Source organism: Rhodoferax sp. P1_F3 (assembly GCF_056405715.1).
The window spans coordinates 57,062-112,925 of the sequence record NZ_JBFUBO010000011.1 but is presented as its reverse complement, the minus strand read 5'-3'; the positions used below and the strand labels follow the sequence as shown (position 1 = coordinate 112,925).

Annotated in this window: 53 protein-coding genes (2 of these 53 cut by a window edge); 24 read left to right on the top strand and 29 right to left on the bottom strand. The window is 62.7% G+C overall.

The annotated features are described in order from the left end of the window. Positions 1-173: the start of a PACE efflux transporter gene (locus tag AC1DZ5_RS17505; RefSeq protein ID WP_477891357.1), read on the bottom strand. It extends 247 nt beyond the left edge of the window; 173 of the gene's 420 nt are visible here — the first part of the coding sequence; the start codon lies at positions 171-173; the stop codon falls past the left edge of the window. Between the two features lie 113 nt (positions 174-286). Here AC1DZ5_RS17505 and AC1DZ5_RS17500 point away from each other — a divergent pair, with 113 nt between their 5' ends. Next, a complete protein-coding gene (locus tag AC1DZ5_RS17500) occupies positions 287-1,081 on the top strand; it encodes a phosphodiesterase (RefSeq protein WP_477891355.1) in 795 nt (264 codons plus the stop codon). Between the two features lie 12 nt (positions 1,082-1,093). Here the strand turns inward: AC1DZ5_RS17500 and AC1DZ5_RS17495 are convergent, their stop codons facing one another. Further along, positions 1,094-2,668: a methyl-accepting chemotaxis protein gene (locus tag AC1DZ5_RS17495; protein ID WP_477891353.1), complete on the bottom strand. Its 1,575-nt coding sequence runs from the start codon at positions 2,666-2,668 to the stop codon at positions 1,094-1,096. A gap of 376 nt (positions 2,669-3,044) precedes the next feature. Here AC1DZ5_RS17495 and AC1DZ5_RS17490 point away from each other — a divergent pair, with 376 nt between their 5' ends. The 5 genes from AC1DZ5_RS17490 to AC1DZ5_RS17470 are packed head-to-tail and all read left to right on the top strand — an operon-like array spanning position 3,045 to position 8,216. After that, positions 3,045-4,031, top strand: coding sequence for an ABC transporter substrate-binding protein (locus AC1DZ5_RS17490; RefSeq protein WP_477891351.1), 987 nt, complete (start codon positions 3,045-3,047; stop codon positions 4,029-4,031). Positions 4,032-4,051: 20 nt separating this feature from the next. Continuing rightward, positions 4,052-5,119 (top strand): aromatic ring-hydroxylating dioxygenase subunit alpha, encoded by a 1,068-nt coding sequence (locus AC1DZ5_RS17485; RefSeq protein ID WP_477891349.1) that lies wholly within the window; start codon positions 4,052-4,054, stop codon positions 5,117-5,119. A 32-nt stretch (positions 5,120-5,151) separates the two neighbouring features. Continuing rightward, positions 5,152-5,970 (top strand): ABC transporter ATP-binding protein, encoded by an 819-nt coding sequence (locus tag AC1DZ5_RS17480; protein WP_477891419.1) that lies wholly within the window; start codon positions 5,152-5,154, stop codon positions 5,968-5,970. A 22-nt stretch (positions 5,971-5,992) separates the two neighbouring features. Beyond that, a complete protein-coding gene (locus tag AC1DZ5_RS17475) occupies positions 5,993-6,790 on the top strand; it encodes an ABC transporter permease (protein WP_477891347.1) in 798 nt (265 codons plus the stop codon). Between the two features lie 13 nt (positions 6,791-6,803). After that, entirely contained in the window at positions 6,804-8,216 is a 1,413-nt protein-coding gene (locus AC1DZ5_RS17470; RefSeq protein WP_477891345.1) for an amidohydrolase family protein, read from the top strand. A gap of 150 nt (positions 8,217-8,366) precedes the next feature. On the opposite strand, the gene AC1DZ5_RS17465 is transcribed toward AC1DZ5_RS17470, so the two are convergent. Continuing rightward, on the bottom strand, positions 8,367-8,531 hold the full coding sequence (locus AC1DZ5_RS17465; protein ID WP_477891343.1) for a hypothetical protein: 165 nt from the start codon (positions 8,529-8,531) through the stop codon (positions 8,367-8,369). A 153-nt stretch (positions 8,532-8,684) separates the two neighbouring features. On the opposite strand from AC1DZ5_RS17465, the gene AC1DZ5_RS17460 reads away from it, so the two are divergent. Beyond that, on the top strand, positions 8,685-9,602 hold the full coding sequence (locus tag AC1DZ5_RS17460) for a pyridoxal-phosphate dependent enzyme (protein WP_477891341.1): 918 nt from the start codon (positions 8,685-8,687) through the stop codon (positions 9,600-9,602). 13 nt (positions 9,603-9,615) lie between these two features. Here AC1DZ5_RS17460 and AC1DZ5_RS17455 read toward each other — a convergent pair whose 3' ends face one another. Further along, a complete protein-coding gene (locus tag AC1DZ5_RS17455) occupies positions 9,616-10,077 on the bottom strand; it encodes a glycine zipper 2TM domain-containing protein (RefSeq protein WP_477891339.1) in 462 nt (153 codons plus the stop codon). Positions 10,078-10,268: 191 nt separating this feature from the next. Between AC1DZ5_RS17455 and AC1DZ5_RS17450 the strand changes: the two genes are divergently transcribed. Both AC1DZ5_RS17450 and AC1DZ5_RS17445 read left to right on the top strand, forming a co-directional pair. Beyond that, positions 10,269-10,571, top strand: a complete 303-nt coding sequence (locus AC1DZ5_RS17450; protein ID WP_477891337.1) for a nucleotidyltransferase family protein — start codon at positions 10,269-10,271, stop codon at positions 10,569-10,571. After that, on the top strand, positions 10,561-10,905 hold the full coding sequence (locus AC1DZ5_RS17445; RefSeq protein ID WP_477891335.1) for a HepT-like ribonuclease domain-containing protein: 345 nt from the start codon (positions 10,561-10,563) through the stop codon (positions 10,903-10,905). The genes AC1DZ5_RS17450 and AC1DZ5_RS17445 overlap by 11 nt, the downstream gene beginning before the upstream one ends. 28 nt (positions 10,906-10,933) lie before the next feature. Here the strand turns inward: AC1DZ5_RS17445 and AC1DZ5_RS17440 are convergent, their stop codons facing one another. Then, positions 10,934-11,215 carry a DUF427 domain-containing protein gene (locus AC1DZ5_RS17440; protein WP_477891333.1) on the bottom strand — a complete coding sequence of 94 codons (282 nt, stop codon included), beginning with the start codon at positions 11,213-11,215 and terminating at the stop codon, positions 10,934-10,936. Between the two features lie 118 nt (positions 11,216-11,333). On the opposite strand from AC1DZ5_RS17440, the gene osmF reads away from it, so the two are divergent. From osmF to AC1DZ5_RS17405, 7 genes are all read left to right on the top strand, one after another. Next, positions 11,334-12,263 carry a glycine betaine ABC transporter substrate-binding protein OsmF gene (gene osmF / locus AC1DZ5_RS17435; RefSeq protein WP_477891331.1) on the top strand — a complete coding sequence of 310 codons (930 nt, stop codon included), beginning with the start codon at positions 11,334-11,336 and terminating at the stop codon, positions 12,261-12,263. 14 nt (positions 12,264-12,277) lie between these two features. Next, on the top strand, positions 12,278-13,453 hold the full coding sequence (locus AC1DZ5_RS17430) for an ABC transporter permease (protein WP_477891329.1): 1,176 nt from the start codon (positions 12,278-12,280) through the stop codon (positions 13,451-13,453). Beyond that, positions 13,450-14,406 carry an ABC transporter ATP-binding protein gene (locus AC1DZ5_RS17425; RefSeq protein ID WP_477891327.1) on the top strand — a complete coding sequence of 319 codons (957 nt, stop codon included), beginning with the start codon at positions 13,450-13,452 and terminating at the stop codon, positions 14,404-14,406. Before AC1DZ5_RS17430 ends, AC1DZ5_RS17425 begins: the two co-directional genes overlap by 4 nt. Beyond that, positions 14,399-15,145: an ABC transporter permease gene (locus AC1DZ5_RS17420; RefSeq protein ID WP_477891325.1), complete on the top strand. Its 747-nt coding sequence runs from the start codon at positions 14,399-14,401 to the stop codon at positions 15,143-15,145. The genes AC1DZ5_RS17425 and AC1DZ5_RS17420 overlap by 8 nt, the downstream gene beginning before the upstream one ends. A 21-nt stretch (positions 15,146-15,166) precedes the next feature. Then, positions 15,167-15,544, top strand: a complete 378-nt coding sequence (locus tag AC1DZ5_RS17415; protein WP_477891323.1) for a hypothetical protein — start codon at positions 15,167-15,169, stop codon at positions 15,542-15,544. 138 nt (positions 15,545-15,682) lie between these two features. Continuing rightward, positions 15,683-15,913 (top strand): ParD-like family protein, encoded by a 231-nt coding sequence (locus AC1DZ5_RS17410; RefSeq protein ID WP_477891321.1) that lies wholly within the window; start codon positions 15,683-15,685, stop codon positions 15,911-15,913. Continuing rightward, a complete protein-coding gene (locus AC1DZ5_RS17405; RefSeq protein WP_477891319.1) occupies positions 15,910-16,188 on the top strand; it encodes a type II toxin-antitoxin system RelE/ParE family toxin in 279 nt (92 codons plus the stop codon). The genes AC1DZ5_RS17410 and AC1DZ5_RS17405 overlap by 4 nt, the downstream gene beginning before the upstream one ends. Positions 16,189-16,390: 202 nt before the next feature. Here AC1DZ5_RS17405 and AC1DZ5_RS17400 read toward each other — a convergent pair. Then, a protein-coding gene (locus AC1DZ5_RS17400; RefSeq protein ID WP_477891317.1) for an IS3 family transposase occupies positions 16,391-17,586 on the bottom strand; the annotation gives its coding sequence in 2 pieces (ribosomal slippage) (positions 16,391-17,331 and positions 17,331-17,586; 1,197 coding nt in all). Between the two features lie 229 nt (positions 17,587-17,815). Between AC1DZ5_RS17400 and AC1DZ5_RS17395 the strand changes: the two genes are divergently transcribed. After that, on the top strand, positions 17,816-18,010 hold the full coding sequence (locus tag AC1DZ5_RS17395; protein WP_477891315.1) for a hypothetical protein: 195 nt from the start codon (positions 17,816-17,818) through the stop codon (positions 18,008-18,010). 172 nt (positions 18,011-18,182) lie between these two features. Here AC1DZ5_RS17395 and clpB read toward each other — a convergent pair whose 3' ends face one another. From clpB to AC1DZ5_RS17375, 4 genes are all read right to left on the bottom strand, one after another. Then, a complete protein-coding gene (clpB, locus tag AC1DZ5_RS17390) occupies positions 18,183-20,783 on the bottom strand; it encodes an ATP-dependent chaperone ClpB (protein ID WP_477891313.1) in 2,601 nt (866 codons plus the stop codon). Between the two features lie 136 nt (positions 20,784-20,919). Continuing rightward, on the bottom strand, positions 20,920-26,853 hold the full coding sequence (locus AC1DZ5_RS17385; protein ID WP_477891311.1) for an alkaline phosphatase D family protein: 5,934 nt from the start codon (positions 26,851-26,853) through the stop codon (positions 20,920-20,922). Positions 26,854-26,879: 26 nt separating this feature from the next. Further along, positions 26,880-29,327: a putative bifunctional diguanylate cyclase/phosphodiesterase gene (locus AC1DZ5_RS17380; protein WP_477891309.1), complete on the bottom strand. Its 2,448-nt coding sequence runs from the start codon at positions 29,325-29,327 to the stop codon at positions 26,880-26,882. 141 nt (positions 29,328-29,468) lie between these two features. Further along, positions 29,469-29,969 (bottom strand): molybdenum cofactor biosynthesis protein MoaE, encoded by a 501-nt coding sequence (locus tag AC1DZ5_RS17375; RefSeq protein WP_477891307.1) that lies wholly within the window; start codon positions 29,967-29,969, stop codon positions 29,469-29,471. 262 nt (positions 29,970-30,231) lie between these two features. Between AC1DZ5_RS17375 and dapA the strand changes: the two genes are divergently transcribed. Further along, positions 30,232-31,116 (top strand): 4-hydroxy-tetrahydrodipicolinate synthase, encoded by an 885-nt coding sequence (gene dapA, locus AC1DZ5_RS17370; RefSeq protein WP_477891305.1) that lies wholly within the window; start codon positions 30,232-30,234, stop codon positions 31,114-31,116. Here the strand turns inward: dapA and moaD are convergent. The 5 genes from moaD to AC1DZ5_RS17345 all read right to left on the bottom strand — a co-directional run bounded on the left by moaD (position 31,103) and on the right by AC1DZ5_RS17345 (position 36,729). After that, positions 31,103-31,354, bottom strand: a complete 252-nt coding sequence (moaD, locus tag AC1DZ5_RS17365) for a molybdopterin converting factor subunit 1 (RefSeq protein WP_477891303.1) — start codon at positions 31,352-31,354, stop codon at positions 31,103-31,105. The genes dapA and moaD overlap by 14 nt on opposite strands. Then, entirely contained in the window at positions 31,351-32,601 is a 1,251-nt protein-coding gene (locus AC1DZ5_RS17360) for a molybdopterin molybdotransferase MoeA (protein ID WP_477891301.1), read from the bottom strand. The genes moaD and AC1DZ5_RS17360 overlap by 4 nt, the downstream gene beginning before the upstream one ends. A gap of 79 nt (positions 32,602-32,680) precedes the next feature. After that, on the bottom strand, positions 32,681-34,111 hold the full coding sequence (gene thrC, locus AC1DZ5_RS17355; RefSeq protein ID WP_477891299.1) for a threonine synthase: 1,431 nt from the start codon (positions 34,109-34,111) through the stop codon (positions 32,681-32,683). After that, on the bottom strand, positions 34,111-35,433 hold the full coding sequence (locus tag AC1DZ5_RS17350; protein WP_477891297.1) for a homoserine dehydrogenase: 1,323 nt from the start codon (positions 35,431-35,433) through the stop codon (positions 34,111-34,113). Before AC1DZ5_RS17350 ends, thrC begins: the two co-directional genes overlap by 1 nt. Before the next feature lie 69 nt (positions 35,434-35,502). Further along, entirely contained in the window at positions 35,503-36,729 is a 1,227-nt protein-coding gene (locus tag AC1DZ5_RS17345; RefSeq protein ID WP_477891417.1) for a pyridoxal phosphate-dependent aminotransferase, read from the bottom strand. A gap of 112 nt (positions 36,730-36,841) precedes the next feature. On the opposite strand from AC1DZ5_RS17345, the gene AC1DZ5_RS17340 reads away from it, so the two are divergent. The 3 genes from AC1DZ5_RS17340 to AC1DZ5_RS17330 all read left to right on the top strand — a co-directional run bounded on the left by AC1DZ5_RS17340 (position 36,842) and on the right by AC1DZ5_RS17330 (position 39,698). After that, entirely contained in the window at positions 36,842-37,207 is a 366-nt protein-coding gene (locus AC1DZ5_RS17340; protein WP_477891295.1) for an Mth938-like domain-containing protein, read from the top strand. 155 nt (positions 37,208-37,362) lie between these two features. Beyond that, the gene (locus AC1DZ5_RS17335) at positions 37,363-37,839 is read left to right on the top strand and encodes a peroxiredoxin (RefSeq protein ID WP_310339530.1); all 477 of its coding nucleotides are present in this window, start codon (positions 37,363-37,365) and stop codon (positions 37,837-37,839) included. Between the two features lie 179 nt (positions 37,840-38,018). Beyond that, positions 38,019-39,698: a PhoH family protein gene (locus tag AC1DZ5_RS17330; protein ID WP_477891292.1), complete on the top strand. Its 1,680-nt coding sequence runs from the start codon at positions 38,019-38,021 to the stop codon at positions 39,696-39,698. 144 nt (positions 39,699-39,842) lie between these two features. On the opposite strand, the gene dnaB is transcribed toward AC1DZ5_RS17330, so the two are convergent. The 7 genes from dnaB to ppsA form a co-directional block, all read right to left on the bottom strand. Beyond that, complete coding sequence (dnaB, locus tag AC1DZ5_RS17325; RefSeq protein WP_477891290.1) at positions 39,843-41,246, bottom strand: replicative DNA helicase; 1,404 nt, start codon at positions 41,244-41,246, stop codon at positions 39,843-39,845. 198 nt (positions 41,247-41,444) lie between these two features. After that, complete coding sequence (rplI, locus tag AC1DZ5_RS17320) at positions 41,445-41,897, bottom strand: 50S ribosomal protein L9 (protein ID WP_477891288.1); 453 nt, start codon at positions 41,895-41,897, stop codon at positions 41,445-41,447. A 12-nt stretch (positions 41,898-41,909) separates the two neighbouring features. Next, on the bottom strand, positions 41,910-42,191 hold the full coding sequence (gene rpsR, locus AC1DZ5_RS17315) for a 30S ribosomal protein S18 (RefSeq protein ID WP_029708819.1): 282 nt from the start codon (positions 42,189-42,191) through the stop codon (positions 41,910-41,912). Positions 42,192-42,207: 16 nt separating this feature from the next. Further along, positions 42,208-42,501 carry a primosomal replication protein N gene (gene priB, locus AC1DZ5_RS17310; RefSeq protein ID WP_477891286.1) on the bottom strand — a complete coding sequence of 98 codons (294 nt, stop codon included), beginning with the start codon at positions 42,499-42,501 and terminating at the stop codon, positions 42,208-42,210. Positions 42,502-42,523: 22 nt separating this feature from the next. Beyond that, positions 42,524-42,889: a 30S ribosomal protein S6 gene (gene rpsF, locus AC1DZ5_RS17305; protein ID WP_105260691.1), complete on the bottom strand. Its 366-nt coding sequence runs from the start codon at positions 42,887-42,889 to the stop codon at positions 42,524-42,526. Between the two features lie 94 nt (positions 42,890-42,983). Beyond that, entirely contained in the window at positions 42,984-45,281 is a 2,298-nt protein-coding gene (locus tag AC1DZ5_RS17300; protein WP_477891283.1) for a VC_2705 family sodium/solute symporter, read from the bottom strand. A 5-nt stretch (positions 45,282-45,286) separates the two neighbouring features. After that, on the bottom strand, positions 45,287-47,680 hold the full coding sequence (gene ppsA, locus AC1DZ5_RS17295) for a phosphoenolpyruvate synthase (protein ID WP_477891281.1): 2,394 nt from the start codon (positions 47,678-47,680) through the stop codon (positions 45,287-45,289). 222 nt (positions 47,681-47,902) lie between these two features. On the opposite strand from ppsA, the gene ppsR reads away from it, so the two are divergent. Next, a complete protein-coding gene (gene ppsR, locus AC1DZ5_RS17290) occupies positions 47,903-48,724 on the top strand; it encodes a posphoenolpyruvate synthetase regulatory kinase/phosphorylase PpsR (RefSeq protein WP_310339542.1) in 822 nt (273 codons plus the stop codon). 68 nt (positions 48,725-48,792) lie between these two features. Here the strand turns inward: ppsR and AC1DZ5_RS17285 are convergent, their stop codons facing one another. Next, on the bottom strand, positions 48,793-49,476 hold the full coding sequence (locus AC1DZ5_RS17285; RefSeq protein WP_310339544.1) for an ABC transporter ATP-binding protein: 684 nt from the start codon (positions 49,474-49,476) through the stop codon (positions 48,793-48,795). Here AC1DZ5_RS17285 and AC1DZ5_RS17280 point away from each other — a divergent pair. Then, the gene (locus AC1DZ5_RS17280) at positions 49,475-50,131 is read left to right on the top strand and encodes an arylesterase (RefSeq protein WP_477891278.1); all 657 of its coding nucleotides are present in this window, start codon (positions 49,475-49,477) and stop codon (positions 50,129-50,131) included. The two genes, AC1DZ5_RS17285 and AC1DZ5_RS17280, sit on opposite strands and share 2 nt — an antisense overlap. 8 nt (positions 50,132-50,139) lie before the next feature. Next, complete coding sequence (gene mnmH / locus AC1DZ5_RS17275; RefSeq protein WP_477891276.1) at positions 50,140-51,195, top strand: tRNA 2-selenouridine(34) synthase MnmH; 1,056 nt, start codon at positions 50,140-50,142, stop codon at positions 51,193-51,195. Positions 51,196-51,251: 56 nt separating this feature from the next. Here mnmH and AC1DZ5_RS17270 read toward each other — a convergent pair whose 3' ends face one another. From AC1DZ5_RS17270 to AC1DZ5_RS17245, 6 genes are all read right to left on the bottom strand, one after another. Beyond that, complete coding sequence (locus AC1DZ5_RS17270) at positions 51,252-51,434, bottom strand: hypothetical protein (protein WP_477891274.1); 183 nt, start codon at positions 51,432-51,434, stop codon at positions 51,252-51,254. 82 nt (positions 51,435-51,516) lie between these two features. Continuing rightward, positions 51,517-52,341 carry a DUF2189 domain-containing protein gene (locus AC1DZ5_RS17265; RefSeq protein ID WP_477891272.1) on the bottom strand — a complete coding sequence of 275 codons (825 nt, stop codon included), beginning with the start codon at positions 52,339-52,341 and terminating at the stop codon, positions 51,517-51,519. Between the two features lie 71 nt (positions 52,342-52,412). Beyond that, positions 52,413-53,618 (bottom strand): PLP-dependent transferase, encoded by a 1,206-nt coding sequence (locus AC1DZ5_RS17260; RefSeq protein WP_477891270.1) that lies wholly within the window; start codon positions 53,616-53,618, stop codon positions 52,413-52,415. A gap of 10 nt (positions 53,619-53,628) precedes the next feature. Beyond that, positions 53,629-54,153 carry a phosphoribosyltransferase gene (locus tag AC1DZ5_RS17255; protein WP_310339551.1) on the bottom strand — a complete coding sequence of 175 codons (525 nt, stop codon included), beginning with the start codon at positions 54,151-54,153 and terminating at the stop codon, positions 53,629-53,631. Between the two features lie 77 nt (positions 54,154-54,230). Next, entirely contained in the window at positions 54,231-55,607 is a 1,377-nt protein-coding gene (locus AC1DZ5_RS17250) for an adenylosuccinate synthase (RefSeq protein WP_477891267.1), read from the bottom strand. 11 nt (positions 55,608-55,618) lie between these two features. Beyond that, positions 55,619-55,864: the end of an ATP phosphoribosyltransferase regulatory subunit gene (locus AC1DZ5_RS17245; RefSeq protein ID WP_477891265.1), read on the bottom strand. 903 nt of this gene lie beyond the right edge of the window; the window shows 246 of its 1,149 coding nt (coding positions 904-1,149); its start codon lies off the right edge, out of view; it ends in the stop codon at positions 55,619-55,621.

The window sequence follows — 55,864 nt, the reverse complement described above, 5'->3', positions numbered from 1 at the left end:
AACGAGTTGAACACATAGTTCCAGGCCAGCGCGATGGTGGACATGACGGCCGACAGCACAAAGGCCGAACCGGGAGGATGGGAAAACGCCAGCGCCAGCGTGGGCGTGACAACGGCAATAGCAATACTTTCGTACAAGGCTGCCTGCACGATACGACGGGGAATGGGAGACATCGCCCCATCGTAACGGCTGCGCACCGCGTCGCTATACGCAGCTCCGTATCATGGCCATGGCCCGCACATTGCTTGCCCATGGCCACCACCAGTGTATTTTTTTGGAGCCTGCCGTGCTGATTGCCCAACTGTCCGACCTGCATGTGCGCCCGCCCGGCGAGCTGTACCGCGGCGTGGCCGACTCCAACCGCGCGCTCACAAATGCCATCACCCACCTGCACCAACTGGACCGCAGGCCCGACCTGGTCGTCATCACCGGCGACCTGGTGGACTATGGCGATGTTGACGAATATGCGCACGCACGCGCCCTGCTCTCGCAGCTCACCATTCCCTATCTCGTGCTGCCCGGCAACCACGACCACCGCGAACACTTCCGCGCCGCATTTGCCGACCACAGCTACCTGCCGTCGGGTGGCCCACTGCACTACTGTGTGAACGACTTTGCGGTGCGCATCATCGCGCTGGACTCCTGTGTACCCGGGCAACACCATGGCGACGTGGATGCCGCAGGCTTGCAGTGGCTGCAGACCACACTGCACGCTGACCCGCACAAGCCCACGCTGGTGCTGCTGCACCACCCACCGTTTGTGAGCGGCATTCCCTACCTGGACGAATACCGCTACCGTGACCCAGAGCCGCTGGAAGCCGTGCTGCGCACGGCAACGAATGTGGAGGCCGTGCTTTGCGGCCATGTGCACCGCCCCATGGTGCGGCGCTGGGCTGGCACCGTGGTGGCCAGCTGCCCCAGCACCACCACCGAAATCGCGCTGCAGCTGGCACCCGACGCCGTGCCCCAGTCTTTCATTGGCCCGGCGACCTGCCTGCTGCACCTGTGGCAGCCTGCGCACGGGCTGGTCAGCCACACCAGCTACATCGGCCAGTACCCGGGGCCATATCCCTTTTTCTAGCTTCCCGGGGGCCTAGGCGGCGACAAGCGCCCGGTCAGTAGGTTGCAGCCGGAAGGCACTGATAGCCTCCACCAACAGCCGCGCCTGCTGACTCAAACTGTCGGCCGCCGCTGCAGACTGCTCCACCATGGCAGAGTTCTGCTGGGTGGCCTGGTCCAGGTGCGCCACCGACTGGTTGACCTGCACGATGTCTCGGCTTTGCGATGACGACATGGTGCCCAGCTCGGCAATCAGGGTCACCACACGCCCGACCTGCTCGCGAATATCAGCCATATTGGTACCCGCTGTCTCCACCAGACGCGACCCCGCATCGACCTTCTCCACGTTGCTATTGATCAGCGTCTTGATCTCTCGCGCGGCCGTGGCCGAGCGTTGTGCCAGGCTGCGAACTTCCGAGGCCACCACGGCAAACCCGCGCCCCTGCTCCCCCGCCCTGGCCGCCTCGACCGCAGCATTGAGCGCCAGGATATTGGTCTGAAACGCGATGCCATCGATGACGCTCACGATGTCGGAGATACGCTGGGACGCCACATTGATCTGGGACATGGTGCTAACCACCTGACTGACAACATCACCACCACGCGCTGCGGCCCCGTTGGCCACCTGGGCACAGTCATTGGCCTGCTGGGCCAAACTCTCACTGCTACGCACCATGGTGGAGATTTGTTCCATGGCCGCGGCGGTTTCTTCCAGGCTGGAAGCCTGCTGCTCCGTACGGTGCGACATATCGCCATTGCTGGCAGCGATCTCGGAGGCACCCAGTGCCACTGCATCGCTGCTGCTGCGCACCATCCCCACCAGGTTCCGCAGCGAATCCTGCATTGACCGCAGAGACTCCATCAAGCGTCCCACCTCGTCCTTTGCCTCAGGCTCGACATGGGTGCTCAGATCTCCCTGGGCAATGCGCTGCGTCACATGCACCGCGGCCAGCAGCGGGCGTGTCACGCTGCGGGCAGTCCAATTGGCAATCAGCGTACCCGACACCATGGCAACCACCAGCAACAGCAACATCGCATACCCGGCCTGGCGCACCGTGCCATCGGTAGATCGGCGCGCCTCGTCCATGCGCTCGCGCTGCAGGGCAATCAGGACATCGAGTTCCGAGAAATAGGCTTTTTGCAGCTGTGTCACCTCCCCCACCAGCAGGTCACGCGCAGCTTCGTTGTTGCCCTCCAGGCCCAGCTTCAGCGATTCGTCCACCTTGGCCGCATAGGCCAGGCGCTTGGTGGTCACTTCCTTGAGCTTGGCCTGCTCTTCCGGCAGCGTCAGCAAGTCTTCCAACTGCTTGAGCAAGGCACGGGTAGAGGTGCGGTTGCCGTCGATGATGTTTTTTTCGACTAGCTTGCCCTGGGGGTCGGTCTGCAATGCAATGTTGCGGGCGGCGCGGGCCGTGAGGTTGACGTTGTCCTTGATGTTGGACAACACGGTCACCACCACCAGATTGTGTTCCGTGAGTGCGCGCACCTGGCCACCCACCTGGTCCAGAGCCAGGCGCCCGAAAAGGGCCACTGCAATACTCACCAGGATGAGCAGACCAAAGCCCAAGCGCATGCGTGTCGCAATGGAGCGATTTTTCAGCAACTTCATATGTATCTCCCTGTTGAAACCCCAAAACGTTTGATTTCCAACGCCCTAGCTTCAAGCGCTTCTGCGAGCGCTGCGAGGACAGTATGCTGCGATCCACAGGCCTTGGCAACACAGCCAGCAGAACCTTGATGCGCACCAAAGCAGCGCACTGAATCTGGCACACCAATTGCTTGATCTACGTCAGAGTAGAAGCTGTCAGTAACCACCGGGCACGCGCCCAGGTTATCGGTCATTGCTCTGGTGACGGTAGTGCCGTCGCATGCTGAAGGCTCCCCTTCAGCATTTGGGTTTGCGCCCAACAGAGACTGGCAGTTTTCGGGCTGCTGCTTAGCCTCGGCACTGTCGTCTTTCCATTTCAACTTTTGGAGAGATTGACATGCAACGCAAACTAACCCAACGCCTGACTCACATCGCCTGCGGCGCCGCACTGGCCGCTCTGTCCTGCACCACTTGGGCGCAAGACAAGGTGACCTTTCTTACCTCTTGGTACGCGCAAGCTGAGCACGGTGGCTTCTACCAGGCACTGGCCGCCGGTATCTATAAGAAGCACGGCCTGGACGTCACCATCAAGATGGGCGGCCCGCAGGTCAACGGCATGCAACTGCTTACCGCAGGCCAGGCCGACTTCATCATGGGATATGACCTGCAGGTGCTCAAGTCGCTGGAACAAGGCCTGCCAGTCACCACCGTGGCCACGTCCTTCCAGAAAGACCTGCAGGGCTTGATGACGCACGAAAACGTCGGCGGGCTGGGCGACCTCAAAGCCAAAACCATTCTGGTCTCCACCTCGGGGCGGCCCACCTGGTGGCCCTGGATAAAAGCCAAATATGGCTACACCGAAGAACAGGCCCGCCCCTATACCTTCAACCTGCAACCCTTCTTCGCCGACGCCAACGTAGTGCAGCAGGCCTACCCATCTTCCGAGCCCTTCCAGGCCAACAAGGCGGGCGTGAAAACCAAGTTCTTCCTGTTTGCGGATGACGGCTACCCGCCCTACGGCACCACCATCGTCGCCACCACCAAGCTGGTGGCCGAGAAGCCCGATGTGGTGCAGCGTTTTGTGCGCGCCAGCATTGAAGGCTGGAAGGCCTACCTGGTCAACCCTGCGGCAGGCAATGTGCTCATCAAGCAGGACAACCCCAAGATGGACGACGAACAAATCACGTTTGCCATCCAGCGCATGAAAGAACTCAAGGTGTTTGACGGTGGCGACGCCGCCAAGCTGGGCGCCGGTGTGATGACCGATGCACGCTGGAAACAGACCTATGACTTCATGGTGGGTGCTGGCTTGCTGAAGGCCGAGACCGACTGGAAAAAGGCCTACACCACCCAGTTCGTCAAAGACCTCAAGGTCATGCCCTGAGCGGCCAGGAGTCAAGCACCATGCTCGTCACCCAACAACCCGTGCTACGCCGCTTCTGGTACGCACTCATGCCCATCAGCCAGCTGGACGATGGCCCCAAACCTTTCACGCTCTTGGGTGAAAACCTGGTGCTGTGGAAGAAGGCGAACGGCGAACCCGCCGCCCTGCGCGACCGCTGCTGCCATCGCACCGCCAAGCTGTCCAAGGGTTTTGTCGAAGGCGACAACATCGTCTGCGGCTACCACGGCTGGACGTATGACTGCAGCGGCAGCTGTGTGCGCATTCCGCAAAACCCCGACGCCGCCATTCCCGCCGGTGCCAAGGTGCCCGCCTTCCACTGCCAGGAGAAATACGGCTACGTGTGGGTGGCGCTGGAAGACCCGTTGCGCCCGATTCCCCACTTTCCCGAAGATGGTGCACCGGGCTACCGCCGCATCTTCCAGTTCTATGAGGAGTGGAAGACCAGCCCGGTGCGCGTGATGGAGAACTCGTTTGACAACTCGCACTTCAGCTTTGTGCACAAGGCCAACTTCGGCATCCTGGACCAGCCCGTGCCGCAGAAGTACGAGCTGGTGGAAACCGACTTTGGCTTTGAGGGTGAAACGCTGGTCCCCATCAACAACCCGCCCGCCGGCCACCGCGTGACTGGCGCCACCACGCCCACCACCACGCGCCGCCTGGCCAACAAGTACTACCTGCCCTTCTCGCGCCGATTTGGCTGCCACTACCCCGACAGCGGCATCGACCACATCATCTACAACTGCGCCAGCCCCATCAGCGACGACCGCCTCATGCTGGTGCAATGGCTGTACCGCAATGACACCGAAAAACAGTGCAGCACGCAGGAGCTGATCGACTGGGACGCCGCCATCACCGCCGAAGACCGTGACATCCTGGAGGCCACCGACTTTGACGCCTGCATCGACACCCGGCGCCGCCAGGAATTCCACATGCCGTCCGACAAACCCGGCCTGCTGATACGCCGCATGCTGATGGATGTGTTGGCCGAACACGGCGAAGTAGAAATGCACGCCGGCAACCGCCGCACCGTGGTGCCCATCCACCCCGAAGCGACGGTGAAGGAGTGAGCATGCTCATGAAAACCAGCACGGACACGGCCATGGCCGACGAAGACGCCCCGGCCCCGCAAATGCCGGATGCCCCCGACGCGCAGACCGTGCTGCACGCCAACAAGGTGGAGAAAACCTATGGCAACGGCACCCACGCACTGGCCCGCATGAGTCTGCGCATCCAGCGTGGCGACTTTGTCTCGCTGCTCGGCCCCTCGGGCTGCGGCAAGAGCACGCTGCTCAAGATGTTTGCCGGGTTGGAGGAGCCCAGCCACGGCCACATCCGCTGGGCGGGGGCCGACCAACCATCCAAGTCCGGGCTGAAGTCGGCCATGGTGTTCCAGGAGGCCACGCTCATGCCATTGGCCACCGTGGCCGCCAACGTGCGCCTGCCGCTGGACCTGCAAAAGGTGCCACGGCCTGAGGCTGACGCCCGCGTGGCCGAGGCCCTGGCCCAGGTCGGCTTGGGCGCCTTTGGCCACGTGTACCCGCGCGAGCTGTCGGGCGGTATGCAGATGCGCGCCTCCATTGCGCGCGCCTTGGTCACCAAGCCCGACGTGCTGCTGATGGACGAGCCATTCGGCGCGCTGGACGAGTTCACCCGCAACAAGCTCGACACCGACTTGCGGGCGTTGTGGCAGGCCACGGGCCTGACGGTGGTGTTTGTCACCCACAGCATTTACGAGGCGGTGTTCCTCTCCAGCCGCGTGGTGATGATGGCGGCGCGCCCCGGCCGCATCGTGGCCGATGTGCCGCTGGAAGAGCCTGACAGGTCGGAGGCCTACCGCCTCTCGCCCCCGTTTGCCGAGCATTGCCGCGAGCTGTCCGCCATGCTGATGGCCGCCAGCGACCGGGCCGAACTGCATTGAGTTGCACTAAGGAATACACACCATGCAAACCTCATTCCTCAAACAAACCAACACCCTCAAATGGCTGGCCCCGCTAGTGGTGGGCGCCGCCTTCCTGCTGCTATGGCAAGGCATCTGCACCGCCTGGCAGGTGCCGGTCTACCTGGTGCCCAAACCCACAGACATTGCGCAGACGCTATTAACGGACGGCCCCTCGCTGCTCATGGCGCTGGGCACCACGCTCAAGATCACCGTGCTGGCCTTTGTGCTGGCCACGGTGCTGGGCGTCATTGCCGCGTTTCTGTTTGTGCAGAGCCGCCTCATGGAGGCCAGCCTCTTCCCCTACGCCATCCTGTTGCAGGTGACGCCCGTGGTGGCGGTGGCGCCGCTCATCATCATCTGGGTCAAGCAGCCCACGCTGGCGCTGGTGATCTGCGCCACGCTGGTCACGCTGTTTCCCATCATCTCCAACACCGTGCTGGGCCTGCGCAGCGTGAACCCCGGGTTGGTGAACCTGTTCAAGCTCAACCGCGCCAGCCGCTGGCAAACGCTGGTGCGCCTGCGCATTCCCAGCGCGCTGCCCTTCTTCTTTGGGGGCCTGCGCATCTCCAGCGGGCTGGCGCTGATTGGCGCCGTGGTCGCCGAGTTTGTGGCTGGCACGGGCGGCACCGGCGCGGGCCTGGCCTACGAGATTTTGCAGGCCGGTTTCCAGATCAACATCCCGCGCCTGTTTGCCGCGCTGGCCCTCATCTCGCTCACCGGCATCGCCCTGTTTGTCAGCATGGACTGGCTCTCCAAAAAAGCCCTGGGCCACTGGCATGACAGCGCGCAGGGCGCATAACAAAAAAACATCTATGACCTCTACCCTCATCCGCAACGCCGCCGCCATCGTCAACGGCCAGCGCGGCGCAGCCTCTCGCACCGCCGGGCCCGACATCCGCATCCGCGGCAACCTGATCGAAGCCATCGGCCAGCTCACGCCCGAGCCCGGCGAGCGCGTGATGGACGCCACCGACTGCGTGGTCTACCCCGCCTGGGTCAACACCCACCACCACCTGTTCCAGTCGCTCATCAAGGGCGACGCGCATGGGCTGGACCTGCCGCTCACCGCCTGGCTAGCCGCCACGCCCTACCGCTTTCGCGCCGCGTTTGACGAAGGCCTGTTCCGCACCGCCGTGCGCATTGGCCTGCTGGAGCTGGCGCTCTCAGGATGCGCCACCGTTGCCGACCACAACTACCTGTACTACCCCGGTATGCCGTTTGACAGCTCAGCCATACTGTTTGAAGAAGCCGAACGCATGGGCCTGCGCATGGTGCTGTGCCGCGGTGGTGCCACCAAGGTACGCCAGCTGGAGGCCGAATTACCCCAGGCCCTGCGCCCCGAATCACTAGACACCTTCTTAGGCGACGTGCAGCGCCTCACCAAGCTTTACCACGACGCATCCCCCAACGCCATGCGCCGCGTGGTGATGGCGCCCACCACACCGCCCTACTCCATGGCCCCGGCCGAACTGGTGGAGTGCGCCCGCACTGCGCGCAGTCTGGGCATTCGCCTGCACTCGCATTTGTCCGAAACCGTGGCCTACCAAGACTCCGTGCACAGCATGCACGGCATGAGCCCAGTGCGCTTTGTGGCCGAGCACGAATGGCTGGGCAGCGATGTGTGGTTTGCGCATTTGGTGAAGCTGGACGCTGAAGAGATTGCCCTCTTGGGCAGCACCGGCACTGGCATCGCCCACTGCCCGCAAAGCAACGGCCGCCTGGGCAGCGGAATCGCCCCCATCCTGGCGCTGCAGGCCGCAGGCGTGCCCATCTCCATGGGCGTGGACGGCGCAGCATCGAACGAAGCCGCCGACATGATCTCCGAAGTGCACGCCGCCTGGCTCATGCAGCGCGCGGCAGCGGGTGACCGCTGCCAGCCTATCTACCGCGGCGGCCATGGCGAAGGCGAAAGCACAGCAGTGACTGCGGACGACGTGGTGGCCTGGGGCACATCCGGCGGCGCCAAGGTGCTGGGCCTGGACGCCATCGGCACGTTAGCCCCCGGCATGGCTGCCGACATCGCCCTCTACGCGCTGGACGACCCGCGCTACTTTGGCCTGCACGACTTGGCGGTGGGGCCGGTGGCCAGCGGCGGGCGGCCTACGCTCAAGGGGCTATGGGTGAATGGGCAGCAGGTTGTCGAGAACGATGTGCTGCGGGGGGTGGATGTGGGGGAGCTGCGGAGTGAGGCACGGGTGGCGGTGCGGAGGTTGATGACGGTTTGACGGTTGTTACTGTCATTCAATGCCCGTCTTGCCTCGTCGACGAATGCCTTTGTTTCAATGCTCCAACATTGAGTCAGGCGTTAAGCGAACGTGAAAAGGGCCTGCAATGCAGGCCCTAGTGGTAATATTTAAAAGTTACCGCGTCTTGGTCTATCTTCTGATGCTGGGTTGATGAATTTTCATTTCCTTGCCTCCTTCCTGATTTGCCCTCCACAGGGACTTGGTGACACCTAGAAAACCCCTTTCGTTGGCGCGACTGGGGTTTTCGCCTTTGAGCTGACGAATGACTTTATTGACGGATGCCATGGTTTTCATTCAACTGCTGTATTTCATTGTATGTAGTTCGGACCGTATTCAATAAACAACAGTCAAGCCTCGAAGCTGTTTTTTGCAGCCTTGCAATCGTCGGCTACATACAAGGTGTATGGCATAAATTTCCGTCCCAATCCGCTTCTTCGACATCAATTCATGCCCCTCCATATAGAAACCCCTCTCCTAGAATCCCGCGCCCTCAGCCTCGCCGCACAGCGCACCGTCTGGCTCAAGATGGAGGCGCTGCAGCCGCCAGGCAGCTTCAAAATTCGTGGCATTGGCCATGCCTGCCAGATCCATGCGCAGCGCGGGGCCAAGCGTTTTGTGTCGTCGTCTGGTGGCAACGCGGGCATGGCGGTGGCGTATGCGGGGCGCGTGCTGAACATCCCCGTCACCGTGGTAGTGCCGCAGACCACCACGGCGCGGGCGCAAGAGCTGCTGCGGCTGGAGGGCGCGGACGTGATCGTGCACGGCGCGTCGTGGCAAGAGGCGAATGAGTTGGCCCTCTCCATGGTGGGACCAGACGATGCATTTTTGCACCCGTTTGACGACCCGCTGCTGTGGGCCGGCCACGCCAGCATGATCGACGAAGTGGCCCGCGCGAGCGTGGTGCCCGATGCAGTGGTGCTGTCGGTGGGTGGTGGTGGCCTGATGTCCGGCGTGGCCGAGGGCATGGCGCGCAATGGCTGGGGGCAGGTGCCCATCATTGCGGTGGAGACGGATGGTGCTGCGTCGCTACACGCGGCCATGCAGGCCGGGCACACGGTAGCACTGGACGCCATCACCAGCATTGCTGGCTCGCTAGGCGCCAAGCGCGTGTGCGAACAGGCTTTCCAGTGGACACAAAAGCGCCCGGTACAAAGTGTGTTGGTGTCAGACGCGAGTGCGCTGGATGCGTGCGAGAGATTCTTGACCGACCACCGCGTGCTGGTGGAACCGGCCTGCGGCGCCAGCCTGGCGCTAGCCTATGAAGCCAACACGGCGCTGGCGCCCTACCGCAACGTGCTGTTCATCGTGTGCGGTGGTGCCACCGCCACGGTGGCGCAAATCCGCCAGTGGCGGCAGGCCGCCTAGCGGAGCCGGAGGTTCAAGGGGCGGCGTTCTTCTTGGCAATTTCATTGCCAACGTAGCCACCGCCCACGGCGCCTGCGATGGTGGCAAGGGTCTTGCCATCGCCACTGCCAATCTGGCTACCCAGCGCACCGCCAACTAGAGCACCCACACCGATACCGACTACGCTGTTTTTCTGGGCCGGAGCAGCAGCGGGTTGCGCTGGGGCACCAGAATTGGTGGCCACCTGCGTGGAAGTTTTTTGGGTAGTGGGCTTCTGGCCTACCGCTTTATGCAGCGAAGCTGGTGCAGGAGACGCTGACACATCTGCCGGAGCAGTGACGGCAACATCCGCCTTCGCATTGGAGTTGGGAAGAATTCCCGTAATGGCAGCGGCGCCCAGCAGGCTCACCAAAACCACGGAGCCCGCAGCAACCGCAATCAATGGATGCAGACGCCACACGCGAGGTTGATTGGCAGGGATGGGGTACGAGTTCATAGTATGTCCTTACGTGGTGACTTGATAAACCACGTCGTCAGTTTGGCTGACGCACGCGGTGGAAACCAGAGGACGAAATCTCGATTTTGTGTAGGAGTCCGCCTACAAGGACAACACCGCCGGCTTGGCGGCAGTTTGAAAAGCCCGCTGTCCAAGGCACAATGTCATCCAGTCTTTTCCACTCAAGTCCTATGCATCCCGCCCTTCACTTTGATGAGCAAGCCCTCAAGCTGTTCTGTGAATCCCACCGGATTCGCAGCTTGGCCCTGTTTGGCTCACAAGCCAAAGGAACAGCGCGGGCCGACAGCGATGTAGATATGTTGGTTGACTTTGAGCCCGACGGCGTGCCTGGCTTACTGGGTATGGCAGCATTGGAAGATGAACTTTCGGCCTTGGTGGGTGGGCGTAAAGTAGATTTACGCACGCCGCGTGATTTATCGCGTCACTTCAGGGACGAAGTGGTGCGTACCGCCCAAGTGCAATATGCGCGCTGAAGATCGCATCCGATTGCTACACATGGCAGAGGCCGCTCAGGCCGCTTTGAAGTTTGTCGATGGCAAGCAGCAGGCAGACCTGCAGACGGACCAAATGTTGCTGTTCGCAGTGGTCCGGGCCATTGAAATCTTGGGCGAGGCCGCCAACAAGGTCTCCGAGGACGTTCAGTCCGCCAACAGTTCCATTCCGTGGCGCGCCATTGTCGGCATGCGCAATCGCTTGGTGCATGCCTACTTTGACGTGGACACCGAAATGGTCTGGAAGACGCTTCAAAGCGAAATTCCAGGACTGCTCGGCGCTCTGCAAGCACTACTCTCAGCCGATCAAGGCTAGCGGCTCGGGCGCATTGCAAGTTCGTTATCTAGGCCGTGACCTGCACACCCTTCCAGAAGGCCACCCGGTCCCGCACCATCTCGGCCTCGGGTTTGGGGTCGGCGTAGTACCAGACGGCGTCGGTGTTGATCTCGCCATTGATCAGTAACGAGTAGTAACTGGCCTGGCCCTTCCAGGCGCAGCTGGTCTTGTGGTTGCTGAACTGCACGTAGTCGCGGTTCAGGGTGTTGGCGGGAAAGTAGTGGTTGCCCTCCACCAGTACGGTGTCGTCGCTTTCGGCGATCACGGTGCCGTTCCAAATAGCTTTCATGGGGCCTCCTGTCAATCAAGAATATATAGCTCCATTGCACCACACGCGGGGCGACCCGGGGGCTTTCGAGGGCAATGGGTTTCGCTTATCCTGAGCCCCACTCTGAAAGGAACATCCCATGGCAAAACCTCTGCATTTTTTGCGTCGCACGGTTCTCATTGCGGCCACCGGCCTGCTGACCCTGGGGGTTGCGCAGGCACAGACCGCCGTGCGCGTGGGCTCCAAGATCGACACCGAAGGCAAGCTGCTGGGCAACATCGTGGTGCTGGCGCTGGAGGCCAATGGCATCAAGACCGAAAACAAGGTCTCGCTGGGCAATACCAAGGTGGTGCGCACCGCGCTGCTGGCCGGCGAGATTGACCTGTACCCCGAATACACCGGCAACGGCGCCTTCATGCTGGGCGATGAGAGCAACAAGGCCTGGAAAGACCTGCGCGCGGGCTACGAGCTGGCCAAGAAGATGGACATGGAGAAAAACCATCTCGTCTGGCTGGAACCCGCCAACGCCAACAACACCTGGGCCATTGCCGTGCGCAAGGACATCGCCACGGCCAACAAGCTGCGCACACTGGATGACATGGGCAAATACATTGCGGGCGGCGGCGCCTTCAAGCTGGCGGCCTCGGCCGAATTCATGGAGCGTGCAGACGCCATGCCGGCCTTCCAGGCGGCCTACGGTTTCAAGCTGCGCGCGGACCAGGCGCTGGTGCTGGCGGGTGGCGATACCTCCGCCACCATCAAGGCCGCGGCCGAGAAAACATCGGGCGTGAATGCCGCCATGGCCTACGGCACCGATGGCCCTGTGGCTGCGCTGGGCCTGGTGGTGATGGAAGACCCCAAGGGCGTGCAACCGGTGTACGCCCCCGCACCGGTGGTGCGTGAGGAGGTGCTGAAACGCACGCCTGCCATTGCCACGGTGCTGGCGCCCATCTTCAAATCGCTGGACGGCCCCACGCTGCAGACGCTGAATGCGCGCATCCAGATTGAAGGCCAGGACGCCCGCAAAGTGGCGGCCGACTACTTGCGTAGCAAGGGCTTCACCAAATAAGCACCCTGCCTGCCATGGGCCAGCCGCCGCACGCGCCGTCGCGCAACCCGGTGCTGGCGGTGTGCCTGGCGCTGGGCGTGGGCGCCGCGTGGGCCCTGCCCTTTGTGCGTGTGGCGCCCAACCGGCTGCTCTCGGGCGAGCCGGTGTTTCTGGCGCAACTGCTAGGCACTCCGGCCTGGCTGGCTGTCGCGTTGGCAGTTGCCGCGCTGGTCTTGGCGGTGCTGCGGCCCCAAGGCCGCATCACGCAAGGTTTTGTGGCCACGGGCATGGCTCTGCTACTGGCGCTGCTGTGGGCCCTGGCGGCCCACCATGCCACGGCCGTGGCGCACACCGAATCCCCGCTGGCCCGCACCGCGCTGGGCGCCGGCTTCTGGAGCCTGATGGCGCTGGCCTGGCTGGCCTGCCTCGATGCCGTGGGTCGACTGCAGCTGCGCACCCTGCCTCGTCTGGCCGTGCTGGCGCTGACCACCCTGCCCCTGCTGGCGCTACTGGCCATGGGTTGGGGGCAAGACCTGTCCATCCTCAAGGAATACGCCAACCGCAGCGATGTGTTTGGCGCGGCCGTGCTGCGGCATTTGCAAATCGTAGTGCTGGCCGTTCTGCCCGCAGTGCTGCTGGGCCTGCCACTGGCCTGGGCCATGGCGCGGGCGCAGCGGCTGCGGCAGGCGCTGTTCCCCGTGCTCAATGTCATTCAGACCCTGCCATCCATCGCGTTGTTTGGCCTGCTGATGGCGCCGCTGGCCTGGCTGGCGGCCACCTATCCGCTGCTGGGGCGTGCCGGCATCAGCGGTGTGGGCCTGGCTCCAGCGGTGCTGGCGCTGATTCTGTATTCGCTGCTGCCCATCGTGCGCTCGGCCCTGGCCGGGCTGGAGCAGGTGCCGGTGGCGGTGACTACCTCGGCCCGCGCCATGGGCCTGGGTGCCTGGCAGGTGCTTTGGCAGGTAGAGCTGCCGCTGGCGCTGCCGGTGCTGCTGGTGGGCCTGCGCACGGCGGTGGTGCAGACCATTGGCTTGGCCGCCGTCACCGCACTGGTGGGCGCGGGCGGGCTGGGCGCCATGATGTTTGACGGCCTGTTCAGCGCTGCCAACGAACTGGTGATGCTGGGCGTGCTGCCCATTGTGCTGATGGCCGTGCTGGCCGATGCCCTGTTCAAGGCGCTGGCTGCGCTGCTGGAAAGACCCGTTTCATGATCACGTTTGACAACACCAGCAAGTCCTATGGCGACACCTCTGCCATAGCAGGCCTGAACCTGAACATTGCGCGCGGCGAGCTGGTGGTGCTGATAGGCCCTTCTGGCTCGGGCAAGTCCACCGCGCTGAAGATGATCAACCGCATGGTGGACCACGACGGTGGCCGCATCCTGCTGGATGGCCAAGAGATCTACAGCTTCAACGTGCGCGACCTGCGCCGCCGCATGGGCTACGCCATCCAGTCGGTGGGCCTGTTCCCGCACTGGACGGTGGAGCGCAACATTGCCACCGTGCCGCAGTTGCTGGGCTGGAGCGCAGAGCGCATCGAGGCGCGCGTGACCGAGCTGTTGACCCTGTTTGCCATGGAGCCCGCACAGTACCGCACACGCGTGCCGCACCAGCTGTCGGGCGGGCAGCAGCAGCGGGTGGGCGTGGCCCGTGCGCTGGCCGCCGACCCCGATGTGCTGCTGATGGACGAGCCCTTTGGCGCGCTGGACCCGGTGACGCGCGCCGCGCTGCAGCTGGAACTCAAGCGCGTGCACCAGGCGTCGGGAAAAACCATTGTGCTGGTCACCCACGACATTGACGAAGCCCTGCTGCTGGCCACGCGCATCGTGCTGCTGCGCGAGGGGCGGATCGTCCAGGTGGGTACGCCGCTGGAGTTGCTGTCTGCACCAGCGGATGACTTTGTGGCGGACTTTCTGGGCCGTGCGGACCGCGGGCTCAAGCTGCTGTCGCTGCGGCCCATAGCTCCCCTGGTAACGCCGCTGGTAGTGCCCGGTTCAACCAGCGCGCCGGTCGAAGCCAGCATTGCCCACACGGCCACCGTGCGCGAAGCCATTTCCAGCATGGCGGTGCATGCGGTGTCCGCCCTGCGCGTAGTGGATGACGCTGGCCACACGTTGGGCCAGGTCACCGCCGCAGACCTGCTGGCCCCCGCACCCCATGGCTAAGATCCTGCGCGCCGCACTCTGGCACGACCGGCTGGTCTGGGTCCTGGCCCTGCTGCTGGCGCTAGCGTATGGGCTGCCGCACACCCAGCCGGTGTTTGCCGCCTGGTTCCCCGCGCTGGAGCGGCCCGTGTATCTGCAAGAGCCGCTGGCCGAGCTGGTGTGGCAGCACCTGGGCCTGGTGCTGGTGTCCAGCGCAGTGTCAGTACTGGTAGGCACGGTGGCGGGCCTGGGCGCCACGCGCACGGGTGGCAAGGCGTTTCGCCCCTTGCTGGAAACCATTGCCGCCATGGGCCAGACGTTTCCACCCGTCGCCGTGCTGGCTGTGGCGGTGCCGGTGGTGGGTTTTGGTGAATTGCCGGCGCTGCTGGCGCTGTCCCTCTTCGGGCTGCTGCCCGTGCTGCAGGCCACCATGGCCGGTCTGGAGGCCGTGCCCCAGCCGGTACAAGAATCAGCCCGCGCGCTTGGCCTGGGGCCGTGGCAGCTGCTGTGGCAGGTGCAGGTGCCGCTGGCCCTGCCGCTGTGGGTGGCCGGCGTGCGCACCTCGGTCATCATCAACATCGGCACCGCGGCCATCGCCTCCACAGTAGGTGCCAAGACGCTGGGCTCGCCCATCATCGTGGGCCTCTCGGGCTTCAACACCGCCTACGTGCTGCAAGGCGCCGTGCTGGTCGGCCTGCTGGCCGTGGCGGCCGACATGGCGTTTGAACGGCTGGCGCGCGGGGTGCAGTGGGATGCCTGAGCCCAGCGGTTAGCATGCGCCATGATTGAAATTGTTCTGGAATTTTTGGGCGAATTTCTGCTGCAGGTCATCGGCGAAGCACTGCTGGAGTTGGGATTCCATGCGCTGGCCGAACCATTTCGCAAGACACCCAATCCGTGGATGGCAGCGCTGGGCTATGTATGCTTCGGTGCGCTCCTGGGTGGCCTGAGTTTGCTGCCGTTTCCTACCAACCTGGTTGCGCCGCAATGGCGCGTACTCAACTTGCTGCTCACCCCAGTAGCAGTCGGCGCAACCATGGCACTGATGGGCGCATGGCGTGCACGCCGCGGCCAAACCGTGCAGCGGATCGACCGGTTTGCCTACGGTTATTTGTTTGCCCTGGCGCTGGCGTTGGTACGGTTTCTTTACGCCAACTGAGCGGGCGCACAAGTGCAATCGCTACCAATTCAATAGCTGCTCGCGCATATTCCACGGGGGCTAGAGGCCCGTTTTACATCTAAAACCATGGGCACTACAATTTAGCTACTTTTGTAGTAAATCAACCAAGGAGCCGCCATGGGCATGCCCGTTCGCATCGACGACACCCTGTACGACCAAGCCCGAGCGCAAGCCCAGGCCGAGCGGCGCACCATTGCCGGCCAGATCGAGTTCTGGGCCATCGTGGGCCGCACCGCACTCGACAACCCCGACCTCCCCATCGACTTTGTGCGCGACCTGATCGTCGCGCGCGCCGAAGGCCCTGCTCTGGCCAGCGAGTTTGTGCCCGAAGGCAGCCGCAGCGCATGAGCGCCACCGTGCGGATACTGCAGAGCGCCTCGTTCAAACGCGGCTACAAGCGTCTGCACAGCAACCAGAAAGCGGATGTAGACGACGCCGTAGCCGCCATCGTGCGCGACCCGACGTTAGGTGAAGCCAAGAAGGGCGATTTGGCAGGTGTGTTTGTCTACAAGTTCAGCTGTGTAGGCCAGCTCACGTTGATGGCGTATGAATACGACCCCGGCACGCGGATGCTGTTGTTGCTGGGTTCGCATGAGAATTTTTATCGCGAGCTCAAGCGCTAGCGAGATCAAAAACTGATTGATACGCCATCTGACAAGCGAAATGAGTAAAAAACACGACGATCAGCTAGCGCTTGCGCATCTTGCCCTCATCGACATGGAGAGGACTCAGCAATCCATTGAGTATCTGCAGGACACGGATGACATGTACCTAAAACAGGCTCTCTGAACCTGCCCCTGTTTGACGTACCGCTTAGCCATTCCCTTATGCGGCCTTCAATAGCTGTGCCGCGTGCCAGCGTTCTTCAAATTGCATGGGGCTGACATAGCCCAGCGTGGAGTGCAATCGGCTGTGGTTGTAGAACGTCAGCCAGTCAATCACTTCATCCATGGCCTGGCGTCGGGTTGCAAATCTTTGCCCGTATAGCCTGCCCACTTTCAATCGACCCCATAGGCTCTCCGTGGGTGCGTTGTCCCAGCAGTTGCCTTTGCGGCTCATCGAACTTTTCATCTTGTAGCCCGCCAGTGTGCTCTGAAACTCATGTCCGCAATATTGGCTTCCTCGGTCCGAGTGGAAGATCAACCCCGGCGCTGGGTGGCGTCTGAACCATGCCATCTTCAGAGCATCCGTCACAAGACTGCTTTGCATGTGCGCCTGCATACTCCAGCCCACCACCTGGCGGCTGAACAGGTCAACAACAGCAGCCAAGTACAGCCAACCCTCATCGGTGGCGATATACGTGATATCACCCGTCCAGACCTGATTGGGAGCCGTCATGGTGAAGTTACGTTGCACCAGATCAGGGGCAATGGGCAGATGGTGCTTGCTGTCCGTGGTGACGACAAACTTGCGTTTGCACCTGGCACGGATGCCATGCAGTTGCATGAGCCGACGTACCCGCTCCTTGCCCACGCGGTGACCTCGTGCTACCAGCTCCTTCCACATTTTTGGCCAACCGTATTCCGCTTTGACTTGGGCATGGATGGCGCGAATGTGGGTCAACAAAGCTTCGTCGCTCATGCGCCGACAGGTGCCAGGCTTGCTGGGTTTGTCCAGACATCTACGCTGCCCGTGTTCAAAGTAGCCGCTGGCACTGACGCCCAGTACATCGCAGGCCAGGGTGATGGGCCAGTGGGCTTTGTTGCTGGTTATCCAGGCGTACTTCACAGAGATTCCCGCGCGAAGTACGCCGTAGCTTTTTTTAGGATGTCGCGCTCCATCTTCACCCGTGCCAGTTCGGCCCTCAGTCGGGCCAATTCCATTTGCTCAGGGTTCACAGTTTTATCGCCTGCTCCCTTGAGTTCTCCCTTGGCGCCCAGCCTGACCCAGTTCTCCAAGCTTGCTTTGGGGATGCCCAGTATCTTGGCGGTGACGGACGATGCCTGTCCACCCTTGACCAGCCTGACGGCCTCCAGCTTGAATTCCAGCGTGTACTTGGCTCGTCGTTTCGTTTCACTCATTTCGTTCTCCTTGAACTGATTTTTAACCATCAGCTAAGCAGTACGTTTTTCGGGGGCAAGGTCACTCTTCAGAGATGCCGTCGTTTGTTACGCAAAACCATTTCTGACCAGTAAATACAGTGACGGTACAGATGGATTGCGCATCAGCTCCAATCTTGTGCCGAAGGAGCTAAAAGTACTTCACACGGAAATAGTGAACCTGAGACACCAACTCGTAGCTCACACTGATATGGTTCTGCTTAGTCCAAAAGTGGAGAAGTACCAAGACGAGACAGGCAGCAGCAGCTTTTCAGTGACCGTTTCTGAGTACGAGACCATCCATAAGGAACATTTGATTGCACCTTTAGTGAAACTGGCGGAAACGATTTATGCAGGCTTGCTTCGCCGTCGCTCTGACCAAACAAAGCATGACTTCAAAAGTTGAATGTGTCCAAGACACCAGATATGCGGGCCTGAAACTACTTCAGTTTAACTGTTAGTCGGATCATTCAACATCATCAAAACAATCAATACGCTATACATTTTATAGCTGCTCGCGCATATTTCACGGTGGCTAGAGGCCTAAATAGCATCTAACCCCGCCGCACAACACCCCCTTAGCGGAAGCTAAATTCGCCTGGCGCCTGGATCGGGTCCACGCCCACGCTGATGGTGGCCTTGGGCGCGAACTTGCCTTCCAGCAGCAGCTTGGACAGCGGGTTCTCGATGCGCTGCTGGATGGCACGCTTCAGGGGCCGCGCGCCAAACACCGGGTCGAAGCCCACCTTGGCCAGCTCGGCCACGGCCGCATCGCTCACGTTCAGCGTCAGGTCCATCTTGGCCAGGCGGCCCATCAGCGTAGCCAACTGGATCTTGGCGATGGACGCAATGTTGGCGGCGTCCAGCGAATGGAAGACCACGGTCTCGTCAATGCGGTTCAGGAACTCGGGGCGGAAGTGATTCTTCAGCTCGCCGGTCACGGCCTCTTTCACGTCCTCATAGTCCTGCCCCACCATGCTCTGGATGAGCTGGCTGCCGATGTTGCTGGTCATCACGATCACGGTGTTCTTGAAGTCCACGGTGCGGCCCTGGCCATCGGTCAAGCGGCCATCGTCCAGCACCTGCAACAGCACGTTGAACACGTCGGGGTGGGCCTTCTCGATCTCGTCCAGCAGCAGCACGCTGTAGGGCTTGCGGCGCACGGCTTCGGTCAGGTAGCCGCCCTCCTCGTAGCCCACATAACCCGGGGGGGCGCCAATCAGGCGGGCCACCGAATGCTTCTCCATGAATTCGCTCATGTCGACGCGAACCAGGTGCTCTTCGCTGTCGAACATGAAACCCGCCAGCGCCTTGCACAGCTCGGTCTTGCCCACGCCCGTGGGGCCCAGGAACAGGAAGGAGCCCGTGGGGCGGTTGGGGTCACTCAGACCCGAGCGTGAGCGGCGGATGGCATTGGCCACGGCGGCAATGGCTTCGTCCTGCCCGACCACGCGGTCGTGCAGCTTGCCTTCCATTTGCAGCAGCTTGTCGCGCTCGCCCTGCAGCATCTTGCTGACGGGGATGCCGGTGGCGCGGCTCACCACCTCAGCAATTTCTTCGGCGCCCACCATGGTGCGCAGCAGCTGGGTGCGGCCACCATGTTTGGCGTCTTTGGTCTTGTCAGACTCTTGAGCCTGTGCGTCTTTCAGACGCTTCTCCAGCTCGGGCAGCTTGCCGTATTGCAGCTCGCCGGCCTTATTGAAGTCGCCCTTGTCGGTCAGCTCCTTGATCTGGAAGCGCACCTTCTCCACCTCTTGCATGAGGGTCTTGGAGCCCTGGGCCTGAGCCTTCTCGGCCTTCCACAGCTCGTCCAGATCAGCAATCTCTTTTTGCAGTGCGGTGATTTCACCGTTGATCAGCTCCAGGCGCTTTTGCGAGGCTTCGTCTTTCTCGCGCTTCACGGCTTCGCGCTCGATCTGGAGCTGGATCAGGCGGCGGTCTTTCTTGTCCATGACCTCGGGCTTGGAATCCAGCTCGATCTTGATTTTGCTGGCGGCTTCATCGATCAGGTCGATGGCCTTGTCGGGTAGGAAGCGGTCGGTGATGTAGCGGTGGCTCAGCTCGGCCGCGGCCACGATGGCGGGGTCGGTGATCTGCACGCCGTGGTGGGTCTCATAGCGCTCTTTCAGGCCGCGCAGGATGGCGATGGTGGCTTCTACCGTGGGCTCGCCCACCAGAATTTTCTGGAAACGACGCTCCAGTGCGGCGTCCTTCTCGATGTACTTGCGGTATTCGTCCAGCGTGGTGGCGCCCACGCAGTGCAGCTCGCCACGGGCCAGCGCGGGCTTGAGCATGTTGCCAGCATCCATGGCGCCCTCGCCCTTGCCAGCGCCCACCATTGTGTGCAGCTCGTCGATGAAGACGATGGTCTGGCCCTCGTCCTTGGCCAGGTCTTTCAGCACGTTCTTCAGGCGCTCTTCAAACTCGCCGCGGAACTTGGCACCGGCCAAAAGCGCGGCCATGTCCAGGCTCAGCACACGCTTGCCCTTGAGGGAATCGGGCACGGCGCCGTCCACGATGCGCTGGGCCAGGCCTTCCACAATGGCGGTCTTGCCCACCCCGGGTTCGCCAATCAGCACGGGGTTGTTTTTGGTGCGGCGCTGCAGCACCTGGATGGCGCGGCGGATTTCATCGTCGCGGCCAATCACCGGGTCCAGCTTGCCCAGGCGGGCGCGCTCGGTCAGGTCGATGCAGTATTTTTTGAGCGACTCGCGCTGCTCCTCAGCATCGGCGCTGTCCACATTCTGGCCGCCGCGCACGGCGTCGATGGCGGCTTCCAGGCTCTTGCGGGTCAGGCCGTTGGCGCGGGCCAGGTTGCCGGCATCGCCCTTGTGGTCGGCCAGTGCCAGCAAAAACAGTTCGCCCGCGACGAACTGGTCGCCACGTTTGATGGATTCTTTTTCTGCGGCTTGCAGCAGGCTCACCATGTCGCGGCCCACGGTTACCTGTTCGTGACCTTGCACTTGCGGCAGGCGCTTGATGGCAGCTTCGGCCGAGGCCAGCAAGCCCGCCACATTGACACCGGCACGGTTCATCAACGCCTTGGGGCCATCGTCCACACGGATCATGGCCGCCAGCACGTGCACCGGCTCGATGTAGGCGTTGTCGTTGGTCAAGGCCAGCGTCTGGGCTTCGCCCAGGGCTTCCTGGAATTTGGTGGTGAGTTTTTCGATTCGCATTGCTGCTCCCGCGACTGTTATTTCAGATGCTTCACAGCTTGGGGGCTTCCGGCCCCATTTCAAGTGCGCCAGCGCACAGTAGCCCCCAAGCGGTGCCTGCCATTGCCCTCATGTTGACCCAGATCAACCCCGGGCGCTAGGCCATCTCCCAGACCTCGCTGACATGGTCCGGCACCGCGGCGTCCATGCGCAAGGTGGTGAAGCGTGCCGTCAACCGGTAGCCCCCTGCCCCCTGGCGCTGCACTTCGCAGGCCAGCCAGCCGTCGCCATTCCAGGCATGGGCGTGGATATCGGCCTGGCCGCCAGAGAGCGGCACCACTTCATGGGGGATCACGTCAGCGGGCGACACATTGGCAAACCGCAGCGGTGCATGCAGCGGTGGCGTGACCAGGGCATAGGCCTTGACCGGGCTGTGGCTGAACGCAATGGTGGCCGTGGCGCTGCAGTGGTAATCACCCGAGAGAAACACCACATTGCTGATCTTGTGCTGTGCGATGAAGTCCAGCACCCGGCGGCGTTCGGGCTCCACCAGCTGCCAGTTGTCGCTGTCGCGCGGCGACGGCCTGCCCGAAGCCTGCACCAGCCCCGGCGCCAACACTGAGCCTGTGGCAATGAACTTGGGGTGCGCGCCGCGCGCCTGCTCTGCCAGCAACCAGTCCTCCAGCAGCTGCCACTGTCCCTCTTCCAGAATGCGGCGCTGCCCCTGGGGGCCCAGCGCCCGGTCGCGGTGGATACGGGTGTTGAGCGACAGGAAGGCGGCCACTTCGTGCGTCAGCGCACCGTCGTGCCCCTGTGGGCCCAGCGGCTCGGGCCCGTGGGCGCGCTGAAAAGCGGCAAACGCGCTCAGCGCGTTGCGCGACAACACCGCCCGCGCTGTGCTGAGCTGGGGTTCGTCTCGGCTCCAGTTGTCGCCTATTTCATGGTCGTCCATCGCCATGTACAACGGCAGGCTGCGCGCCAACTGGCGGAAGCCCAGCGAGCCAAAGGCCTCACGGTAGCGCGGCAGCAGCATCTCGATGGGGGATGCGCTGGACGCCAACCCGGCACGGGCATCGGCGTAAATCTGATCGCCCAGCATCCACATGAATGAAGCCGGCTCGGCGCGCTGCTGCAGGGCCAGAGCCTGCAGCGTATGGTCACTGCGCGCGGCCTCCAGCTCGGTGATGCCGGGGTGGCGGCAGGTGGACGCGACAAAGCGCAGCGTTGCGCCCGGCACCAAGGTGCTACCGCGCAGGCGCAGCACGCACTCGCCCATCCAGCGCAGGCTGCGGCGCTGGCGTGACAGCGTGCCCGGCTGCGCCTTGAGCGCAATGGCGCGTTGCTCGCTCACCAGATGCGCCAGGGGGCGCAGCAACAGCACGGCATCGTGCACGGTCAAATCCAACGGCCGCGGCTTGATGCAGGCCTGCGCGCCCTTCCCCAGCAGTAGGCTGGGCCGTGGCTCCGCGCGCTGCATGCCGCTGGTCCGCGGTGCAGGGGAAGGTCCGTCCGCCGTGGGTACCGGGCTGCGCCCGCCGTTTTGCACCACCTCGTCCACCGTCACCGGGTCACCCCAGCTCTCTGGCCAGTGGTGTGCCACGGCATCGTCGGCGCCCACGGGGGCATCGGCCGCAATACTGTGAAGGCTGACCATGGCCACGGTGATGGGGCCCACCCAATTCGCAGGGACAGCTATGTCGGCCACTGCATAGACGATGCTTTGATCAGGCACCGCACCCGCGCTCACGCCTACCAATCCTTCTAACGGGCTGCTATGCAAGTCCCAGGCTTGCACCACACGCTGGCGGCCCACCGACAGCAGTGTCATGGCAGCCACGGCGGTGTCGGCCTGGCTGTTGTCTACCTCCATCCATACGCGCACCAGGGTCTGGTCGCCCTCGCGGCGCACCCAGCCGGCAAGGGGACCGGTGCGCGGCAGGCGTGCGCGCAAGCGGTTTTGGGTGGCGGGCGCAGGCAGCTCGGCGGCCTGGGCGTTGTTGAAAAACTCCACTACATCACCAAAGATCACCTCAGGCGCGCGCTTGCCGATGGTGCAGTCAAAGTGCGCGTGGTCCGGTGCCACCAGAAAGCGGTCCAGTTGGGTGGCCAGGCGCTCAGCACCAAAGGCGCGGCTGAACTGCCGCTTGGTTTCTTCCAGCGATTCCTTGTCGAACAGCACGTTGTCGGCCCCGTGCAGCAGCATCACCGGCATGCCCAGGTAGCGGCGCACGTTTTCATCGGTCACATAAATGTTCTGGCCATCGGCATCGACCAGGTGCTCGTACTCCACGCACTTGGCGCCGTGCAAAAACACACCCAGGTTGGTACGACCAAAGTACAGGTCCAGCTTCTCATGCGTACCGGGGCGGCCCGGCTGGCTCTCAATGAGCTGGTCGTGGCGGAACAGACGGCTCAAAAAACCCGCCATGCGTTTGCACGAGGTGCTGTCGGGGTGCGGCACGCGCAGGTCATGCTCACCCGGGCAGCGCTCGTGCTCGTCGTAGGAAAAGCTGGCAAAGAAGCGGTCCATCAACGCATGCAGGCCGTCGGCCTGGGCCGTGCCCGCAGCGAACTCGACAAACTCCAGCCCCAGCGCATTGACCATGAGCGAGGCCACCTGCAGCCGCATCTGCGCCGTGACCGAACCGATCACATAGGGCTGGAACTGCGAGAACAGCACTGCGGCCACCTTGGGCAAACCACCAGGGTGGGTCAGGTGCCCACCTAACAGAGACATGGCGGTGGACGCCGAGCCCACACAGTGGCTGAACACGCTGACCTGGCCGGGCAGCAGGGGCTCGTCCTTGCGCTCCTCTTGCAGCGTCTTCAGCACATGGTTGACAGCGGCGGGAATGTCACAGGCACCAATGTCGTCCATGCTGGACAGCCGCGTGGACGCATGCAGAAACGGGCTGACACGGTATTCCATGAGCCAGACATCCCAGCCCTGGGCATAGAGCATGGCGGCCAGGGCGCGCTCGCCCAGTTCTTCGGCCACAAAGGGCAAGGTGTTTTGCGCAAAGCCGTTGAGCAGCACGATGGACTTGAAGCGGCGCAGCCCCTGGACGGTGACGCTGGATTCCACCTGCGGCTGGGCGTAGCGCACCAGTCCCACGCGAATCCAGTCGGTGCTGTCCTTGGGCGGCGCACCGTCGGGCGGCAACTGCGTGCTGGCACGCAGGGGCACGGTCAGGCACACGGGCGCCTGGGGCAGCACCACCTGGCCGCCTGCCAAGCGGATGGGCGGATACAGGTCGGCAGAAAGTTCGAAATGCCCATCGTCCGGGCCCGCCAACGGGTCCTTGGCGGGCAGGTCGGGTTTGTAGTCCGGCAGCCGAAAATCCAGCATGCGGCAGCTGACCACATAGCGCAGCACCATGAGCGGGTAGCTGATGAACGCAGCCAGTGCATTCACGGTGTCCGGGCCAGGTTTCATCTGGGGGGCAATGCGCCGCACCATCTCAGGAATGTCCATGCACAGGCGGCCGCTTGCCAGCTCGGCACCATCACTGGCCTGCAGCAGGCGCACGTCCAGCTGGGTGAGTTGGTCCCACACACTGCGCCGCTGCGGGGCGGGCCAGCCACCATGGCGCAGCGTGCGTACACACCACTGCCGCAGCTCGCCCCAGCCCAGTGCGGGCTGGATGAACTTGGACCCCACCAGGCGATAGCGCAGCTGACCATCGCTGGGATCTCGCAACTCCAGCCGGTAGTCAAACACGCGGGCGGCACTGGCGTTCCAGAGCATCATGGCGCCGTCGTGCAACGTGGTCCACCAGCCGGGGCCGGGGCGCTCCAGCTTGGGGTCTTTGGGGTGTGCCGCGTCGGGTATCCAGCGGGCGATGGCATAGGTCAGCCCTGCGCGGATAGCCCGGCTGACGCGTGCGCCCAGCCACTCTTGCGCCTGCGCAAACATCTGCACCTGCCCCCCTGTGACCTGCAGCACCAAGGGCGGCCCGTCCGTCCGGTCCACCACCACACGTGAAGCGGTCAGGCGCTTGGCAGTCGGTGTGCCGGGCACGGCCTGCAGCGTGTGCGTGGGGTCTTGCCAGAGCTGGGTCCAGTCCTGCACATCCATTTCCAGAAACAGCGCCGCGGGCACGCTCTCGGCACCACCCTGCGGTTGCAGCCAAGTGGGCAGTGGCGCACCCGCCGTGGGAACGAAAGCTCCCCGCAACACCTCGGCCATCACCGCGCCATGCGGTGCATCCGGCACGGCATGCACGGTTTGCTGGCGAGGTGGATGCGTTGGAAGTACATGGTGCTTCAGATCTGCCACCGGAGGTACCAGCAGCAAGCGGCAGGCGCGCTCGGCCAGCGCAGTGATGGTAAGCAAGGGGTTCACGCCCAGCGAAGTGGGGATCACCGAGCCATCCATCACCAGCAGGCCGGTGTGCACCCGGCCATCGGGCAGGAAGACCTGGCCCAGGTGGTTGACCACGCCCTCTGCGGCCGAGCCCGCCATGCGGCAGCCGCCTAGCGGGTGCACGGTGATCCAGCTGGTGTCAGTCTTGGGGCCGCTGAGCACACTGGCAATCTTGTCCGGCAGCACACCGGTAGCGGGGTTGGGCAAGAATTCCGCGCCCGCGCCTTCCACACTGCTGGCACGGCTGCGGTGCAGCAGCGGCGCAGGGTCTTGGGCGTCTTTGCCCCAGGACCACTGCACGCGCGCATGCGCAGTCGCCAGCTCTGCGCGCCCCGCAGAAGAATCGTGGCCCATGCCCAACATCACCAGGCTGCGCGCCGTCGCATCGGCCCGCACGGTGAGCGGGTCTTGCCCGGCCTTGCCACGCAGGCCAAAGCGCGCCAGCTGGGGCAGGATGCCCAGGGTGGCCAGCGCCTGGCCCACGACGGGCGACAACATGCCCGGAATGCCACCATCCTCGGTCACTGTGCTTTGGGTGTGGTCCAGGTGGTCATGGAAGCGGATCACACCGCTGATGGTCGGGCCCACCTTCTCTGCCAGGGCGGGGCCGCTGCCCTGCCCTACGGCATTGGCGGTGTCTTTCAGGTCGTAGGCCGCACTCAGGTCATCGCCATTGGCCGAAATACCGCGGCCCAGCCAGGTCTTGGCCACAGCCAGTCCCTGGATTTCAGAGCGCAGCAGAATCTCGCTGGAACCAAATGTGCCGGCGCTGAGCACCACGGTGCCCGTGCGCACCACAAATTCGTAGCGATCGTTCAGTGCGCCACCGGGAGCATCAAATGACGCCTCCCAGGCCGCACGTTCGGTGGTGCGTATGCAGTGCACCACCCAGTCGCGCCCGGGGTGGGCCACATCGGGGCTGTGCAGCACATGCAGCACGCTCACGCCGGTGAACATGCGCGCGCCCAGCTTGGCGGCGCGTGGCAGGTAGGTCTTGTTCAAACTAAGCTTGGCATCGTGGTTGCAGCCCGAGCAGCAGTCGCCGCAACCCACGCAGGCATCACGCGGGCCCAGGTCCGGCGGCGTGTCCTTGCGGAATTCGATGACCAGGGGCACGTCTTCGGTGATGACCGACAGGCGCGCATTGGCAAAGCGCTTGGCTGCAGCCTGGCCAATGTCCTGCAGGCGCTGGTACTTCAGGGTTTGCTGCGGCACGCAGGCGGGCGAGGCCTTTTGCGCATCAGGCGACTGCACCTCCAGCACCTGCGCAGCCAGTGCGTAGTCCGCATCCAGCGGCGCATCGCGCAGGGCCGCAGGCCAAGCGGCCTGCTGGAACACGCGCGCATCGGGGCGCAGTGCCACGGCCGCGTTGATCAAGCTGCCGCCACCCAGCCCATTGCCCACCAGCGCGGTGGCACGGGTGCCTACGCGAAAGTCAAACAGCGCGTCTTCATAGCCAATGGCGGCGGGGCCTTTTTGGCGCTCCAGGTCGCCCCCCACCTCGGCACGGACAAAGCCGCCGAACTGGCCAAAGTCGGTAGGGAATTCTCCCGCCACATACTCTGCGCCGCGCTCCAGCACGGCCACGCCCTGGCCACGCTCGGCAAACCGCAACGCGGCCACCGAACCGCCATAGCCCGACCCCACCACCAGCACGTCGGGGGCATAGCCCTCATCCGTGCAGGACGCGATCAATTGCTCAACACCGTGTGACAGCCAGTGCATAGCCCGTTCTCCCTGAAGTTATTTACTTATGACACAAAAGGGACCTTTTCCCTGCACCATCGTTCATAGTCTTCTACCGGCATGGGCTTTGCGGCATACCAGCCCTGGGCGTAATCGCAGCCCATGGAGCGCAGCAGCACCCATTCCTCCGCATTCTCTGCCCCTTCGGCCACCACACTCAGGCCCAGGCGGTGGCCCAGAGCGATGGTGGACTCCAGCAACGAGGCCTCATCCGTTCCTGCCCGCACGTTGCGCACAAAGGCACGGTCAATCTTGAGTTCGGCCACCGGCATTTTTTGCAGGTAGGCCAGCGAGGAATAGCCGGTTCCAAAATCATCAATCGACAGACTGAAGCCGGCACTGGTCAGGGCATTCATGACGTCCAGCGCCGCTGCGGGGTCTTGCATCGCACCGCTCTCGGTGATTTCAAGGCGAATGTCGACGGGGTCGGCCCCTGTATCACGCGCCAGCGCCGCTACCCGCGCGGCAAACCCCACTTCGCCCAGATCAAACGTCGAAAGGTTGACTGAAATTTGCAACGGCCGGCCCTGGGCGCGGTAGTTGGCCACCATGCGCATGGCCTCCTCCAATACCCAGCGCGTGAGCAGCGTGATGCGCCCGGTCTTTTCGGCAAAGGGAACAAATTCACCGGGCGGTATCAGACCACGGCGCGGGTGCTCCCAACGCACCAGGGCTTCCGCGCTTTGTACGGCACCGTCTTCCAGCCGTACTTTGGGCTGCAGGTACAGGCGCAGCTCACCAGCCTCCACCGCGCGCTTGAGTTCGGACAGCAAGTCCAAATCGGCGCGCTGGCTGGTCTCGAGGTCGGCCCGGTACTCCATCCAGTTCTTGTGCTGGGCCCGGCCGGCGTCCAGCGCGATCTCGGCATTGCGCAACAGCTGCGCCATGGACGGCTGGCTGGCCAGCACCAGCGCGGCGCCCGCCGCCAGCGCAATGTCCACCGCCTGGCCTTCCACCTCGGCGGGGTGGTTGAATTCGTATTCGATCTCCTCTCGCACCGAGACCAGCGTAAGCTGGCTGGGGTAGATCAGGCAGAACTGGTCGGCATGCATGCGGCCCACGCGGGCCCTGGAATGGGTTTTGCACACCGCCAAGAGGCGCTTGCCCGCCTCCTGCAAGATGCGGTCACCCAGCGTGGGGCCCAGGGTTTCGTTGATGGCGTGAAAGCGCTCCACATTGAGCATCAGCACGCAAGGCACATGACCCTCGTCAATCATCAGCTGGCCGTACTGGCGTATGCCCTCGCGATTCAACAGGCCGGTGAGCGGGTCAAAACGAGCCATGCGCGCGGTCTCGCGCTGCAGGCGCAGCGTGCGTTCGGCAATGCCATAGCAAAACGCGATAGGCAGTAACAGCGTGCGCACAAAGTCAAAGGTGGAGCCCAACGCCAGCTCGGTGGGCATGGGTTCGCGCAGCAGCACGCTGTAAAGCAAAAAGGTCATCCAGTAGGCCGCAATCGGGGTTAAGCCCAGCAACAAAATGCCGCAGCCCCGTTCGCCCCCACGCCAGCCGCGCCAGTTAGCGGTTAGCAGCACCAGAAAGTGCAAGGGCACCAGCGCGTAGATCAGTACATTCGCCAGCCCTGGCAGCAAGTAGTGCATGGGAATCATGGCGGCGAACATCACGGCCACGCCATAGGCCACCTTGGTGGTGCGCGGGCTGTGCTTGGCAAAACGGCCAAAGCGCACGCTGAGCAAGACTGAGAGTACCCCCACGAGGTAATTAAATATCCAGGCGTTGAGCCACAGGGAAGAACTCACATTCAGCACAAACGGCAGTCCGCTCTTGGTGAAGATGGTGATGGACTGCAGCGTCGCGTAGAGCGCGTAGATGGCGTAGTTCGCGTCACGCAGGGTGATGCCAAAGAACAGCGCCACCAGAGCAGTGGTGAATAGAAACACCGCGCCGCTGTGGTTCAGCAGGTCCACGCCCTGCTCGTCCCGCAGGCTATCTTCGGGCACCACGGACTCCACCAGCAGCGTGCGCGCCAGCCCGGGGTAGGCCAAGGCGCCGGCAGCGGGTTCAAAGCGGGCATACAAGGGGAAGGCCGCCGTAACATCGGGCGTGAAGATGGCGCGCAGGCCGGTGACCAGCACGCCGCTGCTTTGGCCCAGACGCAAGGCCTGCCCAAGCGGCTTGCCATGGGCGTCAAACAGGGTGATGTTGACACGCTGCACATTCAGGTCGGCAAACGACAACCGGTTCACCGCTTCCAGCGCGTGTCCCTGCGGCAGGCTGGCAATGCGGATCCAGCAGGAATGGTCTTGGGGGTCGACTGGGACTTTGCCCTCGTCGCTAGTGGTCCAGCCATTGTTGGACGTCTGGATGATCTGTTCGGCGGAGAGGCCATCGCAGCGGTAGTCCACTGGCAGCGCAGCGCTCCAAACGCAGACACTCCACAGCGTGGCGACTACCGCAATACCCCAACGCAGCCCACGTAGCCGGAGATCCATGTCCGCCCTTGTCGAATGAGAGATAAAACTGGCCAACACGGACAACGCCCCAACACGCCAGCCTGGGCGCATTGTAGGGTCAGAGGGCTGGATTTGGCCTGTTTTCAGGGGTCGGCTGCTACGCTTTTTGACGCATGGCGCTCAGGCGTTGCGCACCTCTATGCCCCAGCGGGCCAGCGCGTCGTCGTCGCTGACGCGGGCGTCCACCCAGTGCGCGCCCTCGGGGGTCTGTTCTTTCTTCCAGAACGGCGCCTGCGTCTTGAGGTAATCCATCAAAAACTCGCAGGCCTGAAAGCTCTGGCCGCGGTGTGCCGAGGTCACCACCACCAGCACCACCCCATCGGTGGGCCGTAGCAGGCCCACGCGGTGCACCACACGGGCGCCCAGAATATCAAAGCGGGCAAAGGCCGTATCCACCATGGCCTCGATGGCCTTCTCGGTCATGCCCGGATAGTGCTCCAGCTCCATCGTCTGCACCGAGCCCCCTGCGCCTGGCGCATTGCGGTCACGCACCGTGCCTACAAAGCTGCACACCGCGCCCACGCGCGGGTCACCCGCCTGCAGGGCGGCAATCTCCTGCGCCACATCAAAAGGCTGTTGCTGGATGCGGACACGGGCGGTGAAAGCGGCTTCAGATTGCATGGCTGAATTGTGGCACCGTGCTAGGATGGTGCCCATGCTCGCATTCATCGCACTCCTCGCCACGGCCACTCTGGCCCTGGTCGGCGCGCGTCTGGTGGTTGCGAACAAATCCAAAAAACCCAAGCTCATTTGACCGGAGCTGCGGTTCCGTCCTCAGATGAGCGATGGAACTGCGAACAACACCCTCCCCCGTTTACCGCAACCCGCCGCGCAGCTGACGATGGTTCTTTCCATCGGTCTTGTTTTTGCAAAGGATGTTCGCGTGCACGCTACTGACACTTTTTCCGGCCTCTGGATTCCACTGGTCACCCCCTTTCACAACGACGTGGTGGACCACACGGCCCTGCGCAAACTGGTGCAGCACCTGGTGCCCCAGGGCATTGCCGGCATCGTGGTCTGCGGATCCACGGGCGAGGCCGCCGCTTTAAGCACGGACGAGCAACTGGCCGTGCTGGACACGGTGGCACAGGCCGCACCGGGCCTGCCGCTGGTGATGGGCCTGTCGGGCTACCACCTGCCCGACACGCTGGACTGGGTGCGCACGTTGAGCACCCGCAAGCTGGCTGGACTGCTGGTGCCTGCGCCCCACTACATCCGCCCCTCGCAAGCCGGGTTGGTGCAATGGTTCACGGCGATTGCGGACGCCAGTGCGCAACCTGTACTGATCTACGACATTCCGGCACGCACCGGCGTGCAGCTGGCATTGGCCACTCTGCGCACGCTGGCCAGGCACCCCAACATCCAAGGCATCAAGGACTGTGGTGGTGATATGGCCAAGACCCAGACGCTGATTGCCGATGGTCAGCTGCAGGTGCTGGCCGGGGACGATGCCAATATCTTCACCACGCTGGCGCTGGGTGGCAGCGGCGCCATTGCGGCCAGCGGCCATGTGCATACGGCGCGCCTGGTGGCACTCATGCAACACGTGGTGCGTGGCGAACTGGCAGCGGCGCGAGCGTTGTGGCGGCCGCTGCTGCCCTTGATGGAAGCTCTGTTTGCCGAGCCCAATCCTGGTCCCATCAAGACATTGTTAGCACAGCAAGGATGGATGCACGCCGAGTTGCGCGCGCCCATGACAGCAGCATCCGCTGAACTCACCACCAGACTGGTGGCAATCAGCGAAAACGTGGAAACTAGCCCCCGGTAACGGGTGGAAAAAAGGCGACTTCGCAGCCCGCAGTAAGCGGTGCGGACTCGGGGCTCATGACCTGGTCCAGCGCCATGCGCACTGCGCGGCCGGGGGCCAGGGCATCTGCCCCTGCGCCGCCGCGTGCCACCAGCTCGGCACGGAGCGCGGCGAGCGTGGCGGACGGGGTGTCCAGCACTTCGGTGCCCGTGCCCATGGCTTCGCGCACCGCGGCAAAGTAACGCACGGTGACTTTCATGCCAGCAGCTCGCTGAAGGGGATGTAGCGCACCGTGGCGCCGTACTGGATCGCCTCGCTCGGCGGCGTGTCGATCACGCCGTCGCCCCAAACGGCCGAGGTCAGCACACCTGAACTCTGGTTGGTGAACAGGTCCAGGCCACCCCGGTCGTTGCGGCGCACGCGCAAGAATTCACGGCGCTTGTCGGCCCGCGGCCATTCAAAGTCGGCGCGGGCGGCAATGGTTCGCAGCGCCACGTCACCCACACCCTGCAGCTTCAACAGGAACGGCCGCACCAGCAGCATGAAGGTCACAAAGCTGGACACCGGGTTGCCGGGCAGACCCAAAAAGTGGGCCTCGCCCACCGTGCCATGCGCAAAGGGCTTGCCGGGCTTGATGGCGATTTGCCATAGGTGCAGCGCCCCCAGGGCCTGCACAGCGGGCTTGATATGGTCTTCCTCACCTACCGACACACCGCCGCTGGTCAGGATCACATCGTGGCTGGCAGCCGCCTGCTGCAGGGCCTGCTTGGTTGCCTCCAGTTGGTCGGGCACGATGCCCAAGTCCGTGACCTCGCAGCCCAGGCGGCGCAGCATTGCGTGCAGGAAAAAGCGGTTGGAGTTGTAAATGGCGCCCGGCGGCATGTCGGCCGGCGCTACGGCGCCGGGCATGACTAGCTCGTCCCCCGTAGAAAACAACGCCACGCGGGGCCTGCGCACCACAGTCAGCTGGGCCATGCCCACGCTGGCGGCCAGGCCGAGTTCGGCGGGCCCCAGGCGGTTGCCAGCGGCCAGCACCACGTCACCGCGGCGCACGTCTTCGCCGGAGCGGCGGATGTTCTGGCCCGGAATCGGCAAGGTGTTGATGCGTACCACAGTCGCGCCTTGGGCGTCTGGGGCATCCTGCACGCTGCAGTCTTCCTGCATCACCACGGCATCCGCCCCCGGTGGCACCGGTGCGCCGGTAAAGATGCGCGCGATGGTGCCCGGCAGCAACGGCGTACCCATGCTGCCAGCTGCGATGCGCTGGGAGACGGGCAGGCCTGCGGCGGCCGCCAGCACATCGTCCACGCGCACGGCGTAACCGTCCATGGCACTGTTGTCATGCGGCGGCACCTGCAGAGCCGACACGATGGACTGGGCCAGCACGCGGCCATCGGCCTCCATGGTGGACACGGACTCGTGCTGTGCCAACGGTTGCACGGTGGCCAACAGCTGGGCCAGCGCGTCGTCCAGCGGCATCAGGGGTTTGCGTGGGGCGATGGACATGGGCCGGATTTTGCTATGGTTTTGGTAGCTGCTGGCGCATATTCCACGGGGGCCAGGCAGCTATTTCACACTTAAAGACTCAGTAACCGCACTCGCTGGCAATCAGCGTCTTTATGGCTGCCACATCGGCGTCCATCACCTGCACGCGTTTGGGCAAGGCCTCGATGCCGTTGAACTTGGCGGGCCGCTCGGGCTCGCGACCCAGGGCCTCAACAATGGTGGCGGCAAACTTGATGGGCAAGGCCGTTTCCAGCACCACCATAGGCACGCCGGCGGTGCGTTGCTCCAGCGCCACCTTCAGGCCGTCGGCCGTGTGGGTGTCGATGACCATGCCGTGGCGGCTCCAAGTGTCCTGAATCGTTTTCAGGCGATTGGCATGCGTGCTCTTGCCGCTGACAAAGCCGTAGCGGGTAGCGGCCTCGGCAAACGCCGGGTCGGCGCTCAGGTCAAACTGGCCGGTTTGGGACAGGCCTTCGCCAAACAGCGCCTTCACGCGCGCACCATCACGCCCCAGCAGGTCAAACACAAAGCGCTCGAAGTTGGAGGCCTTGGAGATGTCCATGGACGGGCTGGAGGTTTCGTGCGTATCGGCGGTGCCGCGCACGCGGTAGACGCCGGTGCGGAAGAACTCGTCCAGCACATCGTTCTCGTTGGTGGCGACCACCAACTTGTCAATCGGCAGGCCCATCTGACGCGCCACATGCCCGGCACAGACGTTGCCGAAGTTGCCCGAGGGCACGGCGAAGCTGACCTTTTGGTCGTTAGAGGTGGTAGCCTGGATATAGCCCGCAAAGTAGTACACCACCTGGGCCAACAAGCGTGCCCAGTTGATGGAGTTGACGGTGCCGATCTTGTACTTGCGCTTGAACTCCAGGTCGTTGGACACGGCCTTGACGATGTCCTGGCAGTCGTCGAACACGCCGTTGATGGCGATGTTGTGGATGTTGGCGTCCTGCAGGCTGAACATCTGCGCCTGCTGAAAAGGGCTCATGCGGCCATTGGGACTGGTCATGAAGACGCGCACGCCCTTTTTGCCGCGCATGGCGTATTCGGCCGCGCTGCCGGTGTCGCCACTGGTAGCGCCCAGGATGTTGAGCTCTTCAACGCGGCGGCCCAGCTCGTACTCGAACAGGTTGCCCAGCAGCTGCATGGCCATGTCCTTGAAGGCCAGCGTGGGGCCGTTGGACAGGGCTTCGATCCAGACGCCGTCTTCCAGGTGGCGCAGCGGCACGATCTCACCGGTGCCAAACACCTCGGCGGTGTAGGTCTTGGCGCACAGGGCGCGCAAATCCGCAGCAGGAATGTCGTCGATATAGAGGGACAGGATTTCAAACGCCAGTGCCGCATAGCCCTGCTGGTGGTAGACGGTGCGCCACTGCTGCAGCGTGGCGTCGCTCACCTGCGGATAGGCCTCTGGCAAGTACAGGCCACCATCGGGCGCCAGGCCTTCGAGCAGGATTTCGCAGAAGCGTTTGCGGTCCGGGTTGCCGCGGGTGGAGAGGTAACGCATCAGTTCAGCTCCTCTTTGCGGATGCGGGTGATGGGCGCCAGCACCGTGGGCAGGGCCTGCATCTGGGCAATGGCCGCGTTCATCTTGGCCTCGGCGCAGTCGTGCGTGAGGATGATGACATCGGTCTGGGTGCCGGCTTCGCCACTGATCTCGTCGGCTTCGCGCTGCAGCACCGCGTCGATGCTGATGCCGGCCTCGGCCAGGATGCCGGTGACCTTGGCCAGCACGCCGGCCTCGTCGGCCACGCGCAGGCGCAGGTAGTAGCTGGTCACCACCTCACCCATGGGCAGGATGGGCGTATCGCTCATGCTGTGCGGCTGGAAGGCCAGGTGCGGCACGCGCTGGGCCGCATCGGCAGTATGCAGGCGGGTAATGTCCACCAGGTCGGCAATCACGGCGCTGCCAGTGGGCTCTGAGCCCGCGCCTTTGCCGTAGTACAGCGTGGTGCCCACAGCGTCGCCGTTCACCACTACGGCGTTCATCGCGCCTTCCACATTGGCGATCAGGCGCTTGGCCGGAATCAGCGTGGGGTGCACGCGCAACTCAATGCCATTGGCCATACGCTTGGTAATGCCCAACAGTTTGATGCGGTAGCCCAGCTGCTCGGCGTACTTGATGTCGGCCGAGCCCAGCTTGGTGATGCCTTCCACGTAGGCCTTGTCGAACTGCACGGGAATGCCAAAGGCAATCGCGCTCATCAGCGTGAGCTTGTGCGCGGCGTCCACGCCTTCGATGTCAAACGTGGGGTCAGCCTCGGCATACCCCAGGCGCTGCGCTTCTTTCAGCACCACATCAAAGTCCAGGCCCTTGTCGCGCATCTCGGACAGGATGAAGTTGGTGGTGCCGTTGATGATGCCGGCGATCCACTGCACGCGGTTGGCGGTCAGGCCTTCGCGCAGCGCCTTGATGATGGGGATGCCACCGGCCACGGCGGCTTCAAACGCCACCATCACGCCCTTGGCGGACGCGGCGGCAAAAATCTCGGTGCCGTGCACGGCCAGCAATGCCTTGTTGGCAGTCACCACATGCTTGCCTGCGGCAATGGCTTCCAGCACCAGTTCCTTGGCCAGGGTGTAACCGCCGATCAGTTCCACCACGATGTCGATATCGGGATTGCGGATGATCTCGCGCGCATCGGCCACCACGCGGGCCTTGTCACCCACGATTTCCTGGGCCAGCGCGGTGTTGCGGCGCGACACCATGGTCACCTCGATGCCACGGCCGGCGCGGCCCTTGATTTCTTCCTGGTTGCGCTGCAGGACGTTGAACACACCGCTGCCCACGGTGCCAAGGCCCATCACGCCTACTTGTATCGGTTTCATAGTTTTTCAGGTAAAAAGGCTTCTAGCCCGCACAAACACTGCGCGAGCAGCTATCAAAATCAGAGTGAATCAGCCGGCGTTGCGGGCACGGTAGTGCTCCAGGAACTTGGCGATGCGGCCAATGGCTTCGCGCAGGTCGTCTTCGTGCGGCAAAAACACAATGCGGAAATGGTCCGGTTGCGGCCAGTTGAAACCCGTGCCCTGCACCAGCATCACGCGGGTCTCGCGCAGCAGCTCCAGGAAGAACTGGCGATCATCCGCGATGGGGTACACCTTGGGGTCCAGCTTGGGAAACATATAGAGCGCAGCTTGCGGCTTCACACAGCTCACGCCGGGGATGGCGGTGATCAACTCATAGGCCAGATCGCGCTGGCGGCGCAAGCGCCCGCCTTCACAGACCAGGTCGTTGATGCTCTGGTAGCCGCCCAAAGCGGTCTGAATCGCCCACTGGCCGGGCACGTTGGAGCACAACTTCATGTTCGAGAGCATGTTCAGGCCCTCGATGTAGTCGGTCGCATTCTTCTTGTCGCCTGACACCACCAGCCAGCCAGCACGGTAGCCGCAGGAACGGTAGCTCTTGGACAGGGAGTTGAAGGTCAGCGTTAGCACGTCTTCGGACAGGCTGCCTAGCGCGGTGTGGTACACGCCGTCATACAGCACCTTGTCGTAGACCTCGTCGGCCAGGATCACCAGGCCGTGTTCGCGCGCGATGCCGATGATGCCCTTGAGCAGCTCATCGGAATACATCACGCCCGTGGGGTTGTTGGGGTTGATGACCACGATGCCCTTGGTGCGGGGCGTGATCTTGGCGCGGATGTCGTCCAGGCTGGGCATCCAGCCATTGGCTTCATCGCACAGATAGTGCACCGGCGTGCCGCCCGACAGGCTGGTGGCTGCCGTCCACAACGGGTAATCGGGCATGGGCAGTAACAATTCGTCACCATTGTCCAGCAGCGCGTTGGTCGCCATGGTGATGAGCTCGCTGGCGCCGTTGCCCAGGTAGATGTCGTCCAGCGTCACGGCCTTGATGCCCTGCTGCTGGGTGTAGTGCATGACGGCCTTGCGTGCCGCAAAAATGCCCTTGCTGTCCGAATACCCGGCCGAGTTGGGCAGGTTACGGATCATGTCCTGCTGAATTTCCTCAGGCGCATCAAAGCCAAACACCGCCAGGTTGCCCAGGTTGAGTTTGATGATCTTCTGCCCCTCATCCTCCATCTGCCGCGCCGCGTCCATGATGGGCCCGCGGATGTCGTACAGCACATTGGCAAGCTTGGCAGATTTCTGAATGGTTTTCAAAGGCCCTCCGGCGGTCTTCAGCATGGGGTGAAACCTATAATTTGACCACAGTTCCGCAGCGCAACTGCCCCGCCGCACCCCGCGCCCGACCCAAACACCCGCACACAAGCCCATGAAACTTTTGCCCGATGCCCTACAAGGCCCGTCCATCACCGGTTACGGCCCTGGCTGGGTGGCAGTCAATGGCCAGCAGTACACAACCAGCCTGATCGTCAGCAGCGAGGGCCTGTGCCAGCCCTGGAGCTGCGCAGCCTTTGACCAGCTGGAGGCGGCCCACTTTGAAGAGCTGGCCGCGTTGGCGCCCGAATTGGTACTGTTTGGCAGCGGTGACCGCATCCAGTTTCCACGCCCGCAGTGGCTGACGCCCTTGTACAGCCGGCGCATCGGGTTGGAGACCATGGACACGCAGGCGGCCTGCCGCACCTTCAACTTTCTGGCAGGGGAAGGCCGCAAGGTGGTGGCGGCGCTGCTGGTCTAGGGATTCCTCTAGAGCCTTCAGGGTTGGGAGGGTGGTTTTCAGAGTAAAATCACGGGTTGCGGTCTGGGGCGACATTCGCTGTCACGTTTGGCGCCCTTCACTATGACTGACAGGTCCGGCTTAACCGGACTGCAACACCGAGACTGAAACTGCTTATGGCCATCGTTGTCAACAAACCCCTGCCCGAATTTGAAGCCAACGCCACCGGCGGCATCAGGGTGACCAACACCACCCACGTCGGCAAAACCATGGTGCTGTACTTCTACCCCAAGGACAACACCCCTGGCTGCACCACCGAAGCGATGCAATTCCGGGACAAATACAAGGATTTCGTCAAAGCAGGTGCCGAGGTTTTTGGCGTCTCTCGCGACAATATGAAGTCGCACGACGAATTCAAAGCCAAGCTGGAACTCCCGTTTGAGCTGATCGCCGATACCGAAGAAAAAATGTGCCACATGTTCGGCGTGGTCAAGAACAAGATCATGTACGGCAAAAAGGTCAAAGGCATTGAGCGCAGCACCTTCCTGGTGGGCGCCGATGGCCTGCTGAAAGAGGAATGGCGCGGCCTCAAGGTACCGGGCCATGTGGACGAAGTGCTCAAGGCCGTGAAAGTGCTGAAAAAAGCAGCATGATTTCATTGCGTGTTGTTTTGGTGCACACCAAAGCAACAGCGTCACGGCACTCATGCATAATGAATTCATGCCGTTGAACGTCGCAACCGCGCTCCCACAAAAAGCCGCCTTGGCTCAAGGCGGCTTTTTCGTTTTTACGGCTACGGTTTTTTACATTTCACTCTCTGCGAGCCCACTCCATGCCATTGCCTCCCGCCCCGTCCAAGCGCGCCGATCGCCTGACTGCCAAAGACTTTGACGCCCCCGCACGTGCCACAGCCCGCCCTGTGCGCAAGGCCCAGCAAGTCGAGACACTTGCTGCCGCAGCCCCAAACTTGAGTGAAAAACCCACCGCCAAAGAGTCGACCAAACGGGTCCAGACTTCGGCACTGACCCACACGCCGGTCAGCAGCCCAGCGGTAGTGGCCGCAGCACCGACAGCGCCCCGAGCGGTCGCACCGTCACGCCGCATCAAACGCACCGGCCCCAGCGGCCCGAGCAAGCTGTTTGTGCTGGACACCAACGTGTTGCTGCACGACCCGATGTGCCTGTTCCGCTTTGAGGAACACGACATTTACCTGCCCATGATCGTCCTGGAAGAGCTGGACGGTCATAAAAAGGGCATGACCGAAGTGGCGCGCAACGCCCGCCAGACCAGCCGCACGCTGGACACGCTGGCTGGCGCGCCCGGCGCCGACATCACGGCCGGCTTTGAGCTCAACAGCACCGGTCACAAGGATGCCGGTGGCAAGCTGATGTTCCAGACCCAGCCGCTGAACTACACCTTGCCAACCAGCCTGCCCCAGGGCAAGGCCGACAACCAGATCCTGGGCGTGGTGGAGGCCCTGCGCCAGCACTACGCGCCGCGCGAGGTGGTACTGGTGTCCAAGGACATCAACATGCGGGTCAAGGCCCGTGCGCTGGGCCTGGCCACCGACGACTACCAGAACGACAAGACGCTGGAAGACGGCGACCTGCTGTACTCCGGTGCCTTAGCCCTGCCCTCCGACTTCTGGGCCACGCATGGCCAGGCCGTGGAAAGCTGGCAACAAGGCCCGCACACCTTCTACAAGGTGGACGGTCCCGTGGTGCCCAGCATGATGATCAACCAGTTTGTCTACTTCGAATCCCCCGGCGAACCCAGCCTGTATGCCCGTGTGACCGAGATCCGTGGTACCACGGCCGTACTGAAGACGCTGAAAGACTTCAACCACCTGAAGAATGCGGTCTGGGGCGTGACCACCCGCAACCGCGAGCAGAACTTCGCGATGAACCTGCTGACCGACCCCGAAGTCGATTTTGTGACGCTGACCGGCACGGCCGGCACCGGCAAGACGTTGATGGCCCTGGCCGCTGGCCTGACCCAGGTGCTGGACGATCGCCGCTACACTGAAATCATCGTCACCCGAGCCACCGTGAGTGTGGGCGAGGACATCGGCTTCCTACCCGGCACCGAAGAAGAAAAGATGGGCCCCTGGATGGGCGCACTGGACGACAACCTCGAAGTGCTGGGCAAGACGGACACCAGCGCCGGCGAATGGGGCCGCGCGGCGACCAACGAACTGATCCGCAGCCGCATCAAGATCAAGAGCATGAACTTTATGCGCGGCCGGACCTTCCTGAACAAGTACGTCATCATCGACGAGGCGCAAAACCTGACGCCCAAGCAGATGAAGACGCTGATTACCCGTGCGGGCCCCGGCACCAAGATCATTTGCATGGGCAACCTGGCCCAGATCGACACGCCCTACCTGACCGAAGGTTCATCGGGCCTGACCTTCGCGGTGGACAAGTTCAAGGGTTGGCCGCACGGTGGCCACATCACGCTGGCGCGTGGTGAGCGTTCGCGCTTGGCGGACTTTGCCAGTGAAGTACTTTGATGCTTGTGGGTCAGACCACTCGCGCAGCGATGTGCTCTGACCCCAACTGATTGGGATGCTATTAATTCAATAGCTACTCGCGCATATTCGACGGGGGCTAGAGGCCAATTTGGCTTCTAGCCCCCGTTCTTTTGGCGAAGTTAATCAGTAGTCGTCGCCACCGCTGTAGGCCAGGTTCTCGAACTTGGTAAAGCGGTTCATGAAGGCCAGCTTCACCGTGCCCGTGGGGCCGTTACGCTGCTTGGCGATGATGACTTCGGCCACACCGGGCTCCTTGCACTGGTCCTTGGTGTAGTACTCGTCGCGGTAGATGAACATGATGATGTCCGCATCCTGCTCAATGGCGCCGGATTCGCGCAAATCACTCATCATGGGGCGCTTGTCGGGGCGCTGCTCCACCGAGCGGTTGAGCTGCGAGAGCGCAATCACCGGACATTTGAGTTCCCGCGCCAGCATCTTCAGGCCCCGGGAGATTTCGCCCAGCTCGGTGGCGCGGTTTTCACCGTCGCTGCTGCTGCCGCTCATGAGCTGCAAATAGTCCACCACGATCAGGCCCAACTGGCCGCACTGGCGTGCCAGGCGGCGCGCATTCGCCCTGACCTCGCTGGAATTCAAACCCGCGCTTTCGTCGATGTGCAGGGAGATGGTGCGCAGCTTCTCGATCGCCTCCGACAGGCGTGGCCACTCGTCATCAGTGAGCTTGCCGGTGCGCAGATGGCCCTGGTCAATACGGCCGATAGAGCCCACGATACGCACCGCCAGCTGGGCGGCGCCCATTTCCATCGAGAAGATGGCGACCGGCAGGCCTTCGTTGAGTGCCACGTGCTCGGCAATGTTGATGGCCAGCGCAGTTTTGCCCATGGAGGGGCGTGCGGCCAGCACGATCAGATCACCGGCCTGCAGGCCGGCCGTCATGCGGTCAAAGTCGATAAAGCCCGTAGGCACCCCGGTCACATCGTTGGGGTTGTCGGCCATCTCCTGCACGCGGTCCAGCAGGTTGACCACCAACGTGTCCATGCCCTGGAAGCCCTGCTTGTTGCGCTTGCCTTGCTCACCGATATTGAAGATCTTTTGCTCGGACTCGTCCACGATCTCGGACACCGGCCGCCCCTTGGGGTTGAAAGCGTTGGTGGCAATCTCATCACTGGCACTGACCAGCTTGCGCAGGATGGAGCGGTCACGCACGATCTCGGCATAGCGGCGGATATTGCTGGCGCTGGGCACGTACTGGGCCAGCGAATTCAGGTAGGCCAGACCGCCCATTTCCTCAGCCTTGCCCTGGCTTTGCAGGTGCTCAAACACCGTGATCACGTCAGCTGGCTTGTTGCCGTTGATCAGCGTACCAATGGAGGCATAAATCAGGCGGTGTTCGTAGCGGTAAAAATCCGTGTCCACCAACACATCGCTGACGCGGTCCCAGGCTTCGTTGTCCAGCAACAGCCCGCCCAGCACACTGGACTCGCCTTCGATGGAGTTGGGCGGCACCCGCAACTGGGCGATCTGGCGGTCGGTATCAAAGTTATCGCTGGCGGACAGTACGGCGGACATTGGTGGTTTTCCTTCAAGCCTTTCATCCTACGATGTGGCCGCATTGGCGTCGAGGGACAAGGCTGGGGGCAAGTTGTGGGCAAACTGTGCAAATGATGGGATAACTCCGTCCCAAAAACACAAAAGCCGCAAGGGACCAGCCCCAGCGGCTTTTGGTGAGGGCACACCCCGTTGCCGGGGCGCACCATCAAAGTGCCATTAAGCGGTTTCGCCGTACACGGACACGGTGATGTCGACCACCACGTCAGTGTGCAAAGCCACGCTCACGGTGCTTTCGCTCACGACCTTGATAGGACCGTTGGGCATGCGCACTTGAGACTTGGCCACCTTGTAGCCGGCTTTCACCAGTTCTTCGGCGATGTCGTAGTTGGTCACGGAACCAAACAAACGGCCATCCACACCAGCTTTTTGGGTCAGCTTGATGGTGGTACCACCCAGCTTGGCACCCAGTGCCTGGGATTCAGCCAGCTTGGCAGCGGCTGCTTTTTCCAGCTCAGCGCGCTTGGCTTCGAATTCTGCCTTGGCAGATTCAGTAGCGCGGCGTGCACGGCCGGAGGGGATCAGGAAGTTGCGTGCGTAGCCATCTTTGACCTTGACGATTTCGCCCAGGTTGCCGAGGTTCACGACCTTGTCGAGCAGAATAATTTGCATGGTCGGGACTCCTTAGATCTTGTGCTGGTCGCTGTAAGGCAGCATCGCCAGGAAGCGAGCGCGCTTGATAGCGGTGTTCAATTGGCGCTGGAAAATAGCGCGGGTGCCGGTCAGGCGTGCGGGAATGATCTTGCCGTTTTCAGCAATGAAGTCACGCAGTGTGTCGATGTCTTTGTAGTCAATCTCTTCCACACCGGTCACGGTGAAGCGGCAAAAGCGCTTGCGCTTGAACAGCAGGGATTGTGTGTTGCGCTTGGGGCGCTTGTCTTTGTTGAAACGTTTTGGTCCGGGCATGATGGACTCCTAAAAATTAGTCTTGCAAAAAATCTTGAATGTGAAACACGAGTGACTTGCCTTGGCGTGCATTGGCGAGAAAACCGCTGAACTTCCAGACACTGCCGATGGCCTGCTTTGCAAGCCGCTCCGCCAATGTGCCGAAAGCCACTGCTTTCACCACCACCTTCACGGTTCGCTGGCCCCCTGCTTCTTCCACTTGGGACTCGTGTTCGAGTCGCAAATTCAGGGCGGGTAAGCCGGCTGGCGTGTAACGCATGGATTCAACCTCTGCGATACAGGCACTTAAAACCAGTGAGTTGGCTTGCACTCCTTTTCAGGCAAATGCGTGTTTACGCTTGGTACTCGGCCTGTTGGGCCTTGCGTGCATCTTCGCGTTCCACAGTCTTCATCATGGAAGAAGGGCCGGTATCGGCTTTTTTCTTCAACACGGTGAGGTGGCGCAACACGGCGTCGTTGAACTTGAACGCGTGTTCCAGTTCAGACATCACAGCCTGGTCGGCTTCGATGTTGACGCACAGGTAGTGGGCCTTGGCCAGCTTGTTGATCATGTACACCATCTGACGACGGCCCCAATCTTCAACACGGTGCACCTTGCCACCGCCAGCGGTGATCATGCCCTTGTAACGTTCCAGCATGGCAGGAACTTGTTCGCTCTGATCCGGGTGGATCATGAGGATGATTTCGTAATGACGCATTGATACTCCTTGAGGATTTCCCAGCATCTGGGATTAAGTAAGCTGCCCCCGGCGTCTAAACAGGGTGCAGCAAGGCGAAGCCCATGATTATAGCTCAGCCCAGGTCGGGCACCAAATCACGCTCTGGTATGGGTTCTGGGCGCGTTACGCAGCTGAGCAAAAACCCGACCACAAAGCCTGCCACCACCCCAAACACCCCCGCAGACACGGGTTGGATGCCCCACCACAGGCCTTCGCCCTGCAAACCCAGGGCCAAACGCAGACTCGGCAAATTCACCGCCATGTAGTAGACCGTGACGCCCAGACCCGCCAACATGCTCCCCACCGCCCCCACCCGTGTCATGCGGGGCCAAAAGATGCCCAGCACCATGGACGGCACAAAGGCCGCTCCGGCCAACGAGAACGATGCCGACACCAGATACAGGATGCCGGCCGGCCGCTGCGCCGCCGCGTAGGCCGCCACCAGGGCCACCACCAGCAAGGCGAATTTGGACCACATCACGCGGCGCATGGCCTGGGCCTTGTTGCCGCTGCCCTCGAAGTACACATCGTGGGCCAACGCATTGCCAATAGTCAACAACAGGCCATCGGCCGTGGAAAGCGCAGCGGCCAAGCCGCCTGCCGCCACCAACACCGACACCACATAGGGCAAGCCGCCGATCTCCGGCGTGGCCAACATGACGAGGTCCGCCCCCACGCGCAGCTCGGCAAACTGCAAAATGTGGTCCCCGTTCACATCCATCACAGTTAGCAGCGTGGGGTCGCGCGACCACTGGGCGATCCAGCCGGGCAGCGTGTCCATGGGCTGCCCCACCAGATGCGCCATGACCTCGTACTTCACCAACACCGCCAGCGCCGGGGCAGACAGGTACAGCAACGCAATGAACACCAGCGACCATGCCACCGAACGCCGCGTCTCCGCTACCGAAGGCGTGGTGTAGTAGCGCGTGAGCAGGTGCGGCAGGCCAGCCGTGCCCACCATCAGGCAAAACATCAGGGCCAGAAAATTCAGGCGTGAGGTTTGGGTGCTCTCCGGTGTGTCGCCCACCCCACCGGCCTTGCCCGCAAAGGGTTGGGAATGCAGAGGCATGCCACCCAGCGGTTGCGCGCGCTCCAGGTTGTCGGCGCGGGCCTTGGTCCAGCGCTCACGCGCCGTGGCGGCGTCTTTGGGTAGTGCAGACAGTTCTCGCCGCAGCGTCTGGGCACGCGTGTTGTCGGCCTTGATATCGCCCAGTGCACGCAGCTGCTGGCGCAACTCCAACCGCTCTTGCTGCAATGCCTCCTCCACGTTTTGCAGCTTGCGCTCCAGCACCGCGGCGCGGTGCGCGTAGATGCCGATCACTTCCTGCTCGACCGGCGAGTTCAAAAACTGCTGCTCCAGCGCCGCAATCTTGGGCAGCTGCTGGCCATAGGCCAAGGGCGCCAGCGGGTTACCGGTCTGCTTGTAGGACAGCCAGGACACCGGGATCAGAAAGGCCAGGATGATGATGACGTACTGGGTGACCTGGGTCCAGGTCACGGCGCGCATACCGCCCAGAAACGAACACACCAGCACGCCACCCAGGCCCAGCAAAATACCAATCTCGAAGTTCACGCCCGTCAGGCGCGAGGTGATCAACCCCACGCCATACAGCTGCGCCACCACATAGGTGAACGAGCACAGCACGGCTGCCAATGCGGCCAGCATGCGCGGCCACCGCCCCCCAAAACGCACCGCGAAATAGTCGGGCACGGTATACAGGTTCATGCGGCGCAAATACGGCGCTACCAGCAGGGCTACGAGGCAAAACCCGCCGGTCCAGCCCAACACATAGGCCAGACCGCCTGGCTGCCCCCCTGCCCCTGAAAAGCCTTGCAGGTACAGGCCACCGGCCAGGCTGATGAAAGAGGCGGCGCTCATCCAGTCGGCCGCCGTGGCCATGCCGTTGTAGATGCCGGGTACGCGGCGCCCGGCCACGTAGTACTCATTGGCATCGGCCGTACGGCCTACCACGCCAATCACGGCGTACATCATCAAGGTGGTGGTCAAAAAGATGCCTGCCACCCATGGCTTGGACAAGCCGAACTGCTCCGCCACCGCAAGTGCCCCGAGCAACAGCAGCAACGTGGTCACGTAGATACCAAAACGCCGGTGCAGGGTGCGCGTGTAGCGGCCATAGGCCCGCGGATCAAAGGTGGGGGCTTCCGTCTCGCGCCGGTTGGCGCGCCAGGCAAACACCACCACGATGGCAATGAAGACCAACACCGCGCCCTGGGCTGCAAACCAGAAGCCTACGGGCCAGGACAACAGCTCCCACTGCAAATCTCGCGCGAAAAAGATAACCCCGAACGACACAGCAAACCACAGCGCCAGCAACCCTGCATGCAGGTGCCACCGGCGTGTGGTCTGCACACGCGTCATTGGTTGGCGAGCTGCTGCCAGGTCGCGACGACCGAGTCCGGGTTCAAGGAGATCGACGAGATGCCCTGCTGCTCCAGCCACTGCGCGAAGTCAGGGTGGTCGCTGGGGCCTTGACCGCAGATACCGATGTACTTGCCCTGGCGCTTGCAGGCGTCAATGGCCAGCGTGATCAGCGCCTTGACCGCAGGGTCACGCTCGTCAAAGTCGGCCGCTAGCAGCTCCAGGCCCGAGTCACGGTCCAGGCCCAACGTGAGCTGGGTCAGGTCGTTGGAGCCGATGGAGAAGCCGTCGAAGTACTCGAGGAACTGGTCTGCCAGGATGGCGTTACTGGGGATCTCGCACATCATGACCAGCTTGAGTTCGTCCTCGCCGCGGCGCAGGCCGTGGCGGCCCAGCAGCTCTGTGACCTTTTTGGCCTGGCCCAGGGTGCGCACAAAGGGCACCATGACTTGCACATTGGTCAAGCCCATGTCGTTGCGCACGCGCTTAAGCGCCTCGCACTCCATGGCAAAGGCCTCACCAAACTCGGTGCTGGTGTAACGCACGGCGCCGCGGAAGCCCAGCATGGGGTTCTCTTCCTCGGGCTCGTAGCGGCTGCCGCCAATGAGCTTGCGGTACTCGTTGCTTTTGAAGTCCGAAAGACGCACGATGACGGGCTTGGGCCAGAACGCTGCGGCAATGGTGGCCACACCTTCGGCCACGCGGTCCACATAAAACGCACGGGGGGATGCATGGCCGCGGGCCACCGACTCGACCGCCTTTTTCAGGTCGCTATCGATGTTGGGGTAGTCCAGAATGGCCTTGGGGTGCACGCCAATGTTGTTGTTGATGATGAACTCCAGCCGCGCCAGGCCCACGCCCTGGTTGGGCAACTGGCAAAAGTCAAACGCCAGCTGGGGGTTGCCCACGTTCATCATGATCTTGACCGGGATCTCGGGCATCTCGCCGCGCTGCACCTCAGACACTTCAGTTTCCAGCAGGCCGTCGTAGATGAAGCCCGTATCGCCCTCAGCGCAGCTCACCGTCACCAACATGCCGTCCTTGAGCAGGTCGGTGGCGTTGCCACAGCCCACCACGGCCGGAATACCCAGCTCGCGCGCAATGATGGCGGCGTGGCAGGTGCGACCGCCGCGGTTGGTCACGATGGCGCTGGCGCGCTTCATGACGGGTTCCCAGTTGGGGTCGGTCATGTCAGTCACCAAAATGTCACCGGCCTGCACCTGGTCCATCTCGTTGATGTTGTGCACGATGCGCACCGGGCCGGTGCCAATCTTCTGGCCAATCGCACGGCCTTCCACCAGCACCGCGCCTTTGCCCTTGAGCTTGTAGCGGTACTCGGCCTGGTTGCCGGCCTGGCTCTTCACCGTTTCAGGGCGGGCCTGCAGGATGTAAAGCTCGCCGTCGATACCGTCCTTACCCCACTCGATGTCCATGGGGCGGCCGTAATGGTCTTCAATCACCAGCGCATAACGGGCAAGTTGCTCCACATCGGCATCGGTCAGCGAATAGCGGTTGCGCAGCTCGGTGGGCACATCGGTGGTTTTGACCAGCTTGCCGCCGGCGGCCTTTTCTTCAGGCGAGGTGAACACCATTTGCAGCAGCTTGGAGCCCAGGTTGCGGCGGATCAGCGCGCGCTTGCCAGCCTTGAGCATGGGCTTGTGCACGTAAAACTCGTCCGGGTTCACAGCGCCCTGCACCACGGTTTCACCCAGGCCGTAGCTGCTGGTGATGAACACCACCTGGTCAAAGCCGGACTCAGTGTCGATGGTGAACATCACCCCTGCTGCGCCCAGGTCGGAGCGCACCATGCGCTGAACGCCCGCACTGAGGGCCACCACGTCATGGGCGAAGCCCTTGTGCACGCGGTAGCTGATGGCGCGGTCGTTGTAGAGGCTGGCAAACACCTCTTTCATCTTGTGCAGCACGTCCTCGATGCCGACCACGTTGAGGAAGGTTTCCTGCTGGCCCGCGAAGGAGGCATCGGGCAAATCTTCGGCCGTGGCGGAGGAACGCACGGCAAAGCTGGCTTGGGCGTTTCCGCCCGACAGGGTGACAAAAGCGTCACGGATGGCTTTTTCCAGGTCCGCAGGGAAAGGCTGGGCCTCGACCATGGCGCGGATTTCGGCTCCCACGACGGCCAGAGCGCGCACGTCTTCGGTATCCAGGTTCTTGAGTTTGGCGCTGATTTTGTCGGCCAGGCCGGCGTGGGCCAGAAACTGGCGGAAGGCATGTGCCGTGGTGGCAAAACCCGTAGGCACTTTTACGCCCTGCGGTAGCTGGGAAATCATCTCCCCCAGGCTGGCGTTTTTGCCCCCCACAGAGTCCACATCGGCCATGCGCAGCAGCTCGAAGGGGACGACCAGGTCGGTCGGGTTGAAAAGATTAGACATAGGAATGCTCCAGAAGTTAAAACCTTTACGTGGCCCCACGGGGAAACCTCACCCGCCTGCCGCAGCGCACGACCGTTCGTTTTCTGTTGTTGCTTTTATGGAATTACGAAGCGGTTACCAAATGCGCTAAATTGTGGTGATTGTAGGTGGCGTGGGCACTAGGTAAGACTACTGAAAATCCGGGCGCGCTTGCAAATCACTGACACCCTGGACCCATCCACCATGCACCAACGCACCGTATTTTTCATATCTGACGGCACCGGCATCACCGCCGAGACCTTTGGCAACGCCATCCTGGCGCAGTTCGAGTTGAAGGCCCGCCACGTGCGCCTGCCCTTTGTGGACACGGCCGACAAGGCCTACCAGGCGGTACGCCAGATCAACCACACCGGGGTGGTGGATGGCAACAAACCCATTGTGTTCACCACGCTGGTGAACATGGAGGTGCTCAAGGTCATCCAGGAGGGCTGCCAGGGCATGCTGTTGGACATGTTTGGCATGTTTGTGAACCCGCTGGAAAACGAGCTGCAGATCAAGTCCCACCACCGCATTGGCCGCTTCAGCGACGCCAGCAAGAGCAAGGAGTACCAGGACCGCATCGAGGCGATCAACTTCTCGCTGGCGCACGACGACGGCCAAAGCAACCGCGATCTGGAACAAAGCGATGTGATTCTGGTGGGCGTGAGCCGCAGCGGCAAAACCCCCACCTCGCTCTACCTGGCCATGCAGTACGGCCTGAAGGCGTCCAACTACCCGCTGATCCCCGAAGACTTTGAGCGCCGCCAGCTGCCCCCTGCGCTGGTGCCGCACAAGGCCAAGATCTTTGGCCTGACGATTCAGCCCGAGCGCCTCTCCGAGATCCGCAATGAGCGGCGCCCCAACTCCAAATACGCCTCCATTGAGAACTGCCGCATGGAAGTCAGCGAGGCCGAGGCCATGATGCGGCGCACCGGCATCCGCTGGCTGTCCACCACCACCAAGTCCATCGAAGAGATCTCCACCACCATCCTGCAAGAAATCCACCCCGAGCGGCTGATGTACTAGACCGCTATGGTTTCAATAGCTGCTCGCGCACTATTGACGGGGGCTAGCGGCCCATTTTGCTTAAAAACTCAGGCTGGCAGCTCGGCCAGCACCTTGCCGGCCTCAATCGTGATGCGGCGGTCGCAGCGCGCGGCAATGGCGCGGTCGTGCGTCACCAGCACCAGGGTCGTGCCCTGCTCGCGGTTCAGGTCAAACATCAGCTCCATGATCTTTTCGCCGGTGGCGAAGTCCAGGCTGCCCGTGGGCTCATCGGCCAGCAGCACGGCGGGCTTGACCACAAAGGCACGGGCCAGTGCCACGCGCTGCTGCTCGCCGCCACTCAGCACCTTGGGGTAGGAGTTCAGGCGCTGGGCCAGGCCCACGCGGGCCAGCATCTCGGTGGCCGCGCTGCGGGCGTCCTTGCGACCGTCCAGCTCCAGGGGCAGCATCACGTTTTCCAGCGCCGTGAGGTTGCCCAGCAACTGGAAGCTCTGGAACACGAAGCCCACCTGGCGCGCGCGCAACGCGGCGCGGGCATCTTCGTCGATGGCAAACAGATCGTGGCCCGCCAGCCGCACGGTGCCGCGCGTGGGCGTGTCCAGCCCGGCGATGATGGAGAGCAATGTGCTCTTGCCCGACCCGGATGCTCCGACGATGGCCGCGGTCTCGCGGGCTTTGAGTGCAAAATCAATATCGCGCAGAATCTCCAGCGTGCCGGTGGAATCGGTCACCGCCTTGAAAACATGCTCTACCGAAATGATGGGATCTGACATGGGACTCTCTGTAGTTCGACGACACTGTAGCGCGCTGCTTATTTTGGCGGGATTCGCAGGGGCTTGTGCCCTGCCCGCCTTGGCCGCCGCGCCCACGCCGGCCACCATCGTGGTGGTGGGTGATTCGCTGAGCGCCGAATACGGCCTCAAACGTGGCACCGGCTGGGTGGCCCTGCTGGAAAAACGCCTGGCCCAGGAAAAACAAGATGCCAAGGTGGTCAACGCCAGCATCAGCGGCGACACCACTTCTGGCGGCCGCTCACGCCTGCCTGCGCTGCTGGCCCAGCACCATCCCACCGTGGTGGTGATCGAGCTGGGCGGTAACGACGCACTACGCGGCCTGCCCCTGGCCATGACCCAAGACAACCTGCAAGCCATGACCCAGGCAGCCCAAGCTGCCGGTGCCAAGGTGCTGCTGGCCGGCATGCAGGTGCCCCCCAACTATGGGCAGGACTACACCAAGCGTTTCAGCGACACCTTTGCCACCGTGGCCAAGGCCAACAAGGCGGCGCTGGTGCCCTTCTTGCTCAAAGGCATCGCGGATGGGCCCAATGCCACACAGCTATTCCAGGCCGACCGTATCCACCCCAAGGAAGAGGCGCATCCCACCATCCTCAACACGGTGTGGCCCACGCTGCGCACCTTGTTGCGCTAGGCCTGCCCATGAGTTTGAAATTGATGGCCGCTGCCCAGGCCCTGGCCCAACTGGACCAGTTTGACGCGGTGATCGACGCGCGTAGCGAAGGCGAGTACGCGCTGGACCACCTGCCCGGTGCGCAAAACTGGCCCACGCTGCACGACGACGAGCGCATCACCATCGGCACCCTGTACAAACAGGTCAGCCCGTTTGAGGCGCGCAAGCTGGGCGGTGTCGTTGCGGCGCGCAACATCGCCAGCAACATCGAAGCCCACGCACTGGACAAGCCCAAGCACTGGGCGCCACTGGCCTACTGCTGGCGCGGCGGCCAGCGCAGTGGCTCACTCAGCCTGGTGCTGGACCAGATTGGCTTCAAGGTCACGCTGGTCGAAGGCGGTTACAAAGCCTTTCGTGCCGCCATGCTGGAAGACATTCCGCAGCAGGCGCAGCGGCTGCAGCTGGAGGTGGTGTGCGGCACCACGGGCTGCGGCAAGACGCGGCTGCTGCACGCCCTGGCAGCTGAGGGCGCCCAGGTGCTGGACCTGGAAGGCCTGGCCAACCACCGCAGTTCCCTGTTGGGCGCGGTGCCCGGCCTGCCCCAGCCCACGCAAAAGCGCTTTGACACGCTGGTGTGGAACACGCTGCGCCGCTTCGACGCCACGCGCCCGGTGTACGTGGAGAGTGAGAGCAAGAAAATTGGCAACCTGACCCTGCCCATGGCCCTGGTGGAGCGCATGCACGCCAGCCCCTGCCTGCAGCTGAGCCTGCCCACCGAAGAGCGCATAGAGCTGCTGCTGGAGGACTACAGCCACCTGGTGCACGACACCACCTACTTTTGCCAGCGGCTGGATGTGATGGCCGAATTCCGTGGCAAGGCAGTGGTGCAGGGCTGGAAAGACCAGGTGCTGGCCGGCAACTTCCGCCCCGTGGTGCAAGACCTGCTGACCCAGCACTACGACCCAAGCTACCTCAAGTCCATGCAGAACCACTTCCGCCACTACAGCGGCGCGCGCAGCATCACTGCCAGCAACCGCTCCGCCGAGGCGATGCGTGAACTGGCCCGGGCGCTCTTGGCGCCCTAGCAAATGTGCAGATGGGGATGCAGGACTAAACGGGCAGAGCGTTCAGTAGGTGCCGCTCAGGAGGCTTCGCCGGCAGCGTTGCCTTCGGCAGGAATACCAGACTCGGCATCAGGCTCGTCATTCTCAGGCGCGTCACCCGTGAGTTTGCGCTCGGCCTTGCTCTTGAGTTTTTCTTCTTTTTTCTTGCGCTTGGCCAGTTCTTTCTGACGCTTTTCGTAACCGTAATTGGGTGTTGCCAAGGTGTGCTTTCAGTATGTTGGGGGCACTTTACCACCTTGGTGCGCCATCCCTGCCTTGCACATGCCCTTTACGCGTGATTTGTCAGGCCACAGGGCCCTGCTCGGTGCATGCAGGCCATTGCACCGCGCCACGGTACGCGTGCCAGCTGGCGTGCCCCAGCCAGGGCCCTACCACCAGCAACCCCAAGCTCCAGGGCACCAGCATGGCCAGCACAATCAAAGTGGTCAGGATGGCGCCCCAAAGCAGCATCACCGCCGTATTGTGAAACACCACCTCCAGGCTGGTGATGGCGGCCGAGATGGCGTCGGTGCCTCGGTCCAAAATCATGGGAATGGACACCACCGCTATGGCAAACACCAGCATGGCAAAGGCTCCACCCACCAGCGCATAGGCGACGACAAACTCCCAGTTGTCCGGGTTGAAGATGGCTTGCACCACGCCCGTGGTCGACGGCATGCCGGTGTTAAAGAACACCGCAAACACCACCAGCGACGCCCGGCCCCACAACAATTCGAGCACCACCAATACCAGCACCAACAGTCCCATGCTGCCCAGATGGCGATCCCAGCAGGTGATCGAGGCGCCGAGCTCTGAGGCAACACCCAACTCGCGGCGGCGGCTGACCTCGTACAGGCCCATGGCCAGAAATGGGCCCAGCAGCAGACAGCCCGAGGCAATCGACAGGGTGTATTCGGGTTTGGAGTGGAAAACCGCCGTGAGCACCACCGCCATCAGGCAAAACGCTACGCCGTAAAACGCGGCTATCCCGGGGTGGGCCACCAGGTCGGCAGCGCCCTTGCGCAACCACACCAAGGGCTGCCCCCCATTCAAACGGACAATGGTTTTGCGCGGCGCCGTTGAGGGCGGCGGGAAATACGGTTCGGTTTCTGGCAAAGGGGTCTGCATAAGTGCCCACAGCCTACCCAGACCATGGGACTTTGCCTATTCAGGAAAACGCGCGGTGATCGCGCGAACCTTCAGCGCAAGACCTGCAGCGCGCGCGCGATGTCACCCTGCAGATCGGCCACGGCTTCCAGACCCACAGAGAAGCGCACCAGCGTCCCCGGCAGCAAATGCGCCGGCCAGCCCGAGCGCATGGTTTCCAGCTCATAGGGCACCACCAGGCTGATGGGACCGCCCCAGCTGTAGCCCAGTCGGAACAGCTGCAGTGCGTCACAAAACGCATCCGTTTGCGCCTGGCTGAAGCGGGCCTCCAGAATTACGCTGAACAGCCCTGCCGCACGGCCCTCGGCATCGCTGCACAAGGCTTTCCAATGGGCGTGGCCAGGCGATTCTTCGAGTGCCGGGTGCAACACCTGCACAAACTCGGGTTGGGTTTGCGCCCAGGCCGCCAGCTCGCGCGCAGCCACATCGTGGGCACGGTAGCGCAATGCGATGCTGGGCAAAGAACGAAGAACCAGCTCTACATCGTTCATACCCACGCCAATGCCAAAGCGCATGTGGGTCAGCTTGAGCTTGAGGTGCAGGCCGGCATCTCGCGTGATCACGCTGCCCATGAGCACATCGCCACCGCCGCTTGGGTACTTGGTCAGCGCGTGGGCCGAGATATCGACCCCCACCGCAGGGCTGGCGCCGGGCACCAGGTCAAATGGCGCAAACGCCAAGCCTGCGCCCCAGGTGTTGTCCAGCGCAGTCAGCACCTTGCGGCGCTGGCAGATGCGCACCATCTCCACCAGATCGGGAAACTCCAGTGACACCGAACCTGCGGCCTCCAGCCAAACCAGTTTGGTGCGGCTGGAGATTTGCGCCTCCAGGTCCTCGGGGTCCATGGGGTTGTAGTACTGGTGCGTGATGCCCCAGCCCATCAACTCGCCTTCCACCAGGGATTTGTTGGGGCCGTAGGCGTTGTCGGGCAGCAGCACCTCGTCGCCACTCTTGAGCAGCGACAGCGCGACAAGGCCCAGCGCCGCCAGCCCACTAGGAACCAGCAGGCACTGCGTGCCGCCTTCCAGCGTGGCCAGGCGCTCTTCCAGCGCGTAGCTGGTGGGCGTGCCGTGGAGGCCGTAGGTGTAGGCGGTCTTGTCTTTCCACTCGCGGCTGCGCATGGCGGCCACGGTGGGGAAGAAGACGGTGGATGCCTTGAAGACGCCAGGCTGCGGTGCCTCAAAGCCTTCCGGCGGAACGTAGGGGTGGTGAATGAGGCTGGTGGTGGGATGCGCCATCAGACCAACCTCACACGGACCATTTTTGGATCAATTGCTGAGGGCGCAGCGAGTCATAGCCCTCGAAGGGCTGGTGGATCCAGGGGTTGGTAGGTAGGAACTCGACCGAGTAATCGGGCGTGAAGGTGCTCAGGGCCTTGGTCCAGATCACGGCGCTGCGCAGCTCGCTGATAGGCTTGTAGTTGTTCTTGAGCTGGTGAATCACCGCGTTCAGCGTGTGGCCCGAATCAGCCAGGTCGTCCACCAACAGCACGCGGCCGGCGATCTCGCCCTTGGGCGTGGTGATGAAGCGGGCGATGTCCAGATTGCCCTGCTGCGTACCGGCTTCGGCACGGTAAGAGCTGGTGGACATGATGGCCAGAGGCTTGTCAAATACACGCGACAAGATGTCGCCGGGGCGCATGCCGCCACGGGCCAGGCACAGGATGGTGTCGAACTCCCAACCCGACTGAAAAATCTTGATCGCTAGTTTTTCAATCAGGTTGTGGTACTCGTCGTAGCTCACATACAGGTGCTTGCCGTCTTCTGTCAACATCAGGATGCTCCTAAATTGGTAGCTGCTTGCGCAATATTCACGGGGGCTAGAGGTCTATTTGACTTAAAACCAGGCGATCACTCGGCCAGGTAGGGGTGCTTCATCATGATGGTGTGGTCGCGGTCCGGGCTGGTAGACACCATGTGGATAGGCACGCCGGTGACCTGCTCGATACGCTGCAAATACAGGCGTGCTGCCACGGGCAGCTTGTCGTACTGCGTCACACCCACGGTGCTGTCGCTCCAGCCTTCCATGGTTTCGTAAATTGGCTTGCAGCGTGAAATGTCATCGGCGCCCATGGGCAGGATGTCGACCACTTCACCGTCCAGTTCGTAGCCGGTGCACAGCAGCAGTTCTTTCAGGCCGTCCAGCACATCCAGCTTGGTGATGCACAGGCCGGACAAACCGTTGACCTGGGCAGAGCGCTTGAGCAAGGCGGCGTCAAACCAGCCGCAGCGACGCGAACGGCCGGTGGTCACGCCCTTTTCGGCACCCACGGTGCTCATGTGGTAGCCGGGTGTGCCCTCCACTTCCCAGTCCAGCTCGGTAGGGAAAGGGCCGCCACCCACGCGGGTGCAATAGGCCTTGGTAATACCCAGGATGTAGTGCAGCATGCCCGGCCCCACACCAGAACCCGCAGCGGCATTGCCGGCCACACAGTTGCTCGACGTCACATAGGGGTAGGTGCCGTGGTCCACGTCCAGAAGCGTGCCCTGTGCACCTTCAAACAACAAATTTGCACCATGGAGGTTGGCTTCATTGAGCTCGCGCGACACGTCAGCCATCATGGGCTTGAGCAGCTCGGCGTGGCGCATGGCTTCCGCGTACACGGGCTCAAACAGTACTTGGCCGTCCTTCATGTAGGGCGCCAGCGTGGGACCAAAATCAAACGCGGCAGAACCCAGGTAGCTGGTCAGCACATGGTTATGCAGGTCCAGCAGCTCACGCAGTTTGGTGGCAAAGCGCTCTGGGTATTTCAGGTCCTGCACGCGCAGGGCGCGGCGGGCAATCTTGTCTTCGTAGGCTGGGCCAATGCCGCGGCCAGTGGTGCCGATCTTGGCGTTGCCGCCCTTCTCACGTGCGGCTTCACGGGCCACATCCAGCGCCGCGTGGAACGGCAAAATCAGCGGGCACGCTTCGCTGATGCGCAGGCGCGAGCGCAGTTCCACACCCACTTTTTCCAGCCCTTCAATTTCTTCAAACAACTTGGCGGCCGACAGCACCACACCATTGCCGATGTAGCACTTCACGCCGGGACGCATGATGCCGCTGGGGATCAGGTGCAAGGCGGTTTTCACGCCGTTGATGACCAAGGTGTGGCCCGCGTTGTGGCCGCCCTGAAAACGCACCACGCCTTGTGCACTTTCGGTGAGCCAATCGACCAGCTTGCCCTTGCCCTCGTCGCCCCACTGGGTGCCCACGACCACTACATTTCGACCTTTGGTTGTATTCATTTCGCTCTGCTTTAAATTGCTGTTACGACCCACTGACCGGCGGCTTGCACCAATTCGCGGTCGCACTGAAACTCATCGACTTCACTCTCATGCCCTGGCAGCACACACACCACCGTCTCGCCCTGCTGGCGCAGTTGGGCAATGGCGGTGCGCAGTGCAGCCGCCTCCCCCCAAGGCGCACGGATGGCCGCACGCAAGGGGCGCACAGCAGCGGCGCCGACCAGAACTTTCACGTCCAGGCTGAACCCAACTGCCGG

Bases quoted from the DNA above. Each gene is read 5' to 3' on its own strand.
- dnaB (WP_477891290.1), bottom strand. From the start codon at position 41,246: ATGTCCGCCGTACTGTCCGCCAGCGATAACTTTGATACCGACCGCCAG.
- AC1DZ5_RS17350 (WP_477891297.1), bottom strand. From the start codon at position 35,433: ATGAAACCGATACAAGTAGGCGTGATGGGCCTTGGCACCGTGGGCAGC.
- AC1DZ5_RS17465 (WP_477891343.1), bottom strand. From the start codon at position 8,531: ATGAAAACCATGGCATCCGTCAATAAAGTCATTCGTCAGCTCAAAGGC.
- rpsR (WP_029708819.1), bottom strand. From the start codon at position 42,191: ATGCCCGGACCAAAACGTTTCAACAAAGACAAGCGCCCCAAGCGCAAC.
- AC1DZ5_RS17410 (WP_477891321.1), top strand. From the start codon at position 15,683: ATGGGCATGCCCGTTCGCATCGACGACACCCTGTACGACCAAGCCCGA.
- AC1DZ5_RS17405 (WP_477891319.1), top strand. From the start codon at position 15,910: ATGAGCGCCACCGTGCGGATACTGCAGAGCGCCTCGTTCAAACGCGGC.
- AC1DZ5_RS17485 (WP_477891349.1), top strand. From the start codon at position 4,052: ATGCTCGTCACCCAACAACCCGTGCTACGCCGCTTCTGGTACGCACTC.
- rplI (WP_477891288.1), bottom strand. From the start codon at position 41,897: ATGCAAATTATTCTGCTCGACAAGGTCGTGAACCTCGGCAACCTGGGC.
- rpsF (WP_105260691.1), bottom strand. From the start codon at position 42,889: ATGCGTCATTACGAAATCATCCTCATGATCCACCCGGATCAGAGCGAA.
- AC1DZ5_RS17380 (WP_477891309.1), bottom strand. From the start codon at position 29,327: ATGGATCTCCGGCTACGTGGGCTGCGTTGGGGTATTGCGGTAGTCGCC.
- AC1DZ5_RS17280 (WP_477891278.1), top strand. From the start codon at position 49,475: ATGGGACTCTCTGTAGTTCGACGACACTGTAGCGCGCTGCTTATTTTG.
- AC1DZ5_RS17265 (WP_477891272.1), bottom strand. From the start codon at position 52,341: ATGCAGACCCCTTTGCCAGAAACCGAACCGTATTTCCCGCCGCCCTCA.
- AC1DZ5_RS17395 (WP_477891315.1), top strand. From the start codon at position 17,816: ATGGTTCTGCTTAGTCCAAAAGTGGAGAAGTACCAAGACGAGACAGGC.
- AC1DZ5_RS17490 (WP_477891351.1), top strand. From the start codon at position 3,045: ATGCAACGCAAACTAACCCAACGCCTGACTCACATCGCCTGCGGCGCC.
- moaD (WP_477891303.1), bottom strand. From the start codon at position 31,354: ATGAAAGTCACCGTGCGTTACTTTGCCGCGGTGCGCGAAGCCATGGGC.
- AC1DZ5_RS17250 (WP_477891267.1), bottom strand. From the start codon at position 55,607: ATGAATACAACCAAAGGTCGAAATGTAGTGGTCGTGGGCACCCAGTGG.
- mnmH (WP_477891276.1), top strand. From the start codon at position 50,140: ATGAGTTTGAAATTGATGGCCGCTGCCCAGGCCCTGGCCCAACTGGAC.
- AC1DZ5_RS17480 (WP_477891419.1), top strand. From the start codon at position 5,152: ATGGCCGACGAAGACGCCCCGGCCCCGCAAATGCCGGATGCCCCCGAC.
- thrC (WP_477891299.1), bottom strand. From the start codon at position 34,111: ATGCGTTACCTCTCCACCCGCGGCAACCCGGACCGCAAACGCTTCTGC.
- AC1DZ5_RS17475 (WP_477891347.1), top strand. From the start codon at position 5,993: ATGCAAACCTCATTCCTCAAACAAACCAACACCCTCAAATGGCTGGCC.
- AC1DZ5_RS17340 (WP_477891295.1), top strand. From the start codon at position 36,842: ATGAAACTTTTGCCCGATGCCCTACAAGGCCCGTCCATCACCGGTTAC.
- AC1DZ5_RS17460 (WP_477891341.1), top strand. From the start codon at position 8,685: ATGCCCCTCCATATAGAAACCCCTCTCCTAGAATCCCGCGCCCTCAGC.
- AC1DZ5_RS17360 (WP_477891301.1), bottom strand. From the start codon at position 32,601: ATGTCCATCGCCCCACGCAAACCCCTGATGCCGCTGGACGACGCGCTG.
- ppsR (WP_310339542.1), top strand. From the start codon at position 47,903: ATGCACCAACGCACCGTATTTTTCATATCTGACGGCACCGGCATCACC.
- osmF (WP_477891331.1), top strand. From the start codon at position 11,334: ATGGCAAAACCTCTGCATTTTTTGCGTCGCACGGTTCTCATTGCGGCC.
- AC1DZ5_RS17420 (WP_477891325.1), top strand. From the start codon at position 14,399: ATGGCTAAGATCCTGCGCGCCGCACTCTGGCACGACCGGCTGGTCTGG.
- AC1DZ5_RS17450 (WP_477891337.1), top strand. From the start codon at position 10,269: ATGCATCCCGCCCTTCACTTTGATGAGCAAGCCCTCAAGCTGTTCTGT.
- clpB (WP_477891313.1), bottom strand. From the start codon at position 20,783: ATGCGAATCGAAAAACTCACCACCAAATTCCAGGAAGCCCTGGGCGAA.
- AC1DZ5_RS17440 (WP_477891333.1), bottom strand. From the start codon at position 11,215: ATGAAAGCTATTTGGAACGGCACCGTGATCGCCGAAAGCGACGACACC.
- AC1DZ5_RS17470 (WP_477891345.1), top strand. From the start codon at position 6,804: ATGACCTCTACCCTCATCCGCAACGCCGCCGCCATCGTCAACGGCCAG.
- AC1DZ5_RS17495 (WP_477891353.1), bottom strand. From the start codon at position 2,668: ATGAAGTTGCTGAAAAATCGCTCCATTGCGACACGCATGCGCTTGGGC.
- AC1DZ5_RS17255 (WP_310339551.1), bottom strand. From the start codon at position 54,153: ATGTTGACAGAAGACGGCAAGCACCTGTATGTGAGCTACGACGAGTAC.
- AC1DZ5_RS17430 (WP_477891329.1), top strand. From the start codon at position 12,278: ATGGGCCAGCCGCCGCACGCGCCGTCGCGCAACCCGGTGCTGGCGGTG.
- AC1DZ5_RS17425 (WP_477891327.1), top strand. From the start codon at position 13,450: ATGATCACGTTTGACAACACCAGCAAGTCCTATGGCGACACCTCTGCC.
- AC1DZ5_RS17330 (WP_477891292.1), top strand. From the start codon at position 38,019: ATGCCATTGCCTCCCGCCCCGTCCAAGCGCGCCGATCGCCTGACTGCC.
- AC1DZ5_RS17385 (WP_477891311.1), bottom strand. From the start codon at position 26,853: ATGCACTGGCTGTCACACGGTGTTGAGCAATTGATCGCGTCCTGCACG.
- AC1DZ5_RS17260 (WP_477891270.1), bottom strand. From the start codon at position 53,618: ATGGCGCATCCCACCACCAGCCTCATTCACCACCCCTACGTTCCGCCG.
- AC1DZ5_RS17375 (WP_477891307.1), bottom strand. From the start codon at position 29,969: ATGCAATCTGAAGCCGCTTTCACCGCCCGTGTCCGCATCCAGCAACAG.
- AC1DZ5_RS17445 (WP_477891335.1), top strand. From the start codon at position 10,561: ATGCGCGCTGAAGATCGCATCCGATTGCTACACATGGCAGAGGCCGCT.
- AC1DZ5_RS17335 (WP_310339530.1), top strand. From the start codon at position 37,363: ATGGCCATCGTTGTCAACAAACCCCTGCCCGAATTTGAAGCCAACGCC.
- AC1DZ5_RS17285 (WP_310339544.1), bottom strand. From the start codon at position 49,476: ATGTCAGATCCCATCATTTCGGTAGAGCATGTTTTCAAGGCGGTGACC.
- ppsA (WP_477891281.1), bottom strand. From the start codon at position 47,680: ATGTCTAATCTTTTCAACCCGACCGACCTGGTCGTCCCCTTCGAGCTG.
- AC1DZ5_RS17455 (WP_477891339.1), bottom strand. From the start codon at position 10,077: ATGAACTCGTACCCCATCCCTGCCAATCAACCTCGCGTGTGGCGTCTG.
- AC1DZ5_RS17415 (WP_477891323.1), top strand. From the start codon at position 15,167: ATGATTGAAATTGTTCTGGAATTTTTGGGCGAATTTCTGCTGCAGGTC.